Here is a 56,963-nt window from a genome sequence, read left to right as displayed (position 1 = left end):
CTGACCTGGCTGACCTGGCTGATCTGGCTGATCTGTGGGGGTGTCACTCATGGTCTGGTTAGCCGGCGGTGGTTTCAGTCGCGCCGGCCGGCGTGGCCGGCATGCGCAACGGAATCAGGTCGCGCGGCGGCATCGGGGTGGAGCCGCGCACGACAACGATGCTGCGGAACAGGTCTTCGATCTGCGCTGCTGCGGCGGGGTCGATCGCTCCCTCACCGGCGATAACGCCGCGCAGGAACCAACGCGGGCCGTCGACGCCGATGAAGCGCGCGAGGCGGGAAACGCCGCCCGCTTCCTGACCGGCCGCGACGGGGATCTCGGCGACCAGCTCGGGGCCGAACGGGCCTTCGCGGGGGGTCGTCGTGCCGCCCTGCTTGCCGATCTGATCGGCGATCTGGTCGCGGATCTCGTGCCACAGGCCGCTCGAGCGCGGCGCGGCGAACGGCTGTACCTGCAGGGTGGAACCGGCGAAGTCGAGGCCAATGGCGACAACACGTTTGCTGCCCTCTTCAATTTCGAGGCGCAGGTGCAGGCCCTCACGCGGGAGAATCTTGATTCCGCCGAGGTCGACGTATGGGCGCACCGGGTTGGCCTCTGACTCATCAAACGGGCCCTCGGTCTCGCGGTCCTCTGGTGCCGATTTCGGCATGGTTTCGGGGAACTCCCCCGGGTTCGTGATGTCACTCACCGGTTATCTCCTGTCTGCGGGGCGGCTGCGCCCATCACTGGTGCGTTGTCGTGGGCGCTTCTTGCGGCACCCGGCAGAATGCCGGTCGAGCCGAAACCGCCCTCACCGCGCTGGCTGCCCGGCAGCTTGTCGACGGCAATGAAGGCGGCGCGGGCGACGGGCATCACGATGAGTTGGGCGATGCGATCGCCGATCGCAATGGTGAACGGTTCGTTACGGTCCGTGTTCAGCAGGGCGACCTTGATTTCACCACGGTAGCCGGCATCCACTGTTCCGGGGGCGTTCACGATGGTGATGCCGTGCGTGATGGCCAGGCCGCTGCGGGGAACGACGAACGCCGCAAAACCGTCGGGAAGGGCGATCGACACGCCGGTACCAACAAGTGCACGGGTTCCCGGGGCGAGCACGAGAGCCTCGGCCGCGTGCAGGTCGGCCCCGGCATCACCGGGATGTGCGTAGTTCGGGAGGATGGATGCCTGGATCAGTACTTCGACGCTTTCTGCCACGTGTCGAGGGTAGTGCAGATATCTGATCGAATAGAGCCATGCCTGATTACCGCGAAAAACTGTGGCCCAACGCCTGGGCCTTCATCGTCACCGCCCTGGTGATACCAGCGAGCATTCTCGTGCTCGTGCCGATCTCCCTGATTGCCGGCATCGTCACGGCCGCCGTTCTGTACGGCGGCTGTGTGGTGCTGCTCGTGCTGGCCGCGCCGGTCGTGCGCGTGCAGAACGGCGAATTGATCGCCGGGCCGGCCTCGATCTCCACCCGTCTGCTGGGCGAAGCGACGGTCTACGAGAAGTCCGAAGCCACCCAGGAGCGCGGACCTCGATTGGATGCCCGAGCATGGCTGCTCATTCGCGGCTGGATCGACCCGATCGTGCGTGTGCCGATCGTGGATGCGACCGACCCCGCACCGTATTGGGTCATCTCCAGCCGACACCCAACAGAGTTGGCCGCCGCGATCAATGAATCGCGAACGGCCAACGTGGGGTGAAGCAGATCGTGCTGGTGCAGTCGAGCTAGGAGTCGCACTCCAGGCAGATGGTGCCGAGCTTGGTTCCGTGGCCCATCTGCGAGCGGTGCTTGACGAGGAAGCAATTCACGCAGGTGAACTCGTCGGCCTGCGCGGGTAGAACGACGACATCGAGGTCCAGGTCGGACAGGTCGGCGCCCGGAAGGTCGAACCCACCGGGATTGTCGGAGTCGTCGACATCAACGCTGCCGGACATCTTGTCTGGCACACGTTCCTTGAGGGCCTCGATCGACTCAGAGTCGTCTTCAGTCTTTCGGGGTGCGTCGTAATCGGTTGCCATGCCCATCCATTTCAGTTACGCCGATAAACGAAATCGGCGGCCACAGTTTCCAACAATCCAGACGGAATTGCAAACCGTCCGCCAACTTTTCTATTCGGACACGAAGAAACAACTTGCGGCACGCCCGGCGTATTCCCGCAAAAGGCACCAACCCGTGGCAGTCTTGCATCCAACGGTAATCGCGAGAGGGCTTGTCTTCATGCAGGAATTGAAGGTTATTGGGGTTGAGAACGGTGCGTTGCTCGCAGCGTCCGAGGATGGCGATCGATATCGCATCGCCATCGACGAGGTTCTTCAGTCCCGGCTTCGTCAAACCCAGACGGAACGCGTCAACGCTCCCAAGGTGTCTCCGCGGGAAGTTCAGGCGCACATTCGCTCCGGGATGTCGGCTGAGGACGTCGCCGCGGTCACCGGGGCGTCGCTCGACTACGTGCGCCGCTTCGAGGGCCCGGTCGTGGCCGAGCGAGAATACATCGTCTCGTCGGCGTTGAGTGTTCCCGTGCACACTGCCATCGATCCCGACCCGATCGACGAAAACGTCAACTTTGGCAGCGTCATTCGGGAACGTCTCGCCTCAATCGGCGCGACCGGTGAACGCTGGGCAAGTTGGAAAGAGCCCGACGGCGGCTGGATCGTCAAGTTGTCGTTCACCGCCGACGAAATCGACCACGATGCCCGCTGGGGTTTCGAACCGAAAAAGAATTCCCTGTCGCCGGTCGGCAGCGAGGCGGTCGCGCTGTCGCAGCAGGGCGAGCTCAAGGGCTCGCTCATTCCGCGGCTGCGCGCGGTGGGCGCCGAGACGAGTGCTGCCGACGTGTCGCGTTTCGACAGCAACGCCTTCAACTTCAAGGAATCGCTCGCCGATGAAATTCTGAACGACACCAGCCCGAACCTTGAGGCCGTTCCCTACTCCCGCTCGCTGGGCCGGGACGATGCGGTGTCGAAGGCGGCGATCAAGCGCGCCGCTGAGCCGACCTCGAACATGAGCGAGACCGCCGACCTTCTGGAATCCTTGCGTCGTCGACGCGGTGAACGCGAGGCGACGTCAAGCGGGGATGCGATGGCGGCCAAGCCGACGGCATCCGCGTCAGCACAGCACCCCACGCAGACTCCCACGCACCATTCAGCGCAAGCGGCAACGCTCCAACCACGTCGGGCGACACCGACCGACGCCGCCGTCACCGACGACTCCAGTGCGGCGCCGGCCACCACTCCCGAGCCGACCGGCAACGCCTGGGCCAATCAGGCCGCCCGGGCGCAGGAACGCACCAACCACGGTCGTACCAACCACGCACGTACGACGCCCAAACGCGGCCGTGCCTCTATGCCGAGCTGGGACGAAATCGTGTTCGGTGCACGGACCGACGACGACCTCGGCTGACTAACCGGCCAGCCACGAGTAACGACGCTGGGGGCGGCCGGTCTGGCCGTAGCGCAGGCTGACGGTGGCCTGACCGGAATCGACGAAGTACTCGAGGTATTTGCGGGCCACCACCCGTGACAGGCCGAGCAGTTCGGCACACTCCGACGCGGCCAGGTCGAGTTCGCGGCTGGCCAGGGCGGTAGCGGCCAGCGCCGCCGTTTCCTTGCTCAGGCCCTTCGGCAGGGTGGAGACCGTTTCCGTGGCCGGTAGAGCGGATGCTCGTCCCAGCGCCTGGTCAAGATCACTCTGGCTGAGGTCACCACTGCGGCCCAGCAGTCGACGCCGTTCGGCGTACCCAACCAGCCGAACCTGCAGCTCGGTGATTTTGAACGGTTTGAGCAGATAGCTCACGATGCCGCCCTGCAGAGCCGCGGTGACCATCTCGGCTTCCCGTGCGGCGCTGAGCACGAGAAAGTCCACACCGAGCCCGGCCTCCCGCGCCCGGCGGATGACGTCGAGGCCGGTCATATCGGGCAAATACATGTCGAGAAGCACGAGGTGCGGGGCTTTGCCGGTAATCTGGGCGAGCGCGTCGGAACCGGTCGCCGCGACACCGACCGCGGTGAAGCCTGATTGCTGCGCCACAATGCGCTCGTGGGCGCGGGCCACCATGAAATCGTCATCCACGACGAGTACGTTACACATGGATCTGCTCCTCCTTCTCCTCGGCTGACCGGGCCGCGTCGATCGGGAGCACCGCCTCGAACACTGCACCGTTCTCGGCCCGGTAGCTCACCGATCCCCCGCGACGCGTCGCGACGAGGCGCACGATCGCGAGTCCGTAGCCGTGGGCGTCCTCCCCGGTCAGCGCCGACTTACTCGTCACACCGACCTCGAACACCCGGCCGATGAGCGCGGTATCGATGCCCGGCCCGGAATCACTCACCGTCACGCGCATGGCACCCTGGAGAGGCTGCACATCGAGGCGAACGCCGCGTTCCCCGGCTCCGGTAACGGCGTCGAGGGCATTGTCGACCAGGTTTCCGATCACCGTCACGAGGTCGGTTGAGAGGTCGGCATCGACCCGAGCCAGGGCCGATTCGGCCGAGAGCACGAGCGTCGCACCACGTTCGCGGGCGAGCGAGGTCTTTGCTATCACGAGCGCGGCCACCGCCGGCTCCTGCAGGCGGGTCAGAACCGAGTTGTCGAGCTCGGTGCGGTCACGCGTGACGGCGTCGACGTATTCCACCGCCGCGTCGGTGTCGCCGAGCTGCATGAGCATCGAAATGGTGTGCAGCCGGTTCGCGAACTCGTGGGTCTGGGCACGCAGGGTATCGGTGGCCTGCCGGCTGCTGCCGAGGTCACGCTGGAGCGTGACCAGTTCGGTGCGGTCGCGCAGGGTCGTCACAACCTCGGGCCGCGCCCTGGGCGGGTGAATGAGCGTCTGGTTGAGCACGAGCAGCACCCCCCGGTTCACAAACACCGTATCGATCTCGCCAACGTCCTGTTGGCGCAGCGCCCGCACCGCCTCGTCATCGAGACCCACCGTATCGATCGCCCGGCCCTCCGCGTCAGCGGGCAGACCGAGCAGGCTGCGGGCGCTGTCATTGGCGAGCGTGATGAGACCATCGGCGTCGACGGCGATCACGCCCTCCCGGATTCCGTGGATCATGGCATCCCGATGCTCGACCAGCCGGCCGATCTGTTCCGGCTCCAGGCCGAGCGTCTGCCGTTTCACCCGCGCCGCCAACAGCAGCGACCCGGCCACGCCGAGCACCCCGGCCACCCCGACATAGGTGAGCAGGTTCGGCGCCGCGCTCGCGAGCAGTTCGGCCACGGCCGGAAACTGGCGGGCGGCCACAACCGAACCCACGACCTCCCCGGAGTTCGAGAGCACCGGCACCTGCGCGACCACGTAGTCCCTGGTACCGAGCGGGGCGACGCCGGCCCACGCGGCGTCGGACCCGTCAGGAGTGGGATCGATGGCCAGGCCGGTCGCGAGCAGCCGCGGATCGGCGGGTGAAGCGATGATACGGCCGGCAGCATCCGTCACGATCAGTTGGTCGACCCCGGTTGTCGTGCGGAGGGTCTCGACCGGAACGGAGAATTGCTGGGATACCGCCGTGCTGTCGAGCAGACTGCGCACGAGCGGGTTGGCGGCGGTGTACTCGGCGACCGTCAGCATGCGTCGCTGGGCGCCGCTTTCAAAGCTGCTGCGGGTCTGCTCCAGTGAAATGGCCGTGACGGCGAGGAGCACGAGGGCGATCAGGCTGAGTTGAAACAGCAGCAGTTGGCGGGTCAGGCTCAGACGGCTCGAACGGATGACCGACCCGCGTGGGCGCGGGATCAAAACCCCTCGGTCGTCTTTAGCCATAAGAGATAATCCCTCATCGTGGAGGTAAACCGAAATTGATGCGGGCAACCACAAGCTACAAAACGTTCACTAACGTCACAAGTTGTCTCAGGCCGGCCCAGCACGCAGGCTGATCCCGGCCAGCAAAGAGGCTCGCCAGAAATCGAAGAGGATTCAAGCATGCCAATCACAGCACGCACCATGCGCCCGCGCCGCAACATGGGCACCGTCGTTCTCGCCGGCGCCGTCGCACTCGCGCTCAGCGCCTGCGGAGTCACCAGCGCCAAGAACACCGAGGCTACCGACAGTGGTCCGATCCAAAAACTGCAGGTCATGATTCCCAACGCTCCGGGCAGCGGCTACGACGTTACCGGGCGCGCGGCGGTCAAGGTCATGGACGATCTGGACCTGGCCACCGGCACCGAGGTCACCAATCTGGCCGGCGCCGGTGGAACCGTGGGCCTGGCCCGTACCCTGACCGAAACCGGCAACGCCAACTTTCTGCTCATGATGGGGCTCGGCGTCGTCGGGGCCGCGTACACCAACGAGGGTGATGCCAAGGTCGCCGACGCGACCCCGATCGCCGGACTCATCGAAGAAGCCGGGGCCATCTTCGTCGCGGCCGACTCCCCCTACGAAACCATCGATGATCTCGTCGAGGCGTGGAAGGCTGACCCGGCCACCTTCGCCGTCGGCGGCGGCTCCTCGCCGGGCGGCCCGGACCACCTGCTGCCGATGCAGCTCGCCGATGCCGTCGGCATTGACCCCACGACTGTCAACTACGTCGCCTATGACGGCGGCGGTGAATTACTGCCGGCTATTCTCGGCGGCAAGTTGCAGTTCGGTGCCTCCGGCTACGGCGAGTTCCTCGAACAGATCAAGTCGGGAGACCTGCGCGTGCTCGCCGTCACGAGCGAGGAGCGCGTTCCCGTCATCGACGCCCCCACCCTGACCGAAGAGGGCATCGACCTCGTCTTCACCAACTGGCGAGGGCTCCTGGCCGCACCGGGCCTGACCGATGCCGAAATCGCCCGCCTCGTCGACGCCGTCACGGCCATGCACGACAGCCCCGAGTGGAAGCAGGTTCTCGAGGACAACAGTTGGACCGACGCCTTCATCACCGGCAACGACTTCAGCACCTTCCTCACCGAGCAGGACACCCGTGTGGCCGACGTACTGAAGACCCTGGGCCTGGTCTAATCATGACCGCCCCCAGCACAGTTCCGACTTCGGGGCTGCGCGCCCGCCTGCAGGGTCGCTCCGAGCTCGGCGTCGCCGCCCTGCTCGCCGTGATCGCGATTGTGATCGCGGTCGATACCGCGAACATTCGTCATACCGCCATCAACGCCGGCGTGATGGGACCGCAGGTCGTTCCCACGATCATTGCGATCGGCCTCGGCCTGTGTGCGATCGCCCTGGCGATCTCTGTGCTGCGGGGCGGCCACGCCGACGCCGAAGACGGCGAGGACATCGACCTCTCCCAGAAGGCCCACTGGCCGACCGTTTTCGGCCTCGGCGGCCTGATCCTCGTCTTCGCCCTCTCGATGGACTTTCTCGGCTTTGTCATCGGCAGCGCGCTGCTGTTCTTCGGATCCGCCCTGCTACTCGGCTCGAGGCGCTTGGTCTGGGCGCTCGTGATCGGTATTCTTCTCGCCGTCGGCACCTTCTATGGCTTCGTGTTGGGCCTCGGCATCAACCTGCCGGCCGGCCTCCTGACGGGAATTCTCTGATGGACAACGTCACCCTGCTGATGGAGGGGTTCAGCAACGCGCTGACCCTGCAGAACCTCCTGTTCGCCCTCATCGGCGTGCTGCTCGGCACCGCGGTCGGCGTGCTGCCCGGCATCGGCCCGGCCATGACCGTGGCCCTGCTGCTGCCACTGACCTACGCGCTCGACGTGACCGGGTCGCTCATCATGTTCGCCGGCATCTACTACGGCGGCATGTACGGCGGGTCGACGACCTCAATTCTGCTCAATACGCCCGGCGAATCCTCCTCGGTCGTGACGGCGCTCGAGGGCAACAAGATGGCCAAGGCCGGCCGCGGCGCTCAGGCACTCGCGACCGCCGCGATTGGCTCGTTCGTGGCCGGCACGCTCGCCACCGGCGCCCTGGTCTTCGTTGCCCCGTTCGTCGTGGCGATCGCGATCGGTCTCGGGGCCCCCTCGTACTTCGCGATGATGGTCTTCGCTTTCGTCGCGGTGAGCACCGTGCTCGGTGCAAGCCGCATTCGTGGACTCGCATCCCTGTTCATCGGCCTCACCATCGGACTCGTCGGCCTCGACGGCACGACCGGCCAGCCGCGGCTGACCTTTGGGCAGCCGCTGCTCTCCGGCGGCATTGACGTCGTCGTCATCGCCGTCGCCCTGTTCGCGGTCGGTGAGGCCCTGTGGATCGCCGCGCACCTGCGTCATGGCACGCCCGCGACGATCCCGGTCGGGGTGCCGTGGATGGGCAAGGACGATTGGAAGCGCTCCTGGAAGCCGTGGCTGCGCGGCACCGTCATCGGCTTTCCGTTTGGTGCCATCCCGGCCGGCGGCGCGGAGATTCCTACTTTCTTGTCCTATGTGGCTGAGAAGAAGCTGTCCAAGAATTCGGAACAGTTCGGCCATGGCGCCATCGAGGGCGTCGCCGGCCCGGAAGCAGCCAACAACGCCTCCGCTGCCGGAACCCTTGTGCCGTTGTTGACCCTCGGCCTGCCGACCACAGCGACCGCCGCCGTGATGATCGCCGCGTTCAACCAGTACGGCATCCACCCCGGACCGCTTCTGTTCCAGACCGAGCCTGTTCTGGTCTGGACGCTCATTGCGAGCCTGTTCATCGGCAATACGCTACTGCTCGCGCTCAACCTGCCGCTCGCACCGCTCTGGGCGAAGCTGCTGCGGATTCCCCGGCCGTATCTCTATGCGGGCATTCTGTTCTTCGCGACCCTCGGCGCCTACGCGGCGGGCATGCAGACCTTCAACATTGTGATCCTGCTGATTCTGGGCGCGCTCGGCTACATGGCCCGACGCTTCGGGTTTCCGGTGCTGCCGATCATCGTCGGGGCCATTCTCGGCCCGGAGATGGAACGCCAGCTGCGCCGCTCCCTGCAGATCAGTGCGGGCGACCCGGCGGCGTTGCTGAGTGAACCGCTCGCGGTTGTCGTGTACACCGTGATCGTGCTGTTCCTGGTCGTTCCGCCGGTCATCAAGGCGCTGCGTCGACGGTTCGGTCGTGGTGCGCCGCCCACGAGCGGGCCGTCCACCGACCAGTTCGACGCCTTCGGAACCCAGACCTCGGACGGAAGCGCCCGGGTGATTCAGGCGGTGCGCCAAGGTCGCCGCGGAAAGTAGCGCAGGCCGTCTTCAGACAGCGCGGGAGTCGGCATACTGGTGTCATGCCAGCTGTCGTCTCCCGCGCCGACGTCGTTCGCCTGCGCCTGCGGGCGCAGGGGCTGGCCGGGGTTCCGCTACCCGGTGCGGCGGCCGTCGCCGAGCGGATGCTCGCGGTGCAGGCCCAGGACTACCCGGCGGGTCAGTGGGCCCTCGGCGTGCGCTCCCCCGGCACGACACTTGCCGAGGTGCAGGCCCTCGTTGCGGCTGGCAAAATCGTGCGATCGTGGCCGATGCGTGGCACGCTGCATTTTGTTCCGGCCCGGGAACTGAGCTGGATGCAGGGCCTCACGACACCGCGGCTGCTTGCGAAAACACGCACGATCAACGAGCGGCTCGGCCTCGACCCGGCTGTGCTGGAACGGGCACGCGAGGCCGCGATCGCAGCGCTGACCGGTCAGAAACAGCTCAGCCGCGCCGAATTCATGGCCATCCTCCAGGCTGTGGGGCTGTCGACCGAGGGCCAGCGCGGCTACCACATGATCGCCCACCTCGCCCTCACCGGAACCCTGTGCTGGGGCCGACAGGTGGGCGCCCAGCAGGGGCTCGTGCTGCTCGACGAATGGGTGCCGAACCCGCGGCGGCTCGAGCGCGACGAGGCCCTCGGCGAGTTCGTGTACCGCTATTTCGTCGGCCACGGGCCAGCGACACTGGTCGACTTCGCCTGGTGGTCCCAGCTCACCGTCGCCGACGCTAAAACCGGTCTGGCCGTAGCGAGAACGAGGCTCACCGAGGTTCTGGTCGACGGTGTCCCCCACTTTCTTGCCGCTGATGCAGCGGATGCAGCGAGGACGGATGCGGGTGCTCGCGAGCACACGCCAGTGCTCGCGCTGCCCGGGTTCGATGAGTATCTGCTCGGCTACCGCGACCGCACGTGCGTGATCGCTGCCGAGGAGCTCATCCGGGTCGTGCCCGGGCTGAACGGAATCTTTCTTCCCCTCGTTGTCATGAACGGCCGCATCGTCGGAACCTGGCGCAAGAAGATTGCGGTGTCGGGGCTCACCGCCGTGGCCTCGCTGTTCGACGAACCGACCACGGCGGCCGCCCGGACTCGGGCCGAGCGAACGCAGCGGGGCTTCGGCCGCGCTCTCAAGGACTACGCCCGGTTTCTCGGCGTGCCATATCAGTCGGCGCCGGCATCCGTTTGACGGAGCCTTCCACGGGTTAGCCTTGACCAGTGAAACTTACCTCGGCCCTGCGCATCTCCAAACGGCTCCCGGTGCTGCAGGTTGTGAAAATGGCCGTCGCCGTCGGCCTGGCTTGGGTCGCCTCCCAGCTGCTGCTGCCCAACGACCTGCCCATTTTTGCCGCGATCGCGGCCCTGCTCGTGGTGCAGCCGAGCGTCAATCAGACCCTGGGCCGCGCGATCGAACGCACCGCGGGCGTCATCGGCGGTGTCGTCATCGCTTCGACGATCGGCTTCTTCCTCGGCCAGTCCAGCTGGGTCGTGCTCGGTACGATCGTGGTGAGCATCCTCGTCGCGTGGGCGCTCCGCCTGTCAACGGTCTCGGCCAGCCAGATTCCGATCAGCGCTATGCTCGTACTCGCCCTCGGCGCGACGACGCCCGGGTACGCCCTCGATCGCATCTTTGAGACGTTCATCGGGGCGGGGATCGCTCTGGTCATCAATGCGCTCATCGTTCCCCCGGTGCTGATTGCGCCCGCGCGCGACGCCGTCGGTCTCCTGGCACGCGAGTTGGCCGACACCTTTGACCGCATCGCCCAGGCGCTGCGCACACCGCAGACCCCGATCGACCTGATGGAATTGATGATCAAGGCGCGACTGCTGCGCCCCATGCTCGCGTCGGCCGAGAAGGCCATCGCGCAGGCGGAGGAGAGCCTCATGCTCAACCCGCGCAAGGCCAGGCTCCGTGTGGCGCTCGACGCCGATCAGGAGATGATCGAGCGGCTACCGACGCTCGTGACCCGCGCCATCGGCATGACCCGGGCCCTGCACGATCACTACGACGAGTCCCTACAGCTCGAGCCGAGCGTTCAGGCGTTCTCCCGGGAGCTGGCTCGCGCGGCCCACGACCTCAAATTGCTCGCCCGCGCGGAGGGTGACCTCACGGTCGTTCCGGAGCAGCCGGCACCCGACGTGCTCGCCCTGACCGCGCCGCTGCGCATCGTGACACCGCACCCGGACCACTGGATTCTGATCGGCTCGCTCATGGAAGACCTGCGCCGGGTGCGCGAGGAGATCGTCGGCGACCGCGCCTGAGCGGCAGTGAAAATCTGAAGGGCACAGAGAATCTGAAGGGCACAGAGAATCTGAAGGTACAGAAGAACGGATGCACCGCGCTGGACTCGCGCGGTGCATCCGTTCTTGAAGTGAAACGGGTTAGAGCACCTTCGACAGGAAGTCCTGGGTGCGTTCCTGTTGCGGGTTGCCGAACAGTTCGGCCGGGGTGCCCTCTTCGACGATGACGCCGTCGGCCATGAAGATGACCCGGTCGGCGACCTCACGTGCGAAACCCATCTCGTGGGTGACGACAACCATGGTCATCCCCTCGGCGGCGAGGTCACGGATGACCTGCAGCACTTCGCCGACCATCTCCGGGTCGAGCGCACTCGTGGCCTCGTCGAAGAGCATGATGTCGGGATTCACGGCGAGGGAACGGGCGATGGCGACGCGCTGCTTCTGGCCGCCGGAGAGCTGGGCGGGGCGGGCGTTCGCTTTGTCGGCGAGGCCCACCCGGTCGAGCAGTTTCAGGGCGGTGGCGCGGGCATTGGCTGCGGATTCTTTTTTCAGCTCGAGCGGGGCCAGCATGATGTTCTGCAGCACCGTCATGTGCGGAAACAGGTTGAAGTGCTGAAACACCATGCCGATGTGCTGGCGCACCTCGTTGAGGTTGACCGTCTTGTCGCTGAGGTCGAATCCGTCGACGATGACCGCGCCGGCGCTGAGCTCGTCGAGCTTGTTCAGGCAGCGCAGAAAGGTTGACTTGCCCGAACCGGACGGGCCGATGACACAGACAACCTCGCCCTCGGTGATCTCGACGTCAAGGCCCTTGAGCACCTCGTTGGCGCCGAACGACTTGCGCAGTCCGGAGACGCTGATCTTGCTCATTTGTTGAACCTCTTGTCGAGCTTGTTGGAGAGCATGGTGAGCAGATTGATGACGATGAAGTACAGCGCCGCGACGATCAGCAGGGTTTCACCGGTGCGAAAGTTCGCGGCGTAAATCTGCTGGCCCTGATAGGTGAGCTCGGCGAAGCCGATCACGGCCAGGAGCGAGGTGTCCTTGAGCGTCATCACGAACTGGTTGATGAACGACGGCGTCATGATCTTCACGGCCTGCGGCAGCACGACGCGGCGCATGGTCGTGACGTAGCCGAGTCCGAGGCTGCGCCCGGCCTCGGTCTGCCCGGGGTCTACCGACTGGATTCCGCCGCGCACGATCTCGGTCATGTAGGCGCCGGCGTTGAGGCTCAGGGTGAGCACACCGGCGGTGAGCACGTCGATGGACTGCCCGGTGAGTTGCGGCAGGCCGAAGTAGAAGAAGAACGCCTGCACCAGCAGCGGGGTGCCGCGGAAGATGCTGACGTAGATACTCGCCAACCCGCGCAGCACGCGGCTTTCGGACACCTTGAAGAACCCGAACAGCACGCCGAGCACGAGGGCGATCAGAATTGACAGGCCGGTCGCGAGCAACGTCAGCCCGAGGCCCTTCATCAGGGCCGGCAGGCTGTCGGTCAGCAGACCGAAGAAACCGGATGCCGCGGCGGGCGCCGGCTGCTCGAGATACTTATCGAGAATCGTTTGGTATTTGCCGCTGCTTTTCAGCTCGGCCAGGCCGGTGTTGAAGGCGGCGACGAGTTCGGGGTTCTGGCCCTTGTTGACGGCGAAGCCGTAGGAGCTGCCCCGTTCCTTCTCGGTGACCGACTTGAGCCCATTGTTCTGGTTGATGCCGTAGGCAAGCACCGGGTAGTCATCGAACACCGCGACGGAGTTGCCGGCCTTGACGTCGTCGTACATCGTGGCCGAGTCGGCGAGGGCCTTGACGGTGAAGTCGTACTCGTCCTTGATCGAGTTGGCGAAGGTTTCGCCCTCACTGCCACGCTTGGCGACAACGGTTTCGCCGGCCAGATCGGCGTAGCCGGTGATCTGGGTGTTGCTGTCGGCGACGGCCATCTGCACGCCGGAGTCGAAGTACGGGTCGGAGAAGTCGAAAACCAGCTTGCGCTCGTCGGTGATCGACATGCCGGCGATGACGCCGTCGACCTGGTTGGACTGCAACGCCTGCAGCGCCGCGTCGAAGCCGAGCGACTTGATCTCCACGGTGAAGCCCTGGCTCGCGGCGATGTCGCGAATCAAGTCCATGTCGATGCCGGTGAGTTCACCGTCTTCGCGGTACTCAAACGGTGCAAAGGTCGTGTCGGTTCCGATGACGTACGTCTCACCAGCGACCGCGGACACCGGGTTGGTCTGGGATTGGCTCGCGGCTGCGGCGCTGACGCCCACGAATCCGCCGCCGAGGGCCAGCAGCGCCGTAACGGCCACTGTGAGCTTTCCCGCCCGGAAAATATTGAGTTTTAGCAAAATGAAACCATTTCTTATCGTGCGATTCGTGTCGTGCGACCTGCTCGGTCTGTCAGCCAGAGGGTTGTGTCGCGCCGATCGACGCTGATCTACCGGGTAGCGGATGATGCACACCCCGCCGAAAGAGCCTACCTTGGGGTGCACGCCGCAAATGCGACCACGCCAGCCACAGGGAAGAGACCTTATGGAAACCAGCGCCACCGACGTGCACGCGTGCATCGAAGCGGTCGCGAACCCGACCCGGAGGCGCGATGCCCTCACCTTGCTGCAGATCATGGCCCGGGTCACGGGCGAGGAGCCACGCATGTGGGGGTCCTCAATCATCGGATTCGGACAGTACCACTACACGTATGCGAGTGGTCGAGAAGGAGATGCGGGGGCCGCTGGATTCTCACCGCGCAAGGCCGCACTGACGGTGTATTTTCCCGATGGAGTCGGTGCCTATGCGTCCCAGCTCGAACGCCTCGGGCCGCACACGACCGGCGTCGCCTGCCTCTATCTCAAGGACCTCACCACAATCGACCTGGCACTGCTCGAAAGCATGATCGCCATGTCGTATCGCACGGTGACCACCGGCGAGGCATTCGGGCACCGTGCAGCGGAATCACAGGGTGACCGGCCGACCGAATAGGCGCCGCCACGTGAGGGTGCTGTTACGAGACGACGCCGCTAGGAGACGACCGCAGCGTGCGCATCGGTCCAGAGTCCGTTGAGAACCGCCGCGGCCGGACCGGTTCGCGCCGCGCGAAACCCGGTGCCGGCCCAGAGGGCGAGCCCGTCGGGGTCGCCGCGACGGGCGGCATCCGCTCGAAGCCCCTTGGTGAGGTGATGCACCTGCGGATACTCGTGGGGGACTCTCGTATCGTGGGCGGTGATAAAGGCATTGCGAAGGCCGCGCGCCGGGCGGCCAGAGAAGGCCCGGGTAATGACGGTTTCGGCGAAGCGCGGGTCAACGAGTGCCTCCTGGTGGGCCGAGTTCGCGCCCGACTCCACGGTGCGCAAAAAGGCCGTGCCGAGCTGCACCGCCTCGGCGCCTGCAGCGAGGAGCGAGGCGATCTGCCCGCCCGAGTGGATGCCGCCCGCCGCGATGAGCGGCAGCGTCACCACCTCGCGAATCGCGATCAACAGTGCCCCCAATGCCAGCGTGCCCGGCTCTCCGTGCGTCGTGAAGGTTGCCCGGTGCCCGCCGGCCTCCGGCCCCTGCACGCAGAGTGCGTCGACGCCACGATCGACCGCTTGCTGGGCTTCTGCAATCGAGGTGACCGTGGCGATCAGGAACGACCCGGCCGCGTGCATCCGCTGCGCAACGTCTAACGGTGGCAGGCCGAACGTGAACGACACTACGGGCACCCGATGCGCAATGACGATGGCCGTCTTCTCCACGAACCAGTCGTCATCCTCGTCCGCGATCTCCCCGAGCGAGACTCCATATTCTCGTTCCAGCGCATAGCGGTAGGCCTCGACGGCGGCCGGGTCGGTCAGGGCCGGCTGCGGAATGAACAGATTGACGCCGAACGCCCGCTCGGTGCGCTGCTGCACATCGGCGATCTGCTCAATCAGGGCCTGGGGAGTCTTGTAACCGCCGGCCAGAAAGCCGAGACCTCCCGCGTCGCTCACGGTGACCGCGAGGTTCGGAGTTGACGCGCCGCCGGCCATTGGTGCCGCAATGATCGGAATCTCAAGCTCGTTCAGGGTGAACACGGGGATCTCCTCGATTGGTTGCCGCGCCGTCCTATCGACTGGAACGACGATCTACATTCTGCGTATGCGCCCGCCAGCAACGCCACCACCGTTCTACTCAACCACAACAAAAACTACAAGTGCGCACCGTGAGGCCCCGCAAAGGCCATCCGTCCACTCGATCGCCAATCCCCCGACACGCCCTTCAAACGAGACAGGACCCCACCGCAGTGGGGCCCCGTCGAAAAGCTACTGGTTACGCGTTGAGCGCGGCCTGCAGTTCGAGCGTGATCGTGACCTTGTCGCCGAGCAGCATGCCACCGGTTTCGAGGGCGGCGTTGTAGGTGAGGCCGAAGTCTTCGCGGGTAACCTCGGTCTTGGCCGTGGCACCGAACTTGTAGTTGCCGTAGGGGTCTCCGCCAAAGCCGCCGAACTCGAGCTCGAAGGTGGCCGGCTTGGTGACGCCCTTGATGGTTATATTGCCGTCGACGAGGTACTCGCCCTTGACTTCGCGCACACCCGTCGACGCGAAGTCGATGGTCGGGTAGGTCTCGGCGTCGAAGAAGTCGCCGGTGCGCAGGTGACCGTCGCGGCTGAGCTCATTGGTGTTGATCGAGACGACCTTGGCGGAGGCGGTGACGCTTGTCTCAAGCGGGTTCTCGCCGGTCACGAAGGTGGCGTCGAAGTCATCGAAGGTGCCCTTGACCTTGCTGATGACGATGTGGCGAATGCTGAAGCCCACTGAACTGTGGGTCTTGTCGATGGTCCAGGTTCCGGCCTTGTAGCCCGGGATGCTCGTTGCGGTGGTCTCGCTCATAAAGTTCTCCTCAAGTGTGTGGGCCCAGGAATTGTCGCCCTCAGATACATGCAAGTGCATAGAAGGCGGTGTTATTCCGCAAAAGACAACTGTTCATCTCCCCTATTCGCGCATTCAGACACCGGCCCAAACTCAGGCCGACCGAATAGGATCGGGTATTGCGAGGTTCTGCGTGTTTATTCGGAGGTAGCTGTGAGTGCACGACGTTCGAGCGCACGCACACCGAGCACGTCCGCACCGAGCATGCAGGGGGTCGCCGGCGAGGGGATCCTCATCGCAGCCGGAGGCCGCGCCATCCTGCTGCAGCTGGCCAATCCGGCCATCGGACACGGCGTCGCCGACCACAGCCATTTCGCGCTGCGACCCCTCGACCGACTGAACGGCACCCTCAGCTATGTCTACGCGATCGTCTTCGGCGACGCCCACCTGGCCGCGACGGTCGCCCAACGAGTCAACCAGGCGCACGGTCCCGTGCATTCCACCGGCACGACCCCCGAGTACAACGCGTTCACCCCCGAACTGCAGCTGTGGGTCGCCGCGACCTTATACGAATCGGCCACGTACCTGCACGGCCTGCTCTACGGCCCCCTCGACGACGAAACGGCCGATGACGTTTACCGCGAGTACTCCCGTCTGGGCACGTCCCTGCAGGTACCGCCGGATCTCTGGCCGGCCGATCGCGCCGCGTTCCGCCGCTATTGGAACGAGCAGCTGACGCTCCTCACAACGGATGACGCCACTCGCGCCGTCGCGCACGACCTGTTGCACTCGCGCACCGCGCCGCTCTGGTATCGCGCCGCCCTGCCCCTGGCCCGCCTGATGACCGCCGGCCTGCTGCCCTCGCATGTTCGGGTGCTGTTCGATTTACCCTGGTCGGCGCGGCACCAGCGGCGCTTTGATTTGGTACTCGGCGGCATCCGGCTGACTTATCCGCGCCTGCCGCGAGCACTGCGACACTGGCCGAAGAATCATTACCTGCGCGTGCTGCACGCTTCCGCGCCGGCGCCGGTAGTGTGAGAGACCAATGACGCAGCCGCAGACTCCCCACCCCGGACTCGACAGCACTGATCGCCAGATCATCGCCGGGCTCAGCCGCGACGCCCGACTGTCGATGCGCCAGCTGGCCCTGCAGGTGCACATCTCACGCACCGCCGCACACACCCGGGTGCAGAAATTGATCCGCCACGGCGTCATCACCGGGTTCGGCGCACAGACCGACCGGAAGGCGCTCGGACTCAACGTATCGGCACTCGTCGTCGTGAAGATCAGCGACGTGGCCTGGGGTGAGATCGCCGCGCAGCTGGCTCAACTGCCCTTCGTGGAGAAGGCCCAGGCCGTGAGCGGCGACATCGACATTATTCTCACGGTGAGCGCTCCCGACCACGAGCAGCTCAGCCAGGCCATTCTGCGCGATATCCACACCATGCCTGGGGTGATCTCCACGCGATCGCACCTCATCCTCGACGAGATCATCGGGCACGCACCGGGTGCTACTCCGGACGCCTGGTACTGATTCACGGTGTATGAATGCCAATTGGCCCCCGTCTGGCATCTGGTCCGCCAATCGTTCACAACTGCGAAAATGTGCCGTCACGGCCCCGAAAAGGGCGCACCATTGGGTTATGAGTCTCAATGTCGAGAGCACGCCGCTGACAGCCGTGCTGGCACCCCCACCCCTTCGTTTGATCGATGACACCGGTCGCGCGGTTGCCGAAAGCGAGAGCGGCGGCTTCACTCTGCCAAGCGTCCCGACGCTGCTCGGTCTCTACCGTCAGATGGTCATCGCCCGCCGTTTCGACGTGCAGGTCACCGCCCTCACCCGGCAGGGGCGCCTCGCCACCTACCCGTCGGCGCTCGGTCAGGAGGCCTGCGAGATCGCCGCCGTCGCCGCACTCGCCCCGCAGGACTGGCTGTTTCCGACCTACCGCGACAGCATCGCGCTGCTCACCCGGGGCGTCGAGCCGAAGGATATCCTCGCCTCGTTCCGCGGCGACTGGCACAGCGGCTACGACTATCACCAGCACCGCATCGCCCCGCAGGCCACACCGCTCGCCACCCAGGCGCTGCACGCCGTCGGCCTCGCCACCGCGTCGAAGCTCAAGCGCGACGACACCGTGGCACTCACCCTGCTCGGCGACGGCGCCACGAGCGAGGGCGACGCCCACGAGGCGTTCAACTTCGCGGCCGTCTGGCAGGCTCCGGTCGTCTTTGTCGTGCAGAACAACCAATTCGCGATCAGCGTGCCGCTCGACAAGCAGATGGCCTGCCGCACCATCGCCGACAAGGCAATCGGCTACGGCATGCCCGGCTATTACGTCGACGGCAACGACGTCGCCGCAATGTATGCCGTCATCGCGGCGGCCATGGACCGTGCCCGCAGCGGCAACGGCCCCACCCTGATCGAGGGCCTCACCTACCGCATCGAGGCACACACCAACTCGGATGACCCCACCCGCTACCGCAAGACCGCCGACGTTGATCTGTGGCGCAGCCGCGACCCGATCGAACGCCTGGAAAAGTACCTCGTCGCGCAGGGCGCGCTCTCCGAGGAGGTGCGCGCCGAGATTATGGCGGCCGCCGAGAAACTCGCCACGACAACCCGCGACTGCATGACCGAGCAGGCAGTCATCGATCCGCTCGAACTGTTCGAGCACGTCTATTCCACCCCGCGGGCCGCCCTGGCCGAGCAGCGTGCCTTTCTGGCGGCCGAACTCGACGGCGATGCCGCGGCATCCGCTGTCATCAGCGAAGAGGGCACCCGATGAGCCCCCAGCAGAGTCTGGAGACCGGCACCGCCGTGCGCGCGCCAGAAAACCTGACCATGGCCGCGGCGCTCAACGCGGCCATTCGCGACGCGATGGTCGATGATCCTTCCGTCGTTTTGTTCGGCGAAGACGTCGGACCGCTCGGCGGCGTGTTTCGGGTCACCGACGGGCTCTACGCAGAATTCGGGGAGACCCGGGTGAGCGACTCCCCGCTGGCCGAGGCCGGCATTGTGGGGACCGCGATCGGCATGGCCATGTACGGCCTGCGCCCGGTCGTGGAGATGCAGTTCGACGCGTTCAGCTATCCGGCGTTTCAGCAGATCGTGTCGCACGTGGCAAAGATGCGCAATCGCACGCGCGGCAAGATTCCGCTGCCGATCGTCATTCGCATTCCCTACGCCGGTGACATCGGCGGGGTCGAGCACCACTCCGATTCCTCCGAGGCGTACTGGACGGCGACGCCCGGACTCACCGTGGTGAGCCCGTCGAACCCGGCCGACGCCTACTCCATGCTGCGTGAGGCCATTGCGAGCGACGACCCGGTTATCTTCATGGAGCCGAAGAGCCGCTACTGGAGCAAGGCTTCCCTCGCCCTGCCGGTGCAGACCGAGCCGCTGAACCGGGCGGTCGTGCTGCGGGAAGGCACCGATGTCACGCTCATCGCCTACGGGCCGACCGTTAAAACGGCCCTGGCCACGGCCGAGCAGGCCACGGCCGAGGGGCTCTCGATCGAGCTCATCGACCTGCGCAGCCTCTCTCCGTTTGATGACGAGACGGTGGGGGCATCCGTTCGCAAGACCGGTCGGGCCGCCATCGTGCACGAGGCCGCGCAGTTCGGCGGCTACGGCGCCGAGGTGGCCGCCCGCCTGACCGAGCGCAACTTCTTCTACCTGGCCGCACCCATTCTGCGCATCACCGGCTTCGACATTCCGTATCCGTCGCCCAAGCTCGAGGAGTATTTCTTGCCGACCCCCGACCGCATACTCGCCGCACTGTCGACCTGGGAGTGGTCCTGATGAGCCGCGAGTTTCTGTTGCCCGACCTCGGCGAGGGCCTGACCGAGGCCGAGATTGTGGCCTGGCTGGTTGCTCCCGGCGACACGATCGTCATCGACCAGGCCGTGGTTGAGGTCGAATCGGCCAAGTCGATCGTGGAGCTGCCCTCGCCCTACGGCGGTGTCGTGGCGAGCCTGTTCGGTGAACCCGGGCAGGTCATTCACGCCGGCCAGGTGCTGCTGACCGTCGTGGATGCGTCGGCCAGCGTGGCTCCGGCCGTGGCTCCGACCGTGGCTCCGGCCGCTGCCGCACCGTCCGAGGGTTCTGGAGCGGTACTTGTCGGGTACGGCACCACCGAGAGCGCTCGACCGGCCAGACGGGTAGCCGCCGGGCGCTTCGGCGGCGCGCTCACTCCGAGCGTTCTCGTCTCCCCGGCAGCGGATACCCCGGTTCGGCCCGTGCCGACGCCCATTGAGGCCCAGCCGGAGGCCGTGCCGGAGGCCGAGCCGGAGGCCGAGGCTCCGGCATCTGCTTCGACGGTCATTCTCGACCCGGCCCGCCGCTCCCCCGTCGTGTCGCCGATCGTGCGCCGACTCGCGCGCGCCCACGGCTTCGATGCGAGCATGCTGGCCGGCAGCGGTCAGAACGCACTGGTGCTGCGCAGCGACGTCGAGGAGTACATTCAGACGCGCACGGATTCGGAATCGGTTGCACCGGTCGGAGCTCTGCCTTCCCCTCAGGCGCCGCGATCCACCAGTGCATCCGCCACGCACGCTGTCGATGAGAACGTCGATATCCGCATCCCAATCTCCGGGCTGCGCAAGGTGGTCTCCCAGCGGCTGACGACGTCGCGACGGGAGATTCCCGAGGCGACGATCTGGCTCGATGTCGACGCGACCGCCCTGTTCGCGGCCCGCGATCAGCTGTTGCAGGCGACCGGCGAGCGGTTCAGCGTGACGGCGCTCATCGCGCGCTTCGTCGTGGCCGGTTTGCGCCAATATCCGCAGCTCAACTCCTCGGTCGACACTGCCAGCCAGGAGATTCTGCAGCACAATGCCGTGAATCTCGGCATTGCGGCGCAGACCTCGCGCGGGTTGATGGTGCCCGTCATCCACGGCGCGCATGCCATGAGCACACGAACGTTGCGCGATTCCCTCGCGGAGCTCGTGGCTCGATCGCCCGACGGCACGTTTGCGCCGAGCGCGCTCACCGGTGGAACCTTCACCCTGAACAATTTCGGGTCGCTCGGCGTCGACGGTTCGGCGGCGATCATCAACCACCCCGAGGCGGCGATCCTCGGAGTCGGGCGCATGATCGAGCGGCCCTGGGTGGTCAATCACGAACTCGCGGTGCGCACGGTCGTGGAGCTGTCGATGGTGTTCGATCACCGGGTCTGCGACGGCGGAACCGCCGCCGGTTTCCTCACCTATGTGGCCCGCTGCATCGAAAACCCGGTGAGCCTGCTCGCCGACCTGTAGGACCGCCCGACCATAGTAGGAGAACACCTCCGTACGAGGCGGGGATGTGAAGGTGTTTCTGTCCTCGATGGCGTGGGGATGTCACGAGGATTATCGGGATATGCCGCCTTAAGGTGCTGTCAGAAAAGGCGTCAGAAAGGGTGTCAGGGGGGTGTCAGAGGTGGTGTCGGATGCCCGCAGTGGCGTTTCGGGCAGCCAGCTGATTACGAAGCGCGGCGACGCGCACACTGGTGTGGTCGCATCCGGAGCATTTGAGTATGTAGACGGGAAGCGAGTTGCGCTCGGCGTGAGCCGGATTCGGGCTCAGCCGGGCTTGGGAACGGCAGAAGGGGCAAGTGAGTGTCATGCGATCTCCGAGCGTGCCATTGTTTGGGACACGCTTGTAGTGTGCTCCGTAGCCGGGCGGTGAAAACAGGGCCAAAGGTCCTCTCCTGCTACTGGATCCGGCACAGGCAATTGACCCCGTGCGTTAGCGTGGTCGAATGAGGGGATTTCGCTTCGGTGAGCCACCGCGCGCGCTGCAGCCGTTCCTGCTGCCGGCCGGCGTCGGGCTCGTGACGACTGCGTTATACACCGTGTTCTCGGCCCTGCAGTGGCGCAGTGTTGCCGCTCCGTCCTGGGACCTCGGCATCTTCACCCAGCTGGCCCGGCAGTACGCAGCGTTCGAGGCACCGATCGTCACGATCAAGGGCGACGGCTTCAACCTGCTCGGTGACCACTTTCATCCGCTCCTGGTGGCGCTCGGGCCCGTTTTCGCCGTGTTCCCGCACGCTTTCACCCTGCTGGTGGTGCAGAACGCGCTGTTCGGGCTCGCTGCTGCCGCCCTGACCTCTGGCGCCATCCGACTGCTCGGCCCGCTCACCGGCACGCTGTTCGGGCTCGCTTTCGCGTTCAGCTGGGGCCTCCAGGGCGCAGTGGAGGCGCAGTTCCACGAAATTGCGTTCGCCGTGCCACTACTGGCGTTGTCGCTGACCGCCTTCCTGCTGCGCAAGTGGCTGGCCTGCCTGCTGTGGGCGATACCGCTCGTCTTTGTCAAGGAAGACCTTGGACTCACCGTGGCCGCACTCGGCCTCGTGCTCGCCGTACGCAGCCGTCGACCTCTGGGCATCTGGCTCGCCGTCTGGGGCGTGGGCTGGTTCGTCCTGGCGAGCCTGGTGATATTGCCGGTGCTCAACCCGAACGGGGCCTGGGCGTATTCGAGCAGCATCGACCTGCTCGGGATTGTGAATGACCCGGCCGCGTTGTTTCAGCCGCAGAAGGGTCTGACCCTGGCCCTGCTCCTCGTCGCCACCGGCGTCATCGCGGTACGGTCACCGCTCGCGCTCGTACTGCTGCCGACGCTAGCCTGGCGGTTTCTGTCCGACAACTCGGGCTACTGGGGGCCCACCTGGCAGTACAGCGCCGTACTCATGCCGATCGCGTTCTGCGCCGGCCTCGACGGCATCGCCCTCCTGCGCACCAGCCGGCGGCACTGGCTGCGCGGCTACGGGCGGCAGGCGGCATCCGTCTCGATTGTCTCCGCGCTGGTGCTCGCCACAACGCTGCCGCTGTTCAAGCTCACTGATATTCCCGCGAACTTTTCGACGGATCGTGCAGCTGCCGCGAATGCCGCACTGCAGGTTGTGCCCGACGGCGCCCGGGTCGAATCAGACATCGGCCTCATGAACTACCTTGTGGAACGAACGGATGTCTACTGGCTCGGCAACCACAATCCCCTGCCGGACTATCTCGTGATCGACCTGCAGGCGGGCGGCCTGCCCGGTGAGTGGAGCTCGGCGCAGATCGTGGGCACGGCACTGCACCCCGGAGCCACGTTCACGACGATCTATTCCGCCGGCGGCTATGAAGTGGCTCGCACCCGCTGAACCAAGCCTGCGCGGGCCCTCTCTTTTCCGGGGCCGGGCCTAGAAACTGGGCCCAAGAGATCAAGGGCCCAGTTTCCGAAGGTGGGCCGGCCGGTCGGGTCACCAGTGTCATTCGTTCCCAAGATCATTCACCGGCCGAAAAGCCCGCCAGAGCGCTCACCTCATGCCATTACGCGCCGGCCCCGTGGCGCAGTCTGAACAACGCGCCGGCTCCGCCGACCGCGACTAGCGCTTTCGACGGGCGAGGAAAGCATCCATTCGGGTGAATTTGGCGTCGGACTCGAACAAGATCGACTGGGCGACGTTGTCGACAAGCGGATGAGACGCCCGCGGCGCGTGGAAAACCTCCTTGGCCAGGCGGGTTGCGAGGGGGTCCTGCAAGGCAATGCGGTCCGCCAGCGCGTGCGCGGCGGCCACCAGGTCGTCGGGGTCATGCACCTCGGTGACCAGATGCACGGCGAGGCACTCCGGGGCGCTCAGGATGCGCCCGGCCAGGATGATCTCCTTGGCTACCGGCTCACCGACCAACTCGGCCAGGCGCCAGAGCGCGCCGGCGGCGGGCAGAATCCCGAGCGCCGTCTCGGGGTTGCCGAGCCGCGCGCTCGTGGACGCGATGCGAAAGTCGGCGGCGTAGGCAAGCTCGGCTCCGCCACCGAGCGCCCAGCCGTCGATCGCGGCGATGACCGGCATCGGCAGCTTAGCGATGCGCGAAAACAGCCCGGAATTGATACCGAGCAGCGCGTCGTCGCGGCGGCGTTCGCGCAGCTGGGCGATGTCGGCACCCGACGCGAAGACGCCGTTCGCGCCGCTGATGATGAGGATGCGCGGCTGCTGCTCCAGCTCCGCGCAGATCGCGTGCAGTTCATCGATCATAATCTGGTCGATCGCATTGCGCACGTCGGGCCGGTCGAGTTCGACGTGCACCCGGTCGGCGCGGCGTTGAATCGACAGGGTGGTCGGGGTGTTGTTCATTGTGGGACGTCTCCGTTGAAGTCGGTGTGAAGTGGGCGTGAAGTTGGGGCAGAAGGGTACGTGTGCAAAATTGCGCCGCAGGAATGGTCAGGAATCGGGCGTACCAGCCGGGAAGACTCGCTTATAGCTGCGCCCGTCGGGCAGGGTCACGGTACGGCTGACCAGGTTTCCGCGGCGCACCTGAAGATAGATGGCCTGGGTGCTGACACCGCGCGCGGTCGCGGCCTCGGCGACGGACAGTCCCGGCAGGTCGGTCGGTATGCTGCTCGGCCGCGCTGATCGTTTACGGCCTGCTTCGAGCCGGTCGGTAATTTCGTCATCGCTGCCACCCCAACGCCATTTGGCGGCGGGCACTTTGAGCCCGGTCGCGTCTGCGATCTCCTCCCACGATTTCTCGGTCGTGAGCGCGGAGCGAACGGCGCCGATGGTGGCCGGGTCGATATCGAGGGCCGTTCGCAGTGAGCGGATGGCGCGCAGCCGCTCGAGCGGATCCGCCGCGACGCCATCGTCGAGAGCGATCAGAGAGTCCAGCGCCGCTCGGGTGGACGCAGTGAGGAAGTGTGCCATGTCGGTCTCACTCAGCGGACAGCGGGGTGGACGGTCTGAATGCCGCTGGGTCGGCAGAGCCGCCGAGTGCCGCGGCGAGCCTCTCGCGGGCTCGGGCGAGGTGCTCGTCCAGCAGCCGGGCCGCGGCCTCGCTCTCGCCCGCGCTAAGGAACGCGAGGATGCGCTCATGTTCGTCGTGGATCATGGACGTGTCAAGAAGCTTGAGGGCTTGCACTCGAGTCATGCACAGGCGTACCTCGCTCACGAGGGAGCGGTACATCTTGCTGATCCGCTCATTTCCGACGGCGTCGATGAGGCTCATATGAAATCGCATGTCGGGCTCGACGACCGCCAGCGGTGCCTCGTCGGTCAACGCGGCGATTTCGGCGTTGGCGCGCACCGCCTCCGCCGGAACCGAACGCGCTCGGGCGAGTCGGCGTAGAACCTCACTCTCCAGGTAAGCGCGGGCGAGATAGATGTCGCGCACGTCTGCGGGTTTGAGATCGGCCACGCGGGCGGTCTTGTGTGCGCCGCGCACGAGCAACCCTTCGGCGACAAGCCGCTCAATGGCAGCTTTGGCCGTGGGACGCGCGACGTCGTAAGTACCGGCAATGTCTGTCTCGGTCAGCGCGGCCGCGGGAGTGAGCCCACCCGAGAACAGCCGCTCGCGCAGGTCATTCGCGATCGCATCCACGATGGAAATTGCCGCAACGGGAATAACCACGGACACCGCCTCTCCTATCCGAAAGAACCGGACCACCCAATCTTGCCAGACAAGACAACCGGAATTGTTGACATACGTGAATACTTGTTAGACAATATTTCAATCGTCATCGGCATATGACGCAACCTCAGTGTGGAGAGATCATCATGCATTTCATTGCCCAGCCCGTCCGTCCGTTCGAATCGGACTCATTCCTACAGATCACCGACCCGATATCCGGTAACCTCATCCTCTCAGCGGCGTGCGCCGCGCTGCCGCTCGTCCTTCTTTTCGTGCTGCTCGGCGTCTTTCGCGTCAAGGCACACAAGGCAGCCCTCGCCAGCCTGCTGCTGTCCGTTGTGCTTGCCATTGTCGGTTGGCAGATGCCGGTCGGCCAGGCGCTGAGCGCCGCCGCCGCCGGAGCTTTCTACGGGCTGTTCCCGATCCTGTGGATCCTCGTGAACGCGCTGTGGATCTACAAACTCACCGTGGCGACGCGGTGGTTCGAGGTGCTCGGCCGCACTATCCGCTCGATCACCAATGACCTGCGCATTCTGGCAATCCTGATTGCCTTCTGTTTCGGCGCCCTGATGGAGTCGCTCGCCGGTTTCGGCGCCCCGGTTGCCATTTCGGCTGCCATGCTCATGGCTGCCGGCATGAAGCCGCTCAAGTCGGCCCTGGTCTCCCTCCTCGCCAACACGGCGCCGGTGGCCTTCGGTGCGATGGCCGCCCCGATCATCGCCCTCAACGGAGTGACCGGCCTGCCCATCCACGACTTGTCTCAGATGGCAGGCCGGCAGACTCCCTTCATTGCTCTTCTGGTTCCCCTCATCCTGGTCTTCATGGTCGACGGCAAGCGCGGACTCAAGCAGACCTGGCCGGTAGCCCTCATTGCCGGCCTCGTCTTCGGACTGTCCCAGTTCGTCACCTCGAACTTCTTTGCGGTCGAACTCACCGACGTCGTGGCCGCCGTGGCCACCATCATTGCCGTGCTGATCATGCTGCGCTTCTGGCAGCCGAAAGAGATCATCGGCGTGACGGATGGTGCTCCCACCGACGCCTCATCGGCCAGCGAACCGAGGATCGGTGTGCCCCTGCACCCGGTCTCCGCGGCACCAGCAACGTCCCTGGCCCCGACAACCGGCTCCATCGCAGTACTCGAGAAGACGACGCGCCCACCGGCAGCACACGTTTGGACGTCGATCGCTCCGTACCTGATCATCATGGGCATCTTCTCGATTGCTCAAATTCCGGCGGTCAAGGCATGGCTGAGTGTCGTCGGCAGCGTGACGTTCCAGTGGCCGGGGCTCGACGTCGTGAACGCCGCCGGTGACCCGGTTCCTGCACAGACGTTCAAATTCGACCACCTCAAAGCCACCGGCACCCTGCTGCTGCTCTCCGGTATCGTCACGATGGCGCTCTACCGGATGTCGATTCGCCAGGGCCTGGCCATCTACTGGCAGACGCTCGTGCAGTTGCGCTGGACCATTGTCACCGTCACCTCCGTGCTCAGCCTGTCGTTTGTCATGAACCTCTCGGGCCAGACAAATTCCCTCGGTGTCGCCCTTGCCACAACTGGCGTGTTCTTCGCCGTGCTCTCCCCCGTCATCGGCTGGCTCGGGGTGGCACTTACCGGCTCGGACACCTCCTCGAATTCGCTGTTCGGCCAGCTCCAGGTCGCTGCAGCGACGCAGACCGGCCTGTCGCCAGTGCTCATGGCGGCCGCAAATTCCTCCGCCGGTGTACTCGGTAAAATGCTCAGTGTGCAGAACCTCGCCGTCGCCGCGGCGGCTGTCGGCCTGGCCGGGGAGGAAGGTACCCTGTTCCGCAAGCTACTCGGCTGGAGTCTGAGCCTGCTCGCGCTCATCACGATCCTCATCGTGCTGCAGTCGACTCCCGTGCTGGGCTGGATGGTTCCGTAATGACGGACACCCTGACGCGACACGACGGTTCCGCATCCCCGTCGACGCTGCTCGATTCGCTGCGCACGGCCGTGCACGACCCGACCCGGGTGAAGAGCCGGGCCATCGACCTGCACGCCAACGCCCACGACGCTTCCCACTTTCTGCTGATCCCTCAAGCGGTCGTCGTGGCCGAGAACGCGCACGAAGTCGGCCAACTGCTCGCGGTCAGCGCCGCCCAGGGCATCCCCCTCACGTTCCGTTCCGGCGGAACCAGCCTCAGCGGTCAAGCCCTGACCGACGGCGTGCTCGTTGATGTGCGGCGCAATTTCAAGAAAATTGAGGTGCTGGACGCCGGCGGGCGCGTTCGGGTTCAGCCCGGTGTCACGGTGCGTGCCCTCAACAACCGGCTCGCCCGGTATGGGCGCAAGTTCGGGCCCGATCCGGCGAGCGAGTCCGCCTGCACAATCGGCGGCGTCATCGCCAACAACTCGTCGGGCATGGCCTGCGGCACCACAGACAACGCCTATCGCACCCTCGAATCACTCATCGTCGTACTGCCGAGCGGCACGGTCATCGACACCGGAACGACGGATGCCGACGAGCGTCTTCGGGCCCTTGAGCCCGAGCTGCACGAGGGGCTGCTCCGCTTGGCGCGGCGGGTTCGCGGCAACCCCACGTCCGTGGCGACGATTGAGCACCAATTTTCCATGAAGAACACCATGGGCTATGGCGTCAACGCGTTGCTCGACCATGATCGACCGGCGGAAATCCTTGCGCACCTCATCGTGGGAAGTGAGGGAACGCTCGGTTTCGTAGCCGAGGCCGTGTTTCGCACCGTTCCCAAGCTCGCTCACGTCACCACCAGCCTCATGGTGTTTGACGATCTGGAGGCGGCCAACGCCGCCCTGCCCGCGCTCGTCGACACGGGAGCGGCGACCCTCGAACTCATGGACGCACTCTCCCTGAAGGTGGGACAGAGCCTGCCGGACGCGCCCCCGATCATCCGCGATCTGGCCGTGCGCGACCACGCAACGTTGCTCGTTGAGTACCACGCCGACAACGCAGGACACCTCGCCGAGTTGCAGGCGACCGGGCTGGCACTTGCCGCCGGACTGGCCCTCAGCAGCCCGGCCGAGTTCAGCAGCGATGCGGGCGCGCGCGCCCAGATATGGCACCTGCGCAAGGGCCTGTATGCGGCGGTGGCCGGTGCGCGACCGCCGGGAACGACGGCCTTGCTCGAAGACGTCGTCGTGCCGGTTCCGGCGCTCGGCCGCACGTGCATCGAGCTGACGAATTTGTTCGAGCGCTACCAGTACCGGGACAGCGTAATCTTCGGGCACGCGAAAGACGGCAATATTCACTTCATGCTCACCGACGGTTTCGCCGGCACTGAGTCACTCGATCGGTACCGCAATTTCACCGAAGACATGGTTGACCTCGTGCTCGGCGAGGGTGGCTCGCTCAAGGCCGAACATGGCACCGGACGTGTAATGGCACCGTACGTTCGCCGCCAGTTCGGTGATGAGCTCTACGACGTCATGCGCCAGATCAAACGCCTCTGCGATCCCGTGGGAATGCTCAACCCGGGTGTACTGATCAACGACGACGCTGAAGTTCACCTGCGCGACATCAAATCCACGCCCGCAGTGGCCGAGGAAGTCGATCGTTGCGTGTCGTGTGGCTATTGTGAACCGGTCTGCCCGAGCCGCGAGATCACGCTCACCCCGCGGCAGCGCATCGTGACGTTGCGTGCCATCGAACAAGCCCGCATCGACGGCAACAGTGACCTCGTCGCCGAACTCACAAAGGACTACGACTACGACGCCGTGCAAACCTGTGCGGTCGATGGCATGTGCCAGACAGCGTGCCCGGTCAATATTGACACCGGACTGCTCGTCAAGAGTCTGCGTAAACAAGATGCGAATCCGGTTGCGAATGCCCTCTGGAACGTCGCCGCACAGAACTGGGGCACCGTGACACGTGGGGCGGGCCTCGCACTGAGCGTGGTGAAGAAGGTGCCGACCCCGCTCGTGCTGGGCCCGAACAAGATCGCCCGCGCCGTGCTCGGCACCGACACCGTGCCGCTCTACTCCGGCGAACTGCCGACCGGCGGGGTGTCGCGCGCGCGCCCAGCTCCTCTGGAAGCGGCATCCGTGGTGTACTTTCCGGCCTGCGTCAGCACCATGTTTGGCGCGGCGGATGCTGCCACTCCCGGCGTGCAGGTCAGTTTTGAAGAGCTGTGCCAGCGGGCCGACATCACCCTGCTCGTTCCACCGGGCATTGACACACTGTGCTGCGGCACGCCCTGGGCGTCCAAAGGCATGGCGGCGGGCCAGGCCACCATGCGTGCGCGCACCCTCGCGGCGCTGCATGCGGCCACCAATGATGGCGAACTCACCATCATCTGCGACGCCTCCTCGTGCACCGAGGGGCTGCGGCAGACAATCGAGAGCGACACGAGCGCCAATCGGCTGAGTGTGATGGACGCGGTCGAATTCGCCGCCGCGCACATTTTGCCTTCCCTTCCCGAGTACGTCAAGCTCGAATCGCTCGCGCTGCATCCCACGTGCTCGTCGACTCGGATGGGAATCAACGCGGCGCTCGACAGTGTGGCGGGCGCAGTCGCTGACCAAGTCGACGTACCCGAGAACTGGGGATGCTGCGGATTCGCCGGAGACCGGGGCATGCTTCACCCCGAACTGACCGAATCGGCCACCCGGATTCAATCCGAGGAGATCGTCGCCCTCGACTCGACCGCGCACGCCTCGTGCAACCGCACCTGTGAACTCGGCATGACACGGGCGACCAAAGCGCCGTACCGGCACGTGCTGGAGTTGCTCAACGAGGTATCGCGCCCCGCCTGACAACCCGAGAGCGTGAGATCAGGCGAGCACCACGACCGAGTGCGGCGCCAGCTGCAGGGAGTGCGGCAGCCGGCCCTGCACGGCATCACCGCCGGTCGCGAAGGACAGCACGACGTCGCCCCTCCCGGCCGGGATGTGCACCAGCTGCGCACTGAGATTGATCAGAATCTTGGCGCCGCCGCGGTGCAGCCGCAGCCAGCCCGCTCCCGCATCAAACTCGACGGCGATCTGGTCGAACCGGGGGTCGGTGAAGTCCGGGCGGCTGCGCCGCAGCGCGGCCAGCTCCCGATAGAACCCGAGCAAGCGCGCGTGCTCCGGCTCGGTGGCTTCCTTCCAGTTCAGCTTGGAGCGTTCGAACGTCTGCACATCTTGCGGGTCGGGAACCTGCGCCGGATCCCAGCCCATGCGGGCGAATTCGTTGATGCGGCCGGTGGCGGTGGCGGCGCCGAGCTTCGGTTCGGGATGCGACGTGAAGAACTGCCACGGCGTCGTGGCTCCCCACTCTTCACCCATGAACAGCATGGGCGTGTACGGGCCGAGCAGCGTCAACGCGGCAGCAATCGCAAGCTGACCGGTGTCGAGCTGCTCGCTCAGTCGGTCGCCGACGGCACGGTTGCCGATCTGGTCGTGGTTCTGGGAGGCGACGACCAGCCGCCACGTGGGCATCCGCTCGAGGTCGATGCGGCGGCCGTGGGTGCGCTCGCGAAAGCTCGAGTAGGTGCCGTCGTGAAAGAACCCGTGGGACAGCACCTTGGCGAGGGCGCTGAGCGGTTCGAAATCGGCATAGTAGCCGGTCGTTTCGCCGGTGAGCGCGACGTGCACGGCGTGGTGGAAGTCGTCACTCCACTGCGCGTCGAGGCCGTAGCCGTTGGCGTCGCGCGGGGTCACGAGGCGGGGGTCGTCGAGGTCGGACTCGGCGATAAGGGTGAGTGGTCGCCCGGTTTCGGCGCTGAGAGCGGCGACCTCGACGGCGAGCTGCTCGAGCAGGTGGGTGGCGCTCGCATCGTGCAGCGCGTGCACCGCATCGAGGCGCAGTCCGTCGACGTGGTAGTCACCGAGCCACATCAGCGCGTTGTCAAGAATATAGCGACGCACCGGGTCGGAGTGCGGCCCGTCAAGATTGAGCGAAGAGCCCCAGGTGTTGCCGGCGGCCTCGCTGAGGTACGGGCCGAACTGTGGCAGGTAGTTGCCGCTCGGCCCGAGGTGATTGTAGACGACGTCCTGAATAACGCCGATGCCGCGCTGGTGGCAGGAGTCGACGAAGGTTTGGTACGCGGTCGGGCCGCCATAGCCCTCGTGCACGGCATACCAGAGAACACCGTCGTAACCCCAGTTGTGCGTGCCGTTGAACGCGTTCACCGGCAACAGTTCGACGAAGTCAACGCCGATCGATTGCAGGTGATCGAGCCGGCTGGCGGCCGCGTCGAGAGTGCCCTCGGGCGTGAACGTTCCCACGTGCAGCTCGTAAATGATGGCGCCGGCGAGCTGTCGGCCGGTCCAGTCCGTGTCCTGCCAGACGTGGGCGGAAGCGTCGAAGGTACGCGAGAGGGCGTGCACCCCGGCAGGCTGGCGCCGTGACCTCGGGTCGGCGAACGGTCCGCGCCCGTCAACAATGAACCCGTAGTCCATCGCGCCGCTGACGTTACGGCGAGTGGATGCCGGCAGCTCCCACCACCCATCGTCTCCCGCCGCCAGCTCCAGCCGGTCCTGACCCAGTTGAACCTGCACGGCCTGCGCGTCGGGCGCCCAGATTGCGAATTTCTGAGCGTTCATGCGTGTCGTCCTGTGGGGGTGGAAAGATGATCTCGGTCACCGGCGGCGACCAGCAGCGCCACCGGGTAACGCGCGAGCACGTCAGCGACACGAAGGCTCGGTCCATCGAAGCGTTCCTGCGTGAGCAGATCGAGGTAGCTGCGGCCGGCCACGGCAATCGTCGTGTCACCCCAGCCACCAGCCGCCTGCAGCCCGATCGGCAGCCGGGTGGCGAGTGTGATCGCTCCCCCGCGATCGAACGCCACGACGTGGCCGGCGGCCGTCCCGCAGGCGGGCACAGGGGCGTAGCGGGTGAAGCGGTCCGACCGGTCTCGGCGCAGCCGCAGGGCCCGTGACGTGACCAGCAGCTTGGCGGCGCCGCTCTCGTCGACCGGGGGAAACCACCCGCTGTCGATGCGGGTAAGCAGCTCGCGGCGCAGCTCATAATCGACCGGACGACGATTGTCGGGGTCGACGAGCGAGGTCTCCCATAATTCACTGCCCTGATAGACATCGGGAACCCCCGGCATGGTCAGTTGCAACAGTTTGAGCGAGAGCGAATTGCTCCAGCCGGCCTGCTGCACCCGGCTTGCCAGGCCGGTGACGAGGTCGTGGGTCGGCCCCGGCCGGACGGCGGCCGCGACGAGGTCGTCGATGGCCGCTTCGAAATCGTTGTTCGGCTGCGTCCAGGTGGTCGACGTGCCGGCTTCGCGCGCCGCCTTGAGCGCGTAGGCCGCGAGCCGTTCCCGGCTGGCCGGCCAGGCGCCGACAATCGCCTGCCAGAGCAGGTTCTCGACGGGGGCATCCCCGAGCGGATGCAGCGCCCGCAGGTGCTCCAACACGGCCTCCCACTCGGCGGGCATCTCGGCGAGCACCGAAATACGAGCCCGAACGTCTTCGCCGCGTTTGGTGTCGTGGGTCGACAGCGTCGTCATCGAGTGTGGAAACCCGGCCTGGCGCATGCGCTGCCGGTCGTGGAATTCCGCAACCGATATGGCAAACTCGTTAGGATCGGCGCCCACCTCATTGAGGGAGGTCAGCCGGCTGAACCGGTAGTAGGCCCGATCTTCGACGCCCTTGGCCATGACCATGCCCGAAGTCTGTTGAAAGCGTGCGGCGGCCGGATGCGCGGGGTCGCCCAGCAGCGGCAGCAGCCGGGTGATCTCGCTCTCGAGTTCCGGGCGGTGGGCGATAGACCGATCTGCCGACTCCTGGAGATTCTCGAGGCCCAGCGGCAGATAGGAGCGATAAACCGGAAACCAGGCCAGCAGTTCGGCCACGGCGTCGGCGGTGTGCTCGGCGCTCGGATCGTCTCTGTGAAGCAGACGGGCGATGCGCAGCACCTCGGAGCGCAGAATGCCATCGGCCACCGAGCGTTTGTTGCGATAGACCAGGTCTCCCCATGCGGCGCCATCGTCGTACAGCCGGGACTCCAAGGCGTCGAGGGCGTTCTGGCCGGCCGGATCAACGAGCACCCGGTCGACGTCGGCGAGGGCGTCATACCCGGTGGTGCCAGCGGTCGCCCAGCTCGTCGGCAGTTGCTCGCGCCCCTCGAGAATCTTCTCCACCAGCACGTAGGCACCGTTGGTCGCCCGGCTCAGCGCATCGAGGTAGCCAGCCGGGTCGGCGAGGCCGTCCGGGTGGTCGACCCGCAGTCCCTGCACAAGGCCGTTTCGCACCCAGCGCACGATCTCGGCGTGCGACTCATCGAACACCCACGGCACCTCGACGCGAATGCCCGCCAAACTATTCACGGCGAAGAATCGACGATAGTTCAGTTCGGCATCGGCGCGGCGCCAGTTCACCAGCTCATAGTGCTGCCGTTCGTGCACGTCGGCCGGGCTCGCACCGTGCTCGACCGTTCCGGCTGCTATCGGAAAACGATTGTCGAAGTAGCGCAACTCGCCGTCCACGAGCTCCAGCCGGTCGAGCTCGCCCGGACCGTCACCGCCCGAATCGTTCCCACTGTCTTCGTCACCGAGCACGGGAATGCGAATTCTGCCCTGGCCGAACGCCCAGTCGACGTCGAAGGCCTCGGCGTACCGCGACTGCTGGCCGTTCTGCAGCAGGTCCCACCACCAGGAGTTGTGACAGGGCGTCGCAACGCCCACGTGGTTGGGCACGATGTCCACGAGCACGCCCCGCCCGGCCTGGTGCGCCGCCGCAGCGAGCCGGTCCAGGGCAGCCGCTCCGCCGCGCGCCGGGTCGACGAGGGAATGGTCAACAACGTCGTAACCGTGGTCCGATCCTGCTTCGGCTTTCAGCAGCGGCGACAGGTAGACCCAGTCGGCGCCGAGATCGCGAATGTAGCCGACAATTTTCGCCGCCGCATCGAGGTCGAAACCCGCCGTGATCTGCAGGCGGTAGGTCGACAACGGCACGGCCACTGGCCCCGTCGCAAAATGTTCTCTGTCGAAGGTCACTGGCCCGGCTCTTCGTCCAGGCTCGGTAGCGTGATCAGGCCGGTGGCACCGGCCAGGGAAGCCGCAACGGAGTGATCGGGCGCAACTTCGGGTTCGTGATAGGCGCGCAACACCACGAGGGAGCGGCCCGCTACCGTTTGAATGGCTCCCGCCGGGCGGGCAATGGAATCGGCCCCCTCACCGGCGGTGTCGACCACAATCTCCCAGGCTGGGGCATATTCGTCGGGCGGCAGCGTGAACTCGACGTCCTTATCGTCGGCATTGAACAGGAGCAGAAAGTTCACGTCGGTGACGTCCTGGCCGCGCACGTCGCGCTCGCGGATCCCGTTGCCGTTGAGAAACTTGGCGACCGTTCGGGTAAGATTTTCGTCCCAGTCCTCCGGCGCCATCGGCTCACCAACAGTGTTGAGCCAAACGATGTCGGGCAATGACTCACCCGCCACCCGTTTTCCGGGGCGACCGTCGAAGAATCGACTGCGCCGAAACGTCGGGTGTTCCCGGCGCAGGCGGGACACGGCCGCGGTGAATTCGATCAGCGGCACATCGGCTTCGTCCCAGTGCACCCAGGTCAGCTCGGAATCCTGCGCATAGGAGTTGTTGTTGCCGAGCTGGGTGCGGCCCAGCTCGTCGCCGTGCAGCAGCATCGGCACCCCCTGCGACAACAACAGTGTCGAAATGAAGTTGCGTGCCTGCCGAGCGCGAAGCCCACGAATCTCGGGGTCATCAGTGGCACCCTCAACGCCGGAATTCCACGACCGGTTGTGTGACTCGCCGTCGTTGTTGTCTTCGCCGTTGGCATCGTTGTGTTTTTCGTTGTACGACACCAGGTCGGCGATGGTGAAGCCGTCGTGCGCGGTGACGAAGTTGATCGACGCCATCGGGCGGCGCCCGGAGTGTTCGTAGAGGTCCGCCGATCCCGCCACTCGGGAGGCGAATTCACCGAGTGTGGAGGGCTCCCCGCGCCAGAAATCGCGCACGGTGTCGCGGTATTTGCCGTTCCACTCCGACCATTGGGAGGGAAAATTGCCCACTTGGTAGCCGCCGGGGCCGACGTCCCACGGCTCGGCGATGAGTTTGACCTGCGACACGATCGGGTCTTGCTGCACGAGCTCGAAGAAGGTGGAGAGCTTGTCGACCTCGTACAGGTCGCGGGCCAGGGCCGAGGCCAGATCGAACCGAAAGCCGTCGACGTGCATTTCGAGTACCCAGTAGCGCAGCGAGTCCATGATGAGCTGCAGCACGTGCGGGTGACGCACGTTGAGGGTGTTGCCGGTGCCCGTGTAGTCCATGTAGTACCGCTTGTCGTCGTCCATCAGTCGGTAGTAGGCCTCGTTGTCGATGCCTTTGAACGAGAGGGTCGGCCCCATGTGGTTGCCCTCGGCGGTGTGGTTGTAGACCACGTCGAGAATAACTTCGATTCCGGCGTTGTGCAGGCTGCGCACCATGCCCTTGAATTCCTGCACTTGCTGGCCGAGGTCACCGGTCGAGGAATACGCGTTGTGCGGCGCGAAAAACCCGATGGTGTTGTAGCCCCAATAATTGTTGAGGCCCTGTTCCACGAGGATGCCGTCGTTGACGAACTGGTGCACGGGCATCAATTCGATGGCGGTCACGCCAAGCTTTTGCAGGTGTTCGATGACCGACGGGTGCGCCAATCCCGCGTAGGTGCCACGCTGGCTTTCCGGTACCGAGCCTTGCAGCTTGGTGAGGCCTTTAACGTGTGCCTCGTAGATGAACGACTCACTGTAGGGCGTGCGCAGCGCCCGGTCACCGGTCCAATCGAAGAACGGGTTCACGACCACGCCGAGCATCATGTGCGAGGCGGAGTCCTCGTTGTTCGGCGAGTCGGGGTCATCGAAATCGTAGGAGAACAGCGAGGGATCCCAGTCGATGATCCCTGTCGCCGCCTTCGCATAGGGGTCAAGCAGCAACTTGTTCGGGTTGGCCCGGTTGCCGGCCGCCGGATTGTAGTCACCGTGCACCCGATACCCGTAGCGCTGGCCCGGTTGAACGAGCGGCAGGTAGCAGTGCCAGATATAAGCGGATGACTCGCGCACTTCGACGCGCGTCTCACCTCCGTCTTCGTCAATGAGACACAGCTCGACGCGTTGGGCGCCTTCGCTGAACAGCGCGAAATTGGTACCGCTCCCGTCAAACGTTGCGCCGAGGGGGTAGGCGGTTCCGGGCCAAGTTTCCATGAGACTCCTCGGGATGAAGGTGGGACACGGTCAGGTGCGAGGTTGAGCGACAAGACGGCGTGCGCGCTTGGATAATACGCTACAGGCATCCGCCGACATATGCGGTCACGCGCGCCTGCGCCCGGAACGGGCTCAGCCGAGTTGCTCGCGCACGAGCGGCGACACCTCAGTGCCAAAGAGCTCGATGCTGTTCATCAGTTTCTCGTGCGGCAGCGCGCCGATGCTGTATTTCAGGTCAAAGCGAGAAAGCCCGAGACCCTGCACGACGGTGGCGATTTTCGTCGCCACGGTCTCGGGCGAGCCGACGAAGACGGCACCGTCGCGGCTGGCATCCTGCTCAAAGCGTTCCCGAGTGGCGGGGCCCCAGCCGCGTTCCCAACCGATGCGGTTCTGCATGGCCTCATAGTGTGGCCACATTTCGTCGCGAGCCTCTGCATCCGTTGCGGCGACATAGCCCGGCGAGTGCTCACCGATCGGCAGTGTGGGCTTCTCAAACTTTGCCAGGGCGCGGTGATACAGGTCAACGAGGGGCGCGAACGCGAGCGGGGTGCCTCCGATGATCGCGAGCGGGGTGCCTCCGATGATCGCGAGCATGACGGGCAGTCCGTAGTGTGCGGCGCGAATGACCGATTCGGGACTGCCGCCCACACCGATCCAGGTCTTGATCGACCCGGATTCGGTCGGCGGAAACACGGTCTGGTTGCTCAGCGCAGCCCGGGTCCGGCCGGCCCAGGTCACCGGTTATTCCTTGAGCAACTCGGTGAACAGGTCCAGTTTCTCTTCGAACAGTTGCTCGTAGTCGCCGAGGTCAAGACGGAAGAGCGGAAAGGATTCGGTAAACGAGCCACGTCCGAGAACGACCTCGGCTCGGCCGCTCGACACGGCGTCGAGCGTGGCGAACCGCTGGTAGACCCGCACCGGGTCGTCGGAACTGAGCACGGTCACCGCTGAGCCGAGACGAATCCGGCTGGTCTGGCCGGCGATCGCAGCGAGCACCACCTCGGGTGCGGAGACAGAGAAATCGGCGCGGTGGTGTTCGCCGATGCCGAAGAGGTCCAGGCCCACCTGATCGGCCAGCACGGCCTCCGGCACGACATTGCGGAGCACCTGCGACTGATGGAGCGGCTGACCGTGGGCGTCGAAGGTGACGTCACCGAAGGTATCGAGGCCTAGCTCAAGTTTGTCCGTCACGCGGTAGGGCCTCTCACAACAACCGGCATCTCTATGCAGATGCATATACCGAAGGAACCTGAGCCCGACACAGCTAATTCCACCAAACCCGTACTGGCGAGGCAGGATGGAGCGGACAGCAGGCACGAGCCACCAGAATAGAGCCGTGTGCCGCCGCGGCGCCCAACGAATAGGAGCCCTCATGACTGAATCCGACCTCATCAACGCCTGGGTCAAAGCCCGCGGGCACATTATCGCCGCTCAGGCGGCTCCCACGTTTTTGTTGACCGCGATCGTCGGCTTTCTAGCATTGGGTCTGGCAACCGCTGACCCAATGGTGCGCATCGCGACCGCCGGTATTCTGCTCGCTTCGGGTATTCTTGGGGCCGTGGCGCAGATCGCCGCGGCGAACGAAGGACTCGCTGTCATCGCCGACCTGCGCGCTCTGCAGGCGCCCAGTTCACTCGCTCAGTGCATTGTGGCCATGGGCAGGTGGGTCAATGTCGTACGGTTTCTCACGCCGGCGATCTTCGTCGTGGTGTACATCGCACTGTTGGCCGCACTTTTTCTCAGCACACGCTGAGCGACGACCGCCCTACCTCAGCGTTCGCCCGGAATCTACGGAAAACGGGCGTCACGGCTGCCGCGGCGGGCACGCCACCACTCCCAGGCCCTCGTCACGATGCGCTTGAGAAACGCGCCCGCACGCCGGGCCGCTGAGAACTCCGTTCCGAGCATGGCGAGGCCCAAAAAGACGACGAGCCAGCCCGGACCCGGCAGGGGAATCAGAACAACACCGATCACGACGATGGCCGTGCCGAGCAGTCCGAGGCCGAGACGATAAACGAAGAGTAGATAGGGGTGCCCGTCAACCCAGACCCGAACGCGGCGCAGGGCACGACGTACCGGATGCCGCGGGTCTCCGCCGCTGGTTATATCGCGGGACAAATTCTCAGACATTTACGCAACCTAATTCAGATTTCTGGGAAGTCGCCGCCGCATAGCACCGGGGGCCACCTCTATTGACGTAAACTTCGCACTATTCGACAGGCCGCACATTCGCCAGCCCTACTATCCGGCAGCGGCACTATTCGGTGCAGCATCGAGGTAATACCACTGGTGGTCAACCTTCAGAAAACGGCTGATTTCATGCTGCCGCCCCGCTATGCCGTCTACACGAAAGTGCGCTATGAATTCCACAACGCCTTCTCTATCGAATAAACCGCCACCCACGGTGCGCACGATATCGAGCCACCGCCACGTTATCGCCGCATCCAGGTCGAGTGAGACCGGCTTAGTGAGCGGATGCCAGGTATTCAGCAGATACTGCGCGTTGCCGCAGGCATAGGCGCTATACCGCGACCGCATCAGCCGTTCGGCTGTAAGCGGCACGGTAGCACCGCTATAAAAGCGGCCGCAGCAGACGGAATAGGTGTCCCCGCTCAGGCAGGGACACCGCTGCTCCGGAGTAGACATGACCTGTGGCGCCGATACGAGTGCGTGAAGCGGTGGTGTGCGTTCGGGCTCTACTTGGCCTGCGCGTTGGCGTACGCCTCGCGCACGGTTCCCGCGATGCGCCCACGGTCGGATACCTGCATGCCGTTGGCGCTTGCCCAGGTGCGGATAGCCTGCAGTTCGGCCCGGTCCGAACCGGCCGAACTGGCACCGCGCGGCTTTGCAGGCACGTAGCCCACGCGTCGTGAAACACTCGTGTACTGCTTCAGTGCGGATCGAAACTTTACGAGATTCTCTGCGGACAGATCGATTTCGTACGAGTCGCCCTCAAAGGCATATGAAACGGTGGCTCCGGAGCCATTCTCGATAACGGTGCCGTCGAGGTCGTCGAGTAGTTGAACCGTGGTCTTCTTCATTCTGAGATTCTCCAATGAGGTGTCGAATACATTCGGGATGGATACATTCGCCTGTGGCATTCACCACTAACGAAGTATCGCCGTCCAACGCCTTTTCCGATACCCGCCACGCGGTATTTCTTTTGTATTCACCACTCGTCCCCTGCAGAGTACAAGAGGATAGGCCCTACTCGTCACGGAAGAGACCCGATCAGCGGCCTGGTGGCATCCGTGTGAATGGGCGATGGCGGCCTCGCGGCGACGCTCATCCCGCCAGCACTCGCGCATCAGTAAAAAAAATAAATCATCAGCGAAAAAAGATATATGGGCCAGAAAAAAACGCGAGAAGAACGTGGAGCGCAAAAAAACCCCGACGATGTCGGGGTTTTTTGGTACCTGGTGGATCCGAGGGGATTCGAACCCCTGACCCCCTGCATGCCATGCAGGTGCGCTACCAGCTGCGCCACGGACCCAGATTGTTGTTTCAAATCTCTCCGAAACAACTTTGTTAGCTTACTACACAGAATGTGATCTACGAAACCGCAGCTACTCCGCGACCTCTTCCGCCACCTCTTCCGCCGCCACTTTTGAGGGAATGCCGGTTGGAATCACCGGGCAGTCCTTCCAGAGACGCTCCAGGGAATAGTACTGGCGCTCTTCCTCGTGGAACACGTGCACGACCAGGTCGCCGAAGTCGACGAGCACCCAACGACCGGCAGCGCGTCCCTCACGACGCAGCGGCTTGTGGCCGGCCTCGATCAGCTTGTCTTCAATCTCACCGGCGATAGCGACAACGTTGCGCTCAGAGCGACCCGTGACGATAAAGAAAATATCGGCCAGGGGAAGCGGGTTCGAGACGTCGAGGGCAACCAGATCTTCGCCTCCCTTCGATTCGGCGGCAGCGACGGCGACTGTGAGCAACTCGAGGGCGTGAGGCGAAGTGGTCATGAATGAATCCTTGAGATTGTGCTGCGAGGCATTAGTGCGCCCGCGGCGATGATGGGGGAACGAAAGAAAGCGAGCCGCAGAGGCTCGCGAGGCAGGAGTGAGGTGGACGCACACCGGCAGCCACTAAAAAATACCCAATAAGTAGCCGGTCACGAAGAGTGCCAGAACGCTGACGGCGAGAGCAGCCGTCGTGACGACCAGAACCATCGGTAGCGAGGCGCGCTGTTTTTTGGGCGGCGTCAACATGCCTCGCGTCGAGGCGTGCGTGCTCACAGCGCGACTCGCGCTGACCGGTGCCGAATCTCCGCCGAGCTGATCGGCGTCGAGTTGGTCCATTACGTGGTCCATCTCTGAGGAATCAAACAGGTTCGGATGCGCGCCGGTCGACCCGAGGCTGCGCGGCAGGTCGAACGAGCCGGTGATCATGATTTCGCCCGTATTGGAGATCGGACTTACGCTCTGACCCTGGTTGGGGATCAACGGCAAAATGAGCGCGTTCGTGGTGGTGGGGATACCGCCAGCCCCAATACCGCGACTGATCAGTTCGTCGAGGGACTGGTCGGGCGGTGGCACCTCGGCCCGGGCCGCATCCTCGTCGATCGACCAGTGTCCGATCGGCGGCGTCCAGCCGGTATACGCGCGTGGCGTTACGTCGTCTGCCCCGGTCAGGTCAGCCACGACCGGGTCAGCCACGATGGGTTCGGCGTACATCTGCTCGGGTTCGACGAGGTCGGCAGTGGGTTTGGCTGGTTCGAGCTCGATCAACTCGGCCTCGACCAGCTCAGCATCGGCCAGCTCAGCATCGACCAGCTCAGCATCGACCGGGTAGCTCGCTTCATGCGGCAGTTCATCCGCACCACGCGCCTGTTCCTCACGAGCGTGCAGAGCGCGCAATTCCCGGCGACTCAGGGTGTGCGCGGCTCGAACCGGAGCCGAATCGACGGGTTCCGGTGCAGCGGATGCGGACGCTGCGGTGGGACGCGCGGGAGCGGTAATCTCGCTCGGTGCTCCCTGCTCTTGGACGGTGTGGTGTCGGCGCGATCGGCTCGATCGGTTCAATGACGGATTGTGTGCCGGTGCGGCAAACGAGGCCGGGCGGAGCGCTGCCGGGCTCAGCGCCGGAACGTCCAGGATCGGGATGGCGTCGAGCACCGCGGCGACTTCGTCGCCCTGATCGCGGGCGAGTTCACGCGCTTCGCGTCGGCTCAGCGGCTGATGGTCTCCCAACGTCATGCCACACTCCGATACAGATGATGCTTTGAGATGTACTGGACAACCCCGTCGGGGACCAGATACCAGACAGGGAATCCCCGATTGACCCGTGCCCGGCAGTCAGTGGACGAAATAGCCAGTGCCGGAACTTCCAATAAGCTTACGTCCTGGTTCGGCAAACCCGAAACGCTCAGCTCATGGCCCGGGCGACTCACAGCGACGAAGTGCGCCAGCTGCCAGAGTTCGCGCACGTCTTTCCAGCCAAGAATCTGAGTGATCGCATCCGCTCCGGTAATGAAGAACAATTCGGCGTCCGGGCGTTCTTCGTGCAGATCACGCAGTGTGTCAATCGTGTAGGTCGGGCCGACCCGGTCGAGGTCAACCCGGCTCACGGTAAACCGAGGATTGGACGCGGTCGCAATCACGGTCATCAGATACCGATGTTCGCCACGCGTTACGCCGCTCTTCTGCCAAGGCTGTCCGGTCGGCACAAAGATAACCTCGTCGAGGTCAAAACTCTGCGCAACCTCGCTGGCAGCAACGAGGTGCCCATGGTGGATTGGGTCGAACGTTCCGCCCATCACGCCGATGCGCGGACGACGAACTGTCACGTTACGATCAGGCTTCTAGTGGCCACCGGTGCTGGACGTAGGATCGTGTGCGCCGTGCGCGGCGGCGTAGGCATCAGCCTTGCCGCTGTGGCGGTTGGAGACTTCGCGAAAGCTCCACAGCACGACGCCGAGAGCCAGGAACAGGACGGCCGCGACCATCGGGTAGGCGATAATCGGCAACGGCAGGGCGATGTGCTCGACCTCGGTCAGTACGGCACTCACAAAAGACATCGGTTCTCCATTCACGCGCTACACCGTTCTGCGCGGTTTGATGGGCTGCGACAGGTCGCGGGCCCGGCGACTCACGCCGTTGTTCCAGTCTAGCCGGACCTGAGTGCCAGGTAGGGACCTAAGCGCGCACCTGTCCGGTGCCGCGAACGATCCACTTTGTACTGGTCAGCTCTGGCAAACCCATCGGTCCACGTGCGTGCAGCTTCTGGGTGGAAATACCCACCTCGGCACCGAAACCAAACTCGCCGCCGTCGGTGAACCGGGTCGAGGTGTTGACCATGACCGAAGCCGAGTCGACCTCGTTCAAAAAACGTTCTGCGTTCTGCAGGTCATTCGTGATGATCGATTCGGTGTGCCCGGTGGAATAGCGGCGAATGTGCGCGATGGCTTCGTCGAGCGAGTCGACGATTGCGACCGAGATGTCGAGACTCATGTATTCGGTGCCCCAGTCTTCGTCGGTCGCCGGGACCGCTGTCGGATAGATGGCGCGGGTGCGGGCATCCGCGTGGATGGTGACGCCGGATGCCGCGAGCTTCGCGAGCACGTCGGGAAGGAGCCGTTCGGCGGCGCCGCGGTGCACGAGCAGGGTTTCAAGGGCATTGCAGACGCTCGGACGGTGGGTCTTGGAGTTGTGCACGATATCGATCGCCCACTTTTTGGTGGCCGTCTCGTCGAGGAAGACGTGCACGACGCCGGCTCCGGTCTCAATGACCGGCACCTGGGACTCGGTCACAACGGTCTGGATGAGGTTGGCGCTGCCGCGGGGTATGAGCACGTCGACGTAACCGCGGGCCTTCATCAGTTCGGTCGCGCCGGCCCGACCAAACGGGTCGATGGTTTGCACCGAATCGGCATTGAGTCCGGCCGCTGTGATCGCCGCCTGCACGAGGTCGATGAGCACCCGATTGCTGTTTTCGGCGGCGGAACCGCCGCGGAGCACGACGGCGTTGCCGCTCTTCAGGGCGAGGGCCGCAAGGTCAACGGTGACATTGGGGCGAGCCTCGTAGATGACGCCGATAACGCCGAAGGGAACGCGCACCTGGCTGATCTTGATGCCGTTGGGTAGGCTGCTGCCGCGCACGACCTGACCGACCGGGTCGGTGAGCAGGGCGATCTGGTCGACGGAGTCGGCAAGGGCTGCGATACGGAACGCGTCGAGCTTCAGACGGTCGAGCAGGCCGGCCGTGAGACCGTTGGTGGCGCCAGCGGCGAGGTCGGCCTCGTTCGCCGTGACTATGTGCCCGACGTGATCGCGCAGCGACTGGGCAATCAGTGTGAGGGCCTTGTTCTTCACTTCCGTGGGCGCTGAAGCGAGCGACACGGAGGCGGCGCGAGCGGCCTCAAGGGTGGGCGTGAGCTGGGCTACATCGTTCAGAGACTGCAACATGCCCCTAGTTTACGCCGAGGCTGTAGCGAGAGACTATTTGGGATTGGTCAGGATATCCGCAGCGCTGACGGTGCGATCGAGGGTTCGAACCAGGTTCCGACTGGTTCGCCGCGCAGCGCCTCGGCCACCAGACCGGTCGCGGTCACGAGCACGGCGGTTCCAGCCTGGGCGGCAATGCGAGCCGCCGTCACCTTCGTGCTGGCTCCGCCGGTGCCGACACCGTTGACGGCCGTTGCACCGAATTCCATGCCGACCAGGGGGTCACCGGAAGGCACATGGCTGATGCGCTCTGCCCCGGGTAGGTGCGGCGGACAGGTGTAGAGGGCGTCGACATCGCTGAGGAGCACCAGCAGGTCTGCATTGATCAGGGTGGCGACGAGGGCAGCCAGCCGGTCGTTATCGCCGAATCGAATTTCATGAGTGGCAACCGTGTCGTTTTCGTTCACGATCGGAAGAATACGCAGCGCCATCAGGCGTTCCATGGCGCGCTGTGCATTGCCGCGATGGGTGGCGTTGTCGAGGTCGCTCGCGGTGAGCAGCACCTGGCCGGCCACGATGTCGTACCGGTCGAGGCTGTCCTGATACCGAAAAATCAACAGATTCTGGCCAACGGATGCCGCAGCCTGCTGCGTCGCCAGGTCGGTCGGGCGTTCCTGCAACTGCAGGTACGGCATTCCGATCGCGATGGCGCCCGACGACACCAAAACCACCTCGGTGCCCCGAGCGTGGGCTTCGGCCAGGGCATCAACGAGGGGTGCGATGTTGCCGGATTTTTCGCCGCTGATCGACGAGGAGCCGACCTTGACGACGATGCGTGCGGCCGATCGCACGACCTGCTGGGAGTGAGCCCTCATCGGTCGCTGTTTCCTGGGCTGACAACGCTCACCACGTGCAACCCCACATGCAACTTGCCCTCCGGCGCGAATTATGGACGCAACACACGACCATCGGCAGCTTAGCGCAGCGCACCACCGCACCCGTTCAGAGCAGCGCGCGATGCTCTTCGCTGGCCGTCGGTTCGAACCAGGTGCCCACGTGCTCGCCGCGCAGGGCGGCGGCGGCCAGGACGGTCGACGTGACCAGAACGGCGGTGCCGGCCTTGGTGGCGAGGCGGGCGGCAACGACCTTGGTGCTCGCTCCCCCGGTACCGACGCCGGTTGCCCCACTCGAGCTGAATTCAAAACCATCGAGCGGGTCGTCCGCGGCGATGAAGTCGAGCTTTTCAGCCCCCGGCAGGTGCGGTGGCTTCGTGTACAGCGCGTCGACGTCGCTGAGCATGATCAGCAGGTCGGCGTGGATGAGCGTCGCGACGAGCGCCGCGAGGCGGTCGTTGCTGCCGAACCGCAAACCGTAGACGGCCACGGTGTCGTTCTCGTTGACGACTGGCAGAATGCGCAGGTCGAGCAGACGTTCGAGCGCGCGCCGGGTGTTGCTGCGGTGCGGTTCCTTGAGGGCGTCGCCCTCGGTCAACAGCACCGTGCCGGCCGCGATGCCGTAGCGGTCGAGGCTTTCCTGGTAGCGAAAGATCAGCACGTTCTGCCCGACGGCAGCGGCCGCCTGCTGTGTGGCGACGTCGCTGGGACGTTCTTCCAGGTTCAGAAACGGCATGCCGGTGGCGACTGCGCCCGACGAGATCAGCACGACCTCGGTGCCGCGACCGTAGGCCTCGGCCAGGGCGTCAACGAGCGGGGTGATCTGGTCGGATTTCTCGCCGCTGATCGACGAAGACCCGACCTTCACGACGACGCGCTTCGCGCCGGCTACGTTGTCTCTGGCTAAGCCACTCACTTCCGTGCTTCTTCCACTGTGTCGCTGTCGGTACTGCTGTCGACCTCGGTCCTGGCTTCGGTCTCGGTCTCGGTCTCCGCTGCATCCGTCGACGCGATATCGGCGGCAGCGATTCCCCCATTTGCCGTCAACTCGACATCGGCAAAGCGCACGTCTTCGTTGTATTCCTCTTCACCGGTCTGCCACATGCCGGCTTCGCGTTCGCGAATGAGTTCGGCACGAGCCGACGACTTGGCGTCCATCCGGCCGAAGTACTCTTCTCGGCGTTCGTTGCTGGTACGGCGTTTGGGCTCGTCGAGGCGGGAATCGGTTCCGCGCGGAGCGGTGATGAGCTCGGCGGTCGAGGTGAGCGTGGGCTCCCAGTCGAAGACGACGCCGTGGCCAGGGCCGATAATGACGGTCGACCCGGCGATGGCACCCGACTTGTACAGCTCGTTTTCGATACCGAGTTTGGCCAGCCGGTCGGCGAGGAAGCCGACGGCCTCGTCGTTGGTGAAGTCGGTCTGCTGAATCCAGCGTTCCGGCTTCGTGCCGAGAATGCGGTAGATATTGCCGAAGGTGCCACCCTCGACCTTGATGACGAAGCCACCCTCGTCCACGGCCTTGGGACGGATGATGATGCGCGGCTTCTTCGCTTCGGCTGCGGCGGCCTCGGCGCGGCCCTGTTCAACGACCTCGGCGAGAGCGTAGTTGAGTTGCTTGAGCCCTTCGTGGGTGACGCTGGAGATTTCAAAGACGCGGTAGCCGCGGGCTTCGAGGTCGGACTTGACGAAAGCGGCAAGCTCGCGGCCTTCCGGCACGTCGATTTTGTTCAACGCGACCAGCTGGGAACGCTGCAGCAGGGGCTTCTGGCCCTCGGGTACCGGGTAGGCGTCGAGTTCGCCGAGGATGACGTCGAGGTCGCTGATCGGGTCGCGCCCGGGCTCAAGCGTGGCGCAGTCGAGCACGTGTAGCAAAGCGGTACAGCGTTCGACGTGGCGCAGAAACTCGAGTCCCAGACCCTTACCCTCGCTCGCGCCCTCGATCAGGCCGGGTACGTCGGCGATGGTGTAACGCGACTCGCCCGACTCGACGACGCCGAGGTTGGGGTGCAGCGTGGTGAAGGGGTAGTCGGCGATCTTGGGCCGGGCGGCACTCATGGCGGCAATGAGGCTGGACTTACCGGCGGATGGATACCCGACCAGCGCGACATCCGCCACGGTCTTGAGCTCGAGGTAGACGTCGCCTTCCCAGCCGAGCGTGCCGAGCAGGGCGAAGCCGGGGGCCTTGCGTTTGGTCGAGGCGAGGGCGGCGTTGCCGAGCCCGCCCTGGCCGCCGGGCGCGACGGTCAGGCGCAGGCCGGGTTCATTCATGTCGAGGAGCTGGTTGCCCTCAACGTCCTTGACCACGGTGCCGATGGGCACCATGAGCTCGCGCATGTCGCCGTTGTGGCCATTGCGGTGGTCGCCCATGCCGGGGCCACCGTTGTCGGAACTGCGGTGCGGCGAACGGTGATAGCCAAGCAGGGTAGTCGTGCTCGAGTCGGCCACGAGCACGAGGTCGCCGCCGCCGCCGCCGTTACCGCCGTCGGGACCGGCGAGGGGTTTGAACTTTTCGCGCTTGACCGAAACGCATCCGTTTCCTCCATTGCCCGCTCGTAAATGCAGCGTCACGTGGTCAACGAATGTGGCCATGGAGTGCCCCTTTCAGGTGGCGCAAAAAATGCTTCAAAACAAGGTGCCATGAAACGACGTGCAATGCATCTGGGTCTGACAGAAAAATCTGTGACGGACAAACACGTCAGGGCGGACCGAAGCCCGCCCTGACGATATAACTGTGGAAACCTACTCGGCTGCCACCACGATGTTGATCACCTTGCGGCCACCCTTGGCGCCGAACTGCACGGAGCCGGCCGCCAAGGCGAAGAGGGTGTCGTCGCCGCCACGGCCGACGTTGACGCCGGGGTGGAAGTGCGTGCCGCGCTGACGAACGATGATTTCGCCTGCGCCGACAACCTGACCACCGAAGCGCTTCACGCCGAGGCGCTGGGCGTTCGAGTCACGACCGTTGCGAGTGGAACTCGCACCTTTTTTGTGTGCCATCTGTCTGTCTCCTCAGGCCTAGGCGATGCCGGTAACCTGAACGCGAGTGAGCTCCTGACGGTGCCCCTGACGCTTCTTGTACCCGGTCTTGTTCTTGAACTTCTGGATGACGATCTTCGGGCCGCGAAGGTTGTTCAACACTTCGGCGGTGACCTTGATCTTGGCCAGCGACGCCCCGTCAGAGGTGATCTTGTCGCCGTCGACGAGAAGCACGGCGGCCAGCTCGACGTTGCCGTCCTTGTCAGCCTTGATTCGGTCCATCGTCACGATGGTACCGACCTCTACCTTCTCCTGCCGCCCTCCGGCGCGCACAACTGCGTAAACCACTTTACGTACCAATCTCTGGGGAGCCATTGGGCTCCGAATCTGGAAATTCACTGCTGGAAATTCACTGGATAGCACGAACCGGTTGGCCCAGCGCACTCAGAAAACCTTGGCATTTGCGTTGATTTTTCCTAACGCACACCAAGGGTTGACTTTACCTGATCCGTTACCCGTGGTCAAACCAACGGCGCGGCGTGTCTGAACCAAACAGCGGCTCGTACACTTCGATCATGGCAATACTCATCGACCAGCCTAGCTGGCCGGCGCACGGAACGATGTGGGCACACCTCGTGAGCGACTCAGAACTTGACGAATTGCACACTTTCGCGGCCGCTGCCGGTATTCCATCGCGTGGTTTCGACCTCGACCACTACGACGTGCCCGAGGCACGCTACGCCGACCTGGTCGCCGCTGGAGCCCTGCCGGTGAGCTTTCGCGAGATGATCGTGCGGCTCCGCTCCAGCGGGCTGCGCGTGACGGCTCGGCAACGTCGCGAACGGTAGTGCCGGGGGCGGGACGGGCGGCGTTACCGCGGCGGGGTATGTGCGGCGAGGTCAGTGCGCTGGGGCCAGGGGGGCACCATTACTGCCACGTGGCGTCGAAGCCGATCACGCTGCGGCGCACCTCACCGGTCGCGACGTTCACGAACAGGGTCGTCGCATCCGTTGCCGCAGCGTTGACCGGGTATCCGTCGGACAGTTCGGTGCCGCGGTTCGGCACGATCTGAACGGCCAGGAACTGGTCGTTCGGCGAGAGTTCGAAACCGACAATCGTTTCTTCAGCGGATGCCGGCGCATAGACGGTGCGCGCCTCGCCACCATGCACGAGCGAGAGGTATTGCTGCGCGGAGCCGGTCGCCGCATTGAACTCGGCGACGCGCTGCACGTACCCGCCATCTTGCCCGACGAGGAACCGCAGTTCTGCGGTGTACTGGGTGGTGCCTTCCACGCTTTGCGGCACAATGGTGGACTCGGCGCCCTGCGAGAGGTCGAGCACGTACTGCCCGTCGCGGTCGGAGACGGAAATGCGCACGCCGTCGGGCGCAAACGCGGTGAGGTTGGCAAATTGTCCGAGCGGAACCGGCGGGTCGAGTTCTGGCTCATTCTCGAGCGGGTTACCACCGGACTGGTCAAGCGGATTGATCAGCAGCAGGGTCGAGTCGTATTGCTGTGCGACGATGTCGGCGCGACGGGCCATGAATCCCCAGGTCGTGACGCTGAGAGGGGCGCCCTCAAGGTCCGGTACCGCCGTGGCCGCATTGGTGCGCAGGTCGAGCACGAACAGTACATTCTCGTAGTGCGGGCCGGGGGCATCCGCTGCGCTGGTGAATCGAAAGCCGAGCAGGGACTGGCCGGGCGCGGCCTGCAGGTCGTGCACGAGGCCAACGCCGGGCAGGTTGAGGACCTCGGCGGTGCCGTCGGCGTCGACGCGGTAGAGGGCGTTGGCCAGGTCGGCGTTCACGGTGACCACGGCGAGCTCGCTGCCCATCGGTACGAACTGTTGAATAGTGGGGGCCTCGAAGGCAACGGCGGTGTCGGTCGAGCCGATCGTGGTGCGCAGAATGCGGTCGGCGGCCCGGGTGCCGACTTCCGTGGAAGGCGCCGCGCGGCTGAGGTAGTACAGCGAGGGCTCGCTCGTGCTGAATTCTGCGCTCAGCGTCGATTCTCGGTCGACGGCGGAACCGGTGATTTCCCGAACCGAGACCGCATAGTCGGTGTTGTAGGCGAGCGCCTGAGGAAAGGAGATCACGACGGAGTTCCCGCTCGTCGTGACGTGAAACGCTGTGGCCGGTTCGATGCTGACCTGCTCCGGGGTGACCGGCGCCAGTTGACGGTTCGTTGCGAGCACCAAACGTGCGTTGGCGGACGACACCGCGGAGGTCGTGTCGACGTCGACGGCGGTGAGCCGAGGTCCGCTGAGCAGGTTGACTGCGACGAGGGCGAGACAGGCCACGACCAGGCCGCCCACGAGTATCCAGAGTGCGCGGCGAAACCGGCGCAGGGCGCTCTGCTGCTCATCCGGCTGCAGGTTCGCCGGCTGCAGGTTCGCCGGCTGCAGGTTCGCCGGCAGCAGGTTCGCCGGCTCAATAGACATAGGGGTCATTCGGCTGGTCAACGGGAAGAATCTCCACCGGCGTAATCGCCAGCGGGTCGCTCGCAGTGGCGCTCACGCTCAGATCGAACCGACCGGTGACCTGCACCCAGTCGTCGACCTCATACTCGGCCTGCCAGCCCGGCAGATAAACCGGAACGCCGATCGGCTGGGCGTCGACCGCGCAGCAGGTGACAACGAACCGGGCGACATAGAACACGTTGTCGGGGTCTTGGGCATCGGGCGTCACGAATCCGGTGACCTGGGCGGTCTTGTCGGCGTAAAAGGCGGGATCGGAGGATTGTGCGAGCAGTGATACCCACTCCCGCACGCTGAGCTGTTCGAAATCTCCGGTACCGATGAGTGCCGCGGCCTGGTCGGCGTCGTCGTCGGTGCCGAGTCCGCCAGAGTTCACCTCGCGCTGGGTGGCGGTTGCGCTCGTCAGGGTAGTGGGCGGAACAACGACCATGGCGACGCCCATGATGAGGAGCAGCACGACTCCCATGCCGGTCAGCGTCGTTGCAACCCGGCCAGTGTGCTCGACCTCGAACAAACGGCGGCGGGCGAAGCCGGCGCTCACAAGCACGAGCCCGATGACGGCCATGACAATCGTGAACACGAAGTAGCGCGGGTGGATATACAGGCCGAGCTGGCCGCTCAGGCCCAGCCAGAGGGTCGTCACAACGACCACGAGGCTGAGCACGACGCCCTGCCAGCGATCCGCCCAATAGCGCAGGGCCGCGCCTCCAGAGCGCTGTCGATTAGGCAACATAGTTCACCAGCAATCCGAGCGCCGCACTCATGAGGCCCACAACGACGGTGATCTGTATCAGGGTGTGGCTCGTGAAGGTCGTACGCATTAGGGCGAGCATCTTGACGTCGATCAAGGCGCCGAACACCAGGAACGCCACAATGCCACCGGGTAGAAAAGTGCTGCCGAAAGACAACACGAAGAAAGCGTCAACGTTGGAACAGACCGCCACGATGAAGGCCAGGGCCATCATGGCGAGCACCGACCAGACCGGGTTACTGCCGAGGGCGAGTAGCACCGACCGAGGAACGAAGACCTGGGTCAGGGCGGCCACGGCGGAACCGATGAACAGGGCCGGCATGATGACCGAGGTTTCACGAATGAAAATCTCCGTGGTCTGGCTGAACCGGCTCTCACGGCCGAGCCCACCGTGCTCATGATCGTGGCCGTTCGTCGAACCGGTCGCACAGGCCGCTGCGAACTTGGTCGCCAGCAGGCTTTGCGGGTCGGGGTGCTTGCTGAACAACCAGCCGACCACGTTGGCGATGAGAAACCCGCCGAGCAGGCGGGCCACCAGAATGTGGCCATCCCAACCGAAGGCCTGGTGCGTGGTGATAATGGTGATCGGGTTCAAAATGGGCGCGGCGAGCAGAAAGGTGATCGATTCGGAGACGGTGAATCCGCCGACCATGAATCCTCGGGCCAACGGCACGTTTCCGCACTCGCAGACCGGAAAGAACATGCCGAGCAGCGAGATTGAGGCGCGCCGCAGCACAGGATTGCGCGGCAGATGCCGGGCAAGCACGCCGTGTGGCAGCCAGACCTGCACGACCGCTGAGAGCAGAATGCCCAGAAAGACGAAGGGTACCGACTCGATGATGACGCTGATCGCCAGTGTGAGGGTGTCCTGCACCCGGTCGGGCAGCTGCCAGTCGCTTAATTGCTCATCGACGAACGCCGGCGACAGGGCTCGAACGACGAAAACGGCGAGTACGACCAACGCCCCCGCGGTGATGCCGAGAGGCCATCGCCGCAGGAGAGGAAGCTGCCCGCCGATTGCGTTACCGCCTTACTTGATTCTCGCGCCTATTCCTCTGTTCTAGTCGCCGCGCGGCGGCTGGCTGGGTGCCGACGCCGATGTGGACGCACCGGTCGCCGTCAGAATGGCCTGGCCGGTGGGACCACCGGCGGTCGTGACGCGGCGGCTGCGCGGGCGTCCCTGGCCGGGCAATTTCGGTTCCGGCAGAGAGTCGAGCACCGAGTCCAGCAGCTGGTCGGTGACCTGCTTGCTGGGGCGCCGTGCGGTGCGCGTCGACTTCTTCACCGGAATATCGAGAATATCAACGGGCTCGGAGCGCTCGACTGCGGGCGCCTGCACTTCGAAGGCTCCTGCTGCCGACGCGCCAGCTGACGTGTCTGTGGCCGAGTTGCTGCGGCCGCTGCGGATGCGGGGTGCGGCATTCGCTGCCGCCGAGGCGACGGACTCGGCGGCTGCCTCGGATACTCGCTCACTGGCCGGGGCAGCCGATGCCGCTGGCTCGGCCTGTTCCGCTTTGGCCTGACGTGCGCGGGCCTGTTCGGATCGCGACTGCTGGCCGCGCCCGCCCTGGCTGCGGGAACGCGACTGGCGGCCACGGGACCGCGCGGTGCTGGTCCGTTCGGCCTGCTCGGTGCCGGCCTGCTCAGTGCCGGCCTGCTCAGTGCCGGCCTGCTCAGTGCCGGCCTGCTCAGTGCCGGCCTGGTCAGTGCCGGCCTGGTCAGTGCCGGCCTGCTCGGTGCCGGCCTGCTCGGTGCCGGCCTGCTCGGTGCCGGCCTGCTCGGTGCCGGCCTGCTCGGTGCCGGCCTGCTCGGTGCCGGCCGGCTCGAATACGACCGGCTCGGTAGTGACCGTCGCGAGCTCAGCGTCCGCTGCCCGGGAGCCCGGCGCGCTGACGATCGCGATGGAACCGGTGCGGGTGATGGTACGTGCGGCGATGAGCGCGAGGGCCTGCTTGGCGTCCTCGGTGATGCCGTGGGTGCCCTGCCCGCTCTTCGGAGCGTCGGAACCGGCGTTGCTGCCGGAGTGAGCGTCGCGGTTGGCACCGTCACGCTGACCCGAGGTGTCGCGGTTGTAACCAGAACCGTTGTTGCCGGAACCGTTGCTGGCGGCCGAGTTGCCGCCGCTCTTGGCTCGCGGGCGGCGTTCCTGCGGCGGCTGCGCGGTCTGGCGGTGCTTCACGACCGGGTCGTGGTGCACGATGATGCCGCGGCCGGCGCAGGCCTCACAGTTCTCGCTGAACGATTCCAGCAGGCCAAGGCCGAGCTTCTTGCGGGTCATCTGCACGAGTCCGAGCGAGGTGACCTCGGCCACCTGATGCTTGGTGCGGTCACGGCTGAGGCACTCGATCAGGCGACGCGACACGAGGTCGCGATTGCTCTCGAGCACCATGTCGATGAAGTCAACGACGATTATGCCTCCGATGTCGCGCAGGCGCAGCTGGCGCACGATTTCTTCGGCCGCTTCTAGGTTGTTCTTGGTGACGGTCTCTTCGAGGTTTCCGCCACTGCCGACGAACTTACCGGTGTTGACGTCGACGACGGTCATGGCCTCGGTACGGTCGATCACGAGGGATCCACCGGACGGCAGCCAGACCTTACGGTCGAGGGCCTTTTCGATCTGCTCCGAGATGCGGAACTCGTCGAACGCGTCGACCTCGCCCTCGTAGGTTTCAACGCGCTCGAGCAGGTCGGGAGCGACCTGGCTGAGGTAGGTCTCAATCGTCGAGCGCACATCAGGGCCGGCCACGACCATCCGCTGGAAGTCCTCGTTGAAGACGTCGCGCACGATTTTGACCAGCAGGTCGGGCTCGCTGTGCAGTTCGGCGGGCGCCTGGGCCGACTCGACCTGCTCGGCGATGTTTGCCCACTGCAGGCGCAGCCGGTTGACATCGACGGTCAGCTGCTCGTCGGTGGCACCCTCGGCGGCGGTGCGCACGATGACACCCACGTTGTCGGGCAGAACCTCCTTGAGGATCTTCTTCAGGCGGGCACGCTCGGTGTCGGGAAGCTTGCGGCTGATGCCGTTCATCGAACCGTTGGGCACATAGACGAGGTAACGGCCGGGTAGGGAGACCTGGCTGGTGAGGCGGGCACCCTTGTGCCCGATCGGGTCCTTGGTTACCTGCACGAGCACCTTGTCGCCCGGCTTGAGCGCGAGCTCGATGCGGCGGGTCTGGTTGCTGCTGCCGGAGTTCTCGGCGGCGGCGTCCCAGTCGACTTCACCGGAGTACAGCACGGCGTTGCGGCCGCGTCCAATGTCGACGAAGGCGGCTTCCATACTGGGGAGCACATTCTGCACACGGCCGAGATACACGTTGCCGATGAGCGAGGCGTCCTGGTTCTTGGCGACGTAGTGCTCGACCAGCACGCCGTCTTCGAGCACACCGATCTGGATCTTGTTGTGCTTGGCACGCACGACCATGAGGCGATCGACGGACTCGCGGCGGGCAAGAAACTCAGCCTCCGTGATGACGGGACGTCGGCGTCCCGCGTCGCGGCCGTCGCGGCGGCGCTGCTTCTTTGCCTCGAGCCGCGTGGAACCCTTTATGCGCTGGGGTTCGGTGATGAGTTCGGGTTCGCGCGGGGCGCGCACCTTGACGACCGTGTTGGCGGGGTCGTCGGTGCCCGAACGATTCTCGTCGCCGGTGCGACGACGAGCGCGGCGACGAACGGTCGTGGCCGCCTCCTGATCGTCGTCATCCAGCTCGTGCTGTTGCTGCTGCGAGTGCTGCGACGAGCGGATGCCCGTGCGCGCTGGCATCGGCAGAATCTCCGGCGCCTGGAACAGCAGGGAGAACGACGGGCGAACCGGGGCCGCGACCTGATCATCCGTCTTGTCGTCTGTTTTATCGTCTGCGGGGGTATCAGCCATGGCGTCGGTCATCTGCTGCGCTCCGGTGACGTTGTTGTACTCCGCGATGGTCACTTTGGCGGGTGCGGGCTCAGCGGGTTCGCTCGGCACAACGGGCGACTCCCGTGCTGGGGCTACGTTTGACCGTGTGACCGGCGCCCTCCGGGTCGATTTGCGAGGGCCGAACAGGCTCTTGCGTTTCTTGTTTTCGTTGTCTTCCACCATCACTGGTGCGCTCCTTGACCGTTTGGGTGACCGCGCCACCCACCGGTTACTCTCTCGTGCGGGGTTGTCACCTTCGTGGAAACCTCGCGAATGTTTTACTGCGGCAACCGGCTTTGACCCCTGTTGGTGCTCAGGGACTGTGCTCTGGCTGCTAATACTTCGGGTCGTGGGACCCTTCTACTGGGCGACTGTTGCCCATTAAGCCTGTTTGGCGTCTGCTTGAGCGCGGCTCAACGACTACCCCCCGATTATCGCATGTAATCGCCCAAAGCTACGCCGCACGCGTGGCATAATCGCAAGAGTGCCACAGACAGAGCGTTCTCAGCGTCCAACAGGCCTGGCTGTTTTCCTGATCATCGCCGGGATTATCGCATTTGCAGCGGCCTTCGCCCTCACGCTCGACAAGATCCACCTGCTGGAAGATTCGAACGCTCAACTGAGTTGCAGCTTCAGCGTTCTCATCGGTTGCGCGACCAATCTCACCTCCCCGCAAGGCGCCGTTCTGGGCTTTCCGAATCCGCTGATCGGGATCGCTGCCTGGAGCGTGATCATCACTATCGGCATGGCCATTCTGGCCGGGACCAGATTTGCCCGTTGGTTCTGGGTCGGCCTGAACCTTGGCATGCTCGCCGCGGTCGTCTTCGTGATCTGGCTCATCGGGCAGAGCATCTTCGTGCTCGACGTACTGTGCCCGTGGTGCATGGTGACGTGGGCGGTGACCATTCCGGCCTTTTTAGCCGTGACCCTCTACAACTTCAAGGAGGGCAATCTGCCGGGCGGGGTATTCGTTCGCCGCATGGCCGGAGCCGCGTATTCCTGGATGTTTGTCATTACGATCGTCTGTTACATCGTGTTCTTCATCGTCGCGCAGGTCAACATGGACGTACTCAACCGGCTGTAGCCTGCAGCCGAATACAGGAATGGCCCCGCCTCACTCGAGACGGGGCCATTCATGTTCTTTCAGTCGAACCAGAGGGCGAGCTCGCGAGCGGCGGACTCGGGCGAATCCGAACCGTGGACGAGGTTCTGCTGCACCTTCGAGCCCCAGTCGCGGCCGAGGTCGCCGCGGATGGTGCCGGCAGCGGCGGTCGTGGGATCGGTCGTGCCGGCGAGAGCGCGGAAGCCTTCGATGACCCGGTTGCCGGCGACGCGGAAGGCGATGACGGGGCCACTTTCCATAAATTCGACAAGGGGTTCATAGAACGGCTTGCCCTCGTGCTCGGCGTAGTGCGCGGCGAGCAGCGAGCGGTCGGGTTCGACGAGCTTGACGTCGACGAGGGAGTAACCCTTGGCCTCGATACGGCGCAGAATCTCGCCGGTCAGGTTGCGGGCAACGCCGTCGGGCTTGACCAAAACAAGCGTTTCTTCGATCGGGGTGTTCATTCAATCTCCTTCTGGTGATCTATTCTCGAGCCGGTGATCATGCAGTAGGTCCACATCGCGGCAAACAGGGCTCCAACAAAGAACATGGCCGGGGTGACGAACCCGGTGGCGATGATGACCGCCTGCAGTAGCCAGCCGATCGGGTACGACCAGCGAAAGCGAAGCAGTCCGATCAGGGCGACCATGGCCAGGCAGAGCAGCACACCGCCGATGATCACGGCCAGCGGCGAGATTGGGCCGGGCTCGGTCGCCACGGACACGAGCCCGAGAGTGACCACCGCGCCCAGAAACACGACGATCGTTTCGAAACCGAGCAGGATCGTGGCAAGGCTGCGTCTCACCGAGCGCGGGCCCGACGAGCGGCGGAACTTACCAGCGGCGGTGTTTTCAGCGGGAGCGTTTTCAGCGGCGGTGTTTTCAGCGCC

53 protein-coding genes, 1 tRNA gene and 1 pseudogene are annotated in these 56,963 nt (G+C 64.9%); 19 read left to right on the top strand and 36 right to left on the bottom strand.

What is annotated here, in order from left to right; all coding sequences use genetic code 11:
- Positions 1-58 precede the first annotated feature (58 nt).
- Both LH475_RS10360 and dut read right to left on the bottom strand, forming a co-directional pair.
- Complete coding sequence (locus LH475_RS10360) at positions 59-649, bottom strand: DUF3710 domain-containing protein (protein ID WP_196844005.1); 591 nt, start codon at positions 647-649, stop codon at positions 59-61.
- Between the two features lie 35 nt (positions 650-684).
- Complete coding sequence (gene dut / locus LH475_RS10355; RefSeq protein ID WP_196843910.1) at positions 685-1,194, bottom strand: dUTP diphosphatase; 510 nt, start codon at positions 1,192-1,194, stop codon at positions 685-687.
- A 38-nt stretch (positions 1,195-1,232) separates the two neighbouring features.
- Here dut and LH475_RS10350 point away from each other — a divergent pair, with 38 nt between their 5' ends.
- Positions 1,233-1,685, top strand: a complete 453-nt coding sequence (locus LH475_RS10350; RefSeq protein ID WP_196843911.1) for a DUF3093 domain-containing protein — start codon at positions 1,233-1,235, stop codon at positions 1,683-1,685.
- A gap of 25 nt (positions 1,686-1,710) precedes the next feature.
- Here LH475_RS10350 and LH475_RS10345 read toward each other — a convergent pair whose 3' ends face one another.
- Positions 1,711-2,004 carry a DUF4193 domain-containing protein gene (locus tag LH475_RS10345; RefSeq protein WP_196843912.1) on the bottom strand — a complete coding sequence of 98 codons (294 nt, stop codon included), beginning with the start codon at positions 2,002-2,004 and terminating at the stop codon, positions 1,711-1,713.
- A gap of 199 nt (positions 2,005-2,203) precedes the next feature.
- Between LH475_RS10345 and sepH the strand changes: the two genes are divergently transcribed.
- On the top strand, positions 2,204-3,385 hold the full coding sequence (sepH, locus tag LH475_RS10340) for a septation protein SepH (protein WP_196843913.1): 1,182 nt from the start codon (positions 2,204-2,206) through the stop codon (positions 3,383-3,385).
- On the opposite strand, the gene LH475_RS10335 is transcribed toward sepH, so the two are convergent.
- On the bottom strand, positions 3,386-4,072 hold the full coding sequence (locus LH475_RS10335) for a response regulator (protein WP_196843914.1): 687 nt from the start codon (positions 4,070-4,072) through the stop codon (positions 3,386-3,388). It abuts the gene before it with no gap.
- Positions 4,065-5,741: an ATP-binding protein gene (locus tag LH475_RS10330; RefSeq protein ID WP_297413831.1), complete on the bottom strand. Its 1,677-nt coding sequence runs from the start codon at positions 5,739-5,741 to the stop codon at positions 4,065-4,067. The genes LH475_RS10335 and LH475_RS10330 overlap by 8 nt, the downstream gene beginning before the upstream one ends.
- 159 nt (positions 5,742-5,900) lie before the next feature.
- On the opposite strand from LH475_RS10330, the gene LH475_RS10325 reads away from it, so the two are divergent.
- Genes LH475_RS10325 through LH475_RS10305 form a run of 5 tightly spaced genes read left to right on the top strand, consistent with a single transcriptional unit; the run spans position 5,901 to position 11,314 of the window.
- On the top strand, positions 5,901-6,920 hold the full coding sequence (locus LH475_RS10325; protein WP_297413829.1) for a tripartite tricarboxylate transporter substrate-binding protein: 1,020 nt from the start codon (positions 5,901-5,903) through the stop codon (positions 6,918-6,920).
- Positions 6,921-6,922: 2 nt separating this feature from the next.
- Positions 6,923-7,450, top strand: coding sequence for a tripartite tricarboxylate transporter TctB family protein (locus LH475_RS10320; protein ID WP_196843916.1), 528 nt, complete (start codon positions 6,923-6,925; stop codon positions 7,448-7,450).
- Positions 7,450-9,054, top strand: coding sequence for a tripartite tricarboxylate transporter permease (locus tag LH475_RS10315; RefSeq protein WP_196843917.1), 1,605 nt, complete (start codon positions 7,450-7,452; stop codon positions 9,052-9,054). Before LH475_RS10320 ends, LH475_RS10315 begins: the two co-directional genes overlap by 1 nt.
- A gap of 44 nt (positions 9,055-9,098) precedes the next feature.
- Complete coding sequence (locus tag LH475_RS10310; protein ID WP_196843918.1) at positions 9,099-10,241, top strand: winged helix DNA-binding domain-containing protein; 1,143 nt, start codon at positions 9,099-9,101, stop codon at positions 10,239-10,241.
- A 29-nt stretch (positions 10,242-10,270) separates the two neighbouring features.
- Positions 10,271-11,314 carry an FUSC family protein gene (locus LH475_RS10305; protein ID WP_196843919.1) on the top strand — a complete coding sequence of 348 codons (1,044 nt, stop codon included), beginning with the start codon at positions 10,271-10,273 and terminating at the stop codon, positions 11,312-11,314.
- Positions 11,315-11,434: 120 nt separating this feature from the next.
- Here LH475_RS10305 and LH475_RS10300 read toward each other — a convergent pair whose 3' ends face one another.
- Together LH475_RS10300 and LH475_RS10295 are read right to left on the bottom strand one after the other, a co-directional pair.
- Positions 11,435-12,163, bottom strand: a complete 729-nt coding sequence (locus LH475_RS10300; protein WP_297413825.1) for an amino acid ABC transporter ATP-binding protein — start codon at positions 12,161-12,163, stop codon at positions 11,435-11,437.
- Positions 12,160-13,596: an amino acid ABC transporter substrate-binding protein/permease gene (locus LH475_RS10295; protein ID WP_297413823.1), complete on the bottom strand. Its 1,437-nt coding sequence runs from the start codon at positions 13,594-13,596 to the stop codon at positions 12,160-12,162. Before LH475_RS10295 ends, LH475_RS10300 begins: the two co-directional genes overlap by 4 nt.
- Before the next feature lie 223 nt (positions 13,597-13,819).
- Between LH475_RS10295 and LH475_RS10290 the strand changes: the two genes are divergently transcribed.
- Positions 13,820-14,266, top strand: coding sequence for a DUF1801 domain-containing protein (locus tag LH475_RS10290; RefSeq protein ID WP_196843922.1), 447 nt, complete (start codon positions 13,820-13,822; stop codon positions 14,264-14,266).
- 38 nt (positions 14,267-14,304) lie between these two features.
- On the opposite strand, the gene LH475_RS10285 is transcribed toward LH475_RS10290, so the two are convergent.
- Together LH475_RS10285 and LH475_RS10280 are read right to left on the bottom strand one after the other, a co-directional pair.
- Positions 14,305-15,336, bottom strand: a complete 1,032-nt coding sequence (locus tag LH475_RS10285) for a nitronate monooxygenase (protein ID WP_297413821.1) — start codon at positions 15,334-15,336, stop codon at positions 14,305-14,307.
- Between the two features lie 235 nt (positions 15,337-15,571).
- Positions 15,572-16,132: a YceI family protein gene (locus tag LH475_RS10280; protein WP_297413819.1), complete on the bottom strand. Its 561-nt coding sequence runs from the start codon at positions 16,130-16,132 to the stop codon at positions 15,572-15,574.
- Between the two features lie 192 nt (positions 16,133-16,324).
- Here LH475_RS10280 and LH475_RS10275 point away from each other — a divergent pair, with 192 nt between their 5' ends.
- From LH475_RS10275 to LH475_RS10250, 6 genes are all read left to right on the top strand, one after another.
- Positions 16,325-17,149 (top strand): oxygenase MpaB family protein, encoded by an 825-nt coding sequence (locus LH475_RS10275; RefSeq protein WP_297413817.1) that lies wholly within the window; start codon positions 16,325-16,327, stop codon positions 17,147-17,149.
- A 7-nt stretch (positions 17,150-17,156) separates the two neighbouring features.
- Positions 17,157-17,645, top strand: coding sequence for an Lrp/AsnC family transcriptional regulator (locus tag LH475_RS10270; protein WP_196843924.1), 489 nt, complete (start codon positions 17,157-17,159; stop codon positions 17,643-17,645).
- Between the two features lie 109 nt (positions 17,646-17,754).
- Positions 17,755-18,897, top strand: coding sequence for a pyruvate dehydrogenase (acetyl-transferring) E1 component subunit alpha (gene pdhA / locus LH475_RS10265; protein ID WP_196843925.1), 1,143 nt, complete (start codon positions 17,755-17,757; stop codon positions 18,895-18,897).
- On the top strand, positions 18,894-19,913 hold the full coding sequence (locus tag LH475_RS10260; RefSeq protein WP_297413814.1) for an alpha-ketoacid dehydrogenase subunit beta: 1,020 nt from the start codon (positions 18,894-18,896) through the stop codon (positions 19,911-19,913). Before pdhA ends, LH475_RS10260 begins: the two co-directional genes overlap by 4 nt.
- A complete protein-coding gene (locus tag LH475_RS10255) occupies positions 19,913-21,370 on the top strand; it encodes a dihydrolipoamide acetyltransferase family protein (protein ID WP_297413812.1) in 1,458 nt (485 codons plus the stop codon). Before LH475_RS10260 ends, LH475_RS10255 begins: the two co-directional genes overlap by 1 nt.
- 482 nt (positions 21,371-21,852) lie before the next feature.
- Positions 21,853-23,235, top strand: coding sequence for a DUF2079 domain-containing protein (locus LH475_RS10250; protein ID WP_196843928.1), 1,383 nt, complete (start codon positions 21,853-21,855; stop codon positions 23,233-23,235).
- A gap of 225 nt (positions 23,236-23,460) precedes the next feature.
- Here LH475_RS10250 and LH475_RS10245 read toward each other — a convergent pair whose 3' ends face one another.
- From LH475_RS10245 to LH475_RS10235, 3 genes are all read right to left on the bottom strand, one after another.
- Positions 23,461-24,207, bottom strand: coding sequence for an enoyl-CoA hydratase/isomerase family protein (locus LH475_RS10245; protein ID WP_196843929.1), 747 nt, complete (start codon positions 24,205-24,207; stop codon positions 23,461-23,463).
- 87 nt (positions 24,208-24,294) lie between these two features.
- Positions 24,295-24,774, bottom strand: a complete 480-nt coding sequence (locus LH475_RS10240; protein WP_196843930.1) for a hypothetical protein — start codon at positions 24,772-24,774, stop codon at positions 24,295-24,297.
- A gap of 7 nt (positions 24,775-24,781) precedes the next feature.
- A complete protein-coding gene (locus tag LH475_RS10235; protein ID WP_196844009.1) occupies positions 24,782-25,477 on the bottom strand; it encodes a GntR family transcriptional regulator in 696 nt (231 codons plus the stop codon).
- 146 nt (positions 25,478-25,623) lie between these two features.
- Here LH475_RS10235 and LH475_RS10230 point away from each other — a divergent pair, with 146 nt between their 5' ends.
- Positions 25,624-27,378, top strand: a complete 1,755-nt coding sequence (locus LH475_RS10230; protein ID WP_297413808.1) for an L-lactate permease — start codon at positions 25,624-25,626, stop codon at positions 27,376-27,378.
- Positions 27,378-30,224, top strand: a complete 2,847-nt coding sequence (locus LH475_RS10225) for an FAD-binding and (Fe-S)-binding domain-containing protein (RefSeq protein WP_196843932.1) — start codon at positions 27,378-27,380, stop codon at positions 30,222-30,224. The genes LH475_RS10230 and LH475_RS10225 overlap by 1 nt, the downstream gene beginning before the upstream one ends.
- Positions 30,225-30,242: 18 nt before the next feature.
- Here the strand turns inward: LH475_RS10225 and treZ are convergent, their stop codons facing one another.
- From treZ to LH475_RS10205, 4 genes and pseudogenes are all read right to left on the bottom strand, one after another.
- On the bottom strand, positions 30,243-31,997 hold the full coding sequence (gene treZ, locus LH475_RS10220) for a malto-oligosyltrehalose trehalohydrolase (RefSeq protein ID WP_297413805.1): 1,755 nt from the start codon (positions 31,995-31,997) through the stop codon (positions 30,243-30,245).
- Entirely contained in the window at positions 31,994-34,363 is a 2,370-nt protein-coding gene (gene treY, locus LH475_RS10215; protein WP_196844010.1) for a malto-oligosyltrehalose synthase, read from the bottom strand. Before treY ends, treZ begins: the two co-directional genes overlap by 4 nt.
- A 32-nt stretch (positions 34,364-34,395) precedes the next feature.
- Positions 34,396-36,597, bottom strand: coding sequence for a glycogen debranching protein GlgX (gene glgX / locus LH475_RS10210; RefSeq protein ID WP_196843934.1), 2,202 nt, complete (start codon positions 36,595-36,597; stop codon positions 34,396-34,398).
- Positions 36,598-36,729: 132 nt separating this feature from the next.
- Positions 36,730-37,788: pseudogene (locus LH475_RS10205) on the bottom strand (LLM class flavin-dependent oxidoreductase).
- Positions 37,789-37,969: 181 nt separating this feature from the next.
- Between LH475_RS10205 and LH475_RS10200 the strand changes: the two are divergent.
- Positions 37,970-38,350, top strand: a complete 381-nt coding sequence (locus LH475_RS10200; protein WP_196843935.1) for a hypothetical protein — start codon at positions 37,970-37,972, stop codon at positions 38,348-38,350.
- 35 nt (positions 38,351-38,385) lie between these two features.
- Here the strand turns inward: LH475_RS10200 and LH475_RS10195 are convergent, their stop codons facing one another.
- The 14 genes from LH475_RS10195 to rplU all read right to left on the bottom strand — a co-directional run bounded on the left by LH475_RS10195 (position 38,386) and on the right by rplU (position 48,202).
- Positions 38,386-38,727 carry a TIGR02611 family protein gene (locus LH475_RS10195; protein WP_196843936.1) on the bottom strand — a complete coding sequence of 114 codons (342 nt, stop codon included), beginning with the start codon at positions 38,725-38,727 and terminating at the stop codon, positions 38,386-38,388.
- A 111-nt stretch (positions 38,728-38,838) separates the two neighbouring features.
- Positions 38,839-39,243: a YchJ family protein gene (locus LH475_RS10190; RefSeq protein ID WP_297413799.1), complete on the bottom strand. Its 405-nt coding sequence runs from the start codon at positions 39,241-39,243 to the stop codon at positions 38,839-38,841.
- A gap of 50 nt (positions 39,244-39,293) precedes the next feature.
- A complete protein-coding gene (locus LH475_RS10185) occupies positions 39,294-39,638 on the bottom strand; it encodes an Lsr2 family protein (protein ID WP_196843937.1) in 345 nt (114 codons plus the stop codon).
- A gap of 376 nt (positions 39,639-40,014) precedes the next feature.
- Positions 40,015-40,090, bottom strand: a tRNA-Ala gene (locus tag LH475_RS10180).
- 73 nt (positions 40,091-40,163) lie between these two features.
- Positions 40,164-40,565: a ribosome silencing factor gene (rsfS, locus tag LH475_RS10175; RefSeq protein ID WP_196843938.1), complete on the bottom strand. Its 402-nt coding sequence runs from the start codon at positions 40,563-40,565 to the stop codon at positions 40,164-40,166.
- A gap of 123 nt (positions 40,566-40,688) precedes the next feature.
- Complete coding sequence (locus LH475_RS10170) at positions 40,689-41,798, bottom strand: hypothetical protein (protein WP_297413796.1); 1,110 nt, start codon at positions 41,796-41,798, stop codon at positions 40,689-40,691.
- Entirely contained in the window at positions 41,795-42,388 is a 594-nt protein-coding gene (gene nadD / locus LH475_RS10165) for a nicotinate-nucleotide adenylyltransferase (protein WP_196843940.1), read from the bottom strand. Before nadD ends, LH475_RS10170 begins: the two co-directional genes overlap by 4 nt.
- 15 nt (positions 42,389-42,403) lie before the next feature.
- Entirely contained in the window at positions 42,404-42,619 is a 216-nt protein-coding gene (locus LH475_RS10160; RefSeq protein ID WP_196843941.1) for a hypothetical protein, read from the bottom strand.
- A gap of 118 nt (positions 42,620-42,737) precedes the next feature.
- Positions 42,738-44,006: a glutamate-5-semialdehyde dehydrogenase gene (locus LH475_RS10155; protein WP_196843942.1), complete on the bottom strand. Its 1,269-nt coding sequence runs from the start codon at positions 44,004-44,006 to the stop codon at positions 42,738-42,740.
- 47 nt (positions 44,007-44,053) lie between these two features.
- Complete coding sequence (gene proB, locus LH475_RS10150) at positions 44,054-44,860, bottom strand: glutamate 5-kinase (protein ID WP_196843943.1); 807 nt, start codon at positions 44,858-44,860, stop codon at positions 44,054-44,056.
- A 127-nt stretch (positions 44,861-44,987) separates the two neighbouring features.
- Entirely contained in the window at positions 44,988-45,794 is an 807-nt protein-coding gene (proB, locus tag LH475_RS10145; protein WP_196843944.1) for a glutamate 5-kinase, read from the bottom strand.
- Positions 45,791-47,467 carry a GTPase ObgE gene (gene obgE / locus LH475_RS10140; RefSeq protein ID WP_196843945.1) on the bottom strand — a complete coding sequence of 559 codons (1,677 nt, stop codon included), beginning with the start codon at positions 47,465-47,467 and terminating at the stop codon, positions 45,791-45,793. Before obgE ends, proB (LH475_RS10145) begins: the two co-directional genes overlap by 4 nt.
- 150 nt (positions 47,468-47,617) lie before the next feature.
- Entirely contained in the window at positions 47,618-47,875 is a 258-nt protein-coding gene (gene rpmA / locus LH475_RS10135) for a 50S ribosomal protein L27 (RefSeq protein WP_092450784.1), read from the bottom strand.
- An 18-nt stretch (positions 47,876-47,893) separates the two neighbouring features.
- The gene (gene rplU, locus LH475_RS10130) at positions 47,894-48,202 is read right to left on the bottom strand and encodes a 50S ribosomal protein L21 (protein ID WP_092450786.1); all 309 of its coding nucleotides are present in this window, start codon (positions 48,200-48,202) and stop codon (positions 47,894-47,896) included.
- Between the two features lie 227 nt (positions 48,203-48,429).
- Here rplU and LH475_RS10125 point away from each other — a divergent pair, with 227 nt between their 5' ends.
- Positions 48,430-48,702, top strand: coding sequence for a DUF4031 domain-containing protein (locus LH475_RS10125; RefSeq protein WP_297413784.1), 273 nt, complete (start codon positions 48,430-48,432; stop codon positions 48,700-48,702).
- A gap of 79 nt (positions 48,703-48,781) precedes the next feature.
- Here the strand turns inward: LH475_RS10125 and LH475_RS10120 are convergent, their stop codons facing one another.
- The 4 genes from LH475_RS10120 to LH475_RS10105 form a co-directional block, all read right to left on the bottom strand.
- Complete coding sequence (locus tag LH475_RS10120; protein ID WP_297413782.1) at positions 48,782-50,293, bottom strand: hypothetical protein; 1,512 nt, start codon at positions 50,291-50,293, stop codon at positions 48,782-48,784.
- A complete protein-coding gene (locus LH475_RS10115) occupies positions 50,283-51,062 on the bottom strand; it encodes a TIGR03943 family protein (protein ID WP_196843948.1) in 780 nt (259 codons plus the stop codon). Before LH475_RS10115 ends, LH475_RS10120 begins: the two co-directional genes overlap by 11 nt.
- Positions 51,052-52,008 carry a permease gene (locus LH475_RS10110; RefSeq protein ID WP_297413845.1) on the bottom strand — a complete coding sequence of 319 codons (957 nt, stop codon included), beginning with the start codon at positions 52,006-52,008 and terminating at the stop codon, positions 51,052-51,054. Before LH475_RS10110 ends, LH475_RS10115 begins: the two co-directional genes overlap by 11 nt.
- 132 nt (positions 52,009-52,140) lie before the next feature.
- On the bottom strand, positions 52,141-55,155 hold the full coding sequence (locus tag LH475_RS10105) for an Rne/Rng family ribonuclease (protein WP_297413843.1): 3,015 nt from the start codon (positions 55,153-55,155) through the stop codon (positions 52,141-52,143).
- Positions 55,156-55,456: 301 nt separating this feature from the next.
- On the opposite strand from LH475_RS10105, the gene LH475_RS10100 reads away from it, so the two are divergent.
- Entirely contained in the window at positions 55,457-56,056 is a 600-nt protein-coding gene (locus LH475_RS10100) for a vitamin K epoxide reductase family protein (protein WP_196843949.1), read from the top strand.
- A 59-nt stretch (positions 56,057-56,115) separates the two neighbouring features.
- On the opposite strand, the gene ndk is transcribed toward LH475_RS10100, so the two are convergent.
- Positions 56,116-56,538, bottom strand: coding sequence for a nucleoside-diphosphate kinase (ndk, locus tag LH475_RS10095; RefSeq protein ID WP_297413779.1), 423 nt, complete (start codon positions 56,536-56,538; stop codon positions 56,116-56,118).
- Positions 56,535-56,963: DUF4233 domain-containing protein (locus LH475_RS10090; protein ID WP_297413778.1), on the bottom strand; the 429-nt coding region annotated here is incomplete at its 5' end. The genes ndk and LH475_RS10090, both read right to left, overlap by 4 nt.

Source organism: Cryobacterium sp. (genome assembly GCF_026786305.1).
In the GTDB taxonomy this organism is placed as follows: domain Bacteria; phylum Actinomycetota; class Actinomycetes; order Actinomycetales; family Microbacteriaceae; genus Cryobacterium.
The sequence above is the reverse complement of the archived record's forward strand: the minus strand, read 5'-3'. Positions and strand labels throughout refer to the sequence as shown.

Coding starts and splice junctions, on each gene's coding strand:
- LH475_RS10360 (WP_196844005.1), bottom strand. CDS start 649: ATGCCGAAATCGGCACCAGAGGACCGCGAGACCGAGGGCCCGTTTGAT.
- LH475_RS10350 (WP_196843911.1), top strand. CDS start 1,233: ATGCCTGATTACCGCGAAAAACTGTGGCCCAACGCCTGGGCCTTCATC.
- LH475_RS10345 (WP_196843912.1), bottom strand. CDS start 2,004: ATGGCAACCGATTACGACGCACCCCGAAAGACTGAAGACGACTCTGAG.
- sepH (WP_196843913.1), top strand. CDS start 2,204: ATGCAGGAATTGAAGGTTATTGGGGTTGAGAACGGTGCGTTGCTCGCA.
- LH475_RS10335 (WP_196843914.1), bottom strand. CDS start 4,072: ATGTGTAACGTACTCGTCGTGGATGACGATTTCATGGTGGCCCGCGCC.
- LH475_RS10330 (WP_297413831.1), bottom strand. CDS start 5,741: ATGGCTAAAGACGACCGAGGGGTTTTGATCCCGCGCCCACGCGGGTCG.
- LH475_RS10325 (WP_297413829.1), top strand. CDS start 5,901: ATGCCAATCACAGCACGCACCATGCGCCCGCGCCGCAACATGGGCACC.
- LH475_RS10320 (WP_196843916.1), top strand. CDS start 6,923: ATGACCGCCCCCAGCACAGTTCCGACTTCGGGGCTGCGCGCCCGCCTG.
- LH475_RS10315 (WP_196843917.1), top strand. CDS start 7,450: ATGGACAACGTCACCCTGCTGATGGAGGGGTTCAGCAACGCGCTGACC.
- LH475_RS10310 (WP_196843918.1), top strand. CDS start 9,099: ATGCCAGCTGTCGTCTCCCGCGCCGACGTCGTTCGCCTGCGCCTGCGG.
- LH475_RS10300 (WP_297413825.1), bottom strand. CDS start 12,163: ATGAGCAAGATCAGCGTCTCCGGACTGCGCAAGTCGTTCGGCGCCAAC.
- LH475_RS10290 (WP_196843922.1), top strand. CDS start 13,820: ATGGAAACCAGCGCCACCGACGTGCACGCGTGCATCGAAGCGGTCGCG.
- LH475_RS10280 (WP_297413819.1), bottom strand. CDS start 16,132: ATGAGCGAGACCACCGCAACGAGCATCCCGGGCTACAAGGCCGGAACC.
- LH475_RS10270 (WP_196843924.1), top strand. CDS start 17,157: ATGACGCAGCCGCAGACTCCCCACCCCGGACTCGACAGCACTGATCGC.
- pdhA (WP_196843925.1), top strand. CDS start 17,755: ATGAGTCTCAATGTCGAGAGCACGCCGCTGACAGCCGTGCTGGCACCC.
- LH475_RS10260 (WP_297413814.1), top strand. CDS start 18,894: ATGAGCCCCCAGCAGAGTCTGGAGACCGGCACCGCCGTGCGCGCGCCA.
- LH475_RS10255 (WP_297413812.1), top strand. CDS start 19,913: ATGAGCCGCGAGTTTCTGTTGCCCGACCTCGGCGAGGGCCTGACCGAG.
- LH475_RS10250 (WP_196843928.1), top strand. CDS start 21,853: ATGAGGGGATTTCGCTTCGGTGAGCCACCGCGCGCGCTGCAGCCGTTC.
- LH475_RS10245 (WP_196843929.1), bottom strand. CDS start 24,207: ATGAACAACACCCCGACCACCCTGTCGATTCAACGCCGCGCCGACCGG.
- LH475_RS10240 (WP_196843930.1), bottom strand. CDS start 24,774: ATGGCACACTTCCTCACTGCGTCCACCCGAGCGGCGCTGGACTCTCTG.
- LH475_RS10230 (WP_297413808.1), top strand. CDS start 25,624: ATGCATTTCATTGCCCAGCCCGTCCGTCCGTTCGAATCGGACTCATTC.
- LH475_RS10225 (WP_196843932.1), top strand. CDS start 27,378: ATGACGGACACCCTGACGCGACACGACGGTTCCGCATCCCCGTCGACG.
- treZ (WP_297413805.1), bottom strand. CDS start 31,997: ATGAACGCTCAGAAATTCGCAATCTGGGCGCCCGACGCGCAGGCCGTG.
- glgX (WP_196843934.1), bottom strand. CDS start 36,597: ATGGAAACTTGGCCCGGAACCGCCTACCCCCTCGGCGCAACGTTTGAC.
- LH475_RS10200 (WP_196843935.1), top strand. CDS start 37,970: ATGACTGAATCCGACCTCATCAACGCCTGGGTCAAAGCCCGCGGGCAC.
- LH475_RS10195 (WP_196843936.1), bottom strand. CDS start 38,727: ATGTCTGAGAATTTGTCCCGCGATATAACCAGCGGCGGAGACCCGCGG.
- LH475_RS10190 (WP_297413799.1), bottom strand. CDS start 39,243: ATGTCTACTCCGGAGCAGCGGTGTCCCTGCCTGAGCGGGGACACCTAT.
- LH475_RS10185 (WP_196843937.1), bottom strand. CDS start 39,638: ATGAAGAAGACCACGGTTCAACTACTCGACGACCTCGACGGCACCGTT.
- rsfS (WP_196843938.1), bottom strand. CDS start 40,565: ATGACCACTTCGCCTCACGCCCTCGAGTTGCTCACAGTCGCCGTCGCT.
- LH475_RS10170 (WP_297413796.1), bottom strand. CDS start 41,798: ATGACGTTGGGAGACCATCAGCCGCTGAGCCGACGCGAAGCGCGTGAA.
- LH475_RS10160 (WP_196843941.1), bottom strand. CDS start 42,619: ATGTCTTTTGTGAGTGCCGTACTGACCGAGGTCGAGCACATCGCCCTG.
- LH475_RS10155 (WP_196843942.1), bottom strand. CDS start 44,006: ATGTTGCAGTCTCTGAACGATGTAGCCCAGCTCACGCCCACCCTTGAG.
- proB (WP_196843943.1), bottom strand. CDS start 44,860: ATGAGGGCTCACTCCCAGCAGGTCGTGCGATCGGCCGCACGCATCGTC.
- obgE (WP_196843945.1), bottom strand. CDS start 47,467: ATGGCCACATTCGTTGACCACGTGACGCTGCATTTACGAGCGGGCAAT.
- rpmA (WP_092450784.1), bottom strand. CDS start 47,875: ATGGCACACAAAAAAGGTGCGAGTTCCACTCGCAACGGTCGTGACTCG.
- LH475_RS10125 (WP_297413784.1), top strand. CDS start 48,430: ATGGCAATACTCATCGACCAGCCTAGCTGGCCGGCGCACGGAACGATG.
- LH475_RS10120 (WP_297413782.1), bottom strand. CDS start 50,293: ATGTCTATTGAGCCGGCGAACCTGCTGCCGGCGAACCTGCAGCCGGCG.
- LH475_RS10115 (WP_196843948.1), bottom strand. CDS start 51,062: ATGTTGCCTAATCGACAGCGCTCTGGAGGCGCGGCCCTGCGCTATTGG.
- LH475_RS10105 (WP_297413843.1), bottom strand. CDS start 55,155: ATGGTGGAAGACAACGAAAACAAGAAACGCAAGAGCCTGTTCGGCCCT.
- ndk (WP_297413779.1), bottom strand. CDS start 56,538: ATGAACACCCCGATCGAAGAAACGCTTGTTTTGGTCAAGCCCGACGGC.